Annotated in this window: 42 protein-coding genes and 1 tRNA gene (1 of these 43 only partly in view); 20 read left to right on the plus strand and 23 right to left on the minus strand. The window is 68.6% G+C overall.

Going from position 1 to position 47,051, the window contains the following annotated elements:
- A protein-coding gene (locus tag E3O42_RS17435; protein WP_134455381.1) for an MFS transporter crosses the window boundary here: on the plus strand, positions 1 to 871 show its 3' portion. 644 nt of this gene lie to the left of the window's left edge; the window shows 871 of its 1,515 coding nt (coding positions 645-1,515); its start codon lies off the left edge, out of view; its stop codon occupies positions 869 to 871.
- 77 nt (positions 872 to 948) lie between these two features.
- Here the strand turns inward: E3O42_RS17435 and E3O42_RS17440 are convergent, their stop codons facing one another.
- Positions 949 to 1,455 carry a DUF2004 domain-containing protein gene (locus E3O42_RS17440; RefSeq protein ID WP_134455383.1) on the minus strand — a complete coding sequence of 169 codons (507 nt, stop codon included), beginning with the start codon at positions 1,453 to 1,455 and terminating at the stop codon, positions 949 to 951.
- Positions 1,456 to 1,463: 8 nt separating this feature from the next.
- Positions 1,464 to 2,339 (minus strand): signal recognition particle-docking protein FtsY, encoded by an 876-nt coding sequence (ftsY, locus tag E3O42_RS17445; protein WP_134455385.1) that lies wholly within the window; start codon positions 2,337 to 2,339, stop codon positions 1,464 to 1,466.
- Positions 2,340 to 2,600: 261 nt separating this feature from the next.
- On the opposite strand from ftsY, the gene E3O42_RS17450 reads away from it, so the two are divergent.
- The 11 genes from E3O42_RS17450 (at position 2,601) to E3O42_RS17500 (ending at position 14,486) form a co-directional block, all read left to right on the plus strand.
- Positions 2,601 to 4,313 carry a nitrite/sulfite reductase gene (locus tag E3O42_RS17450; RefSeq protein ID WP_134455458.1) on the plus strand — a complete coding sequence of 571 codons (1,713 nt, stop codon included), beginning with the start codon at positions 2,601 to 2,603 and terminating at the stop codon, positions 4,311 to 4,313.
- Positions 4,310 to 5,035 carry a phosphoadenylyl-sulfate reductase gene (locus E3O42_RS17455; RefSeq protein ID WP_134455387.1) on the plus strand — a complete coding sequence of 242 codons (726 nt, stop codon included), beginning with the start codon at positions 4,310 to 4,312 and terminating at the stop codon, positions 5,033 to 5,035. The genes E3O42_RS17450 and E3O42_RS17455 overlap by 4 nt, the downstream gene beginning before the upstream one ends.
- The gene (gene cysD / locus E3O42_RS17460; RefSeq protein WP_134455389.1) at positions 5,017 to 5,982 is read left to right on the plus strand and encodes a sulfate adenylyltransferase subunit CysD; all 966 of its coding nucleotides are present in this window, start codon (positions 5,017 to 5,019) and stop codon (positions 5,980 to 5,982) included. Before E3O42_RS17455 ends, cysD begins: the two co-directional genes overlap by 19 nt.
- The gene (locus E3O42_RS17465) at positions 5,982 to 7,376 is read left to right on the plus strand and encodes a sulfate adenylyltransferase subunit 1 (RefSeq protein ID WP_134455390.1); all 1,395 of its coding nucleotides are present in this window, start codon (positions 5,982 to 5,984) and stop codon (positions 7,374 to 7,376) included. Before cysD ends, E3O42_RS17465 begins: the two co-directional genes overlap by 1 nt.
- Entirely contained in the window at positions 7,373 to 8,446 is a 1,074-nt protein-coding gene (locus E3O42_RS17470) for an ABC transporter substrate-binding protein (protein ID WP_134455392.1), read from the plus strand. The genes E3O42_RS17465 and E3O42_RS17470 overlap by 4 nt, the downstream gene beginning before the upstream one ends.
- 53 nt (positions 8,447 to 8,499) lie before the next feature.
- Positions 8,500 to 9,240, plus strand: coding sequence for an ABC transporter ATP-binding protein (locus tag E3O42_RS17475; protein ID WP_420897898.1), 741 nt, complete (start codon positions 8,500 to 8,502; stop codon positions 9,238 to 9,240).
- On the plus strand, positions 9,230 to 10,150 hold the full coding sequence (locus E3O42_RS17480; protein WP_134455396.1) for an ABC transporter permease: 921 nt from the start codon (positions 9,230 to 9,232) through the stop codon (positions 10,148 to 10,150). The genes E3O42_RS17475 and E3O42_RS17480 overlap by 11 nt, the downstream gene beginning before the upstream one ends.
- A gap of 73 nt (positions 10,151 to 10,223) precedes the next feature.
- Positions 10,224 to 11,630, plus strand: a complete 1,407-nt coding sequence (locus E3O42_RS17485; RefSeq protein WP_134455398.1) for an FAD-dependent oxidoreductase — start codon at positions 10,224 to 10,226, stop codon at positions 11,628 to 11,630.
- Entirely contained in the window at positions 11,627 to 11,956 is a 330-nt protein-coding gene (gene fdxA / locus E3O42_RS17490; RefSeq protein WP_134455400.1) for a ferredoxin, read from the plus strand. Before E3O42_RS17485 ends, fdxA begins: the two co-directional genes overlap by 4 nt.
- Complete coding sequence (locus E3O42_RS17495; protein ID WP_241984905.1) at positions 11,949 to 12,926, plus strand: NAD(P)/FAD-dependent oxidoreductase; 978 nt, start codon at positions 11,949 to 11,951, stop codon at positions 12,924 to 12,926. Before fdxA ends, E3O42_RS17495 begins: the two co-directional genes overlap by 8 nt.
- Positions 12,927 to 13,061: 135 nt before the next feature.
- Positions 13,062 to 14,486: an FAD-binding oxidoreductase gene (locus E3O42_RS17500; protein WP_134455403.1), complete on the plus strand. Its 1,425-nt coding sequence runs from the start codon at positions 13,062 to 13,064 to the stop codon at positions 14,484 to 14,486.
- A 57-nt stretch (positions 14,487 to 14,543) separates the two neighbouring features.
- Here the strand turns inward: E3O42_RS17500 and smc are convergent, their stop codons facing one another.
- The gene (gene smc, locus E3O42_RS17505) at positions 14,544 to 18,110 is read right to left on the minus strand and encodes a chromosome segregation protein SMC (protein WP_134455405.1); all 3,567 of its coding nucleotides are present in this window, start codon (positions 18,108 to 18,110) and stop codon (positions 14,544 to 14,546) included.
- A gap of 174 nt (positions 18,111 to 18,284) precedes the next feature.
- Here smc and E3O42_RS17510 point away from each other — a divergent pair, with 174 nt between their 5' ends.
- On the plus strand, positions 18,285 to 19,406 hold the full coding sequence (locus tag E3O42_RS17510) for a GNAT family N-acetyltransferase (protein ID WP_134455407.1): 1,122 nt from the start codon (positions 18,285 to 18,287) through the stop codon (positions 19,404 to 19,406).
- Here the strand turns inward: E3O42_RS17510 and mutM are convergent.
- The 9 genes from mutM to E3O42_RS17555 form a co-directional block, all read right to left on the minus strand.
- Positions 19,357 to 20,331, minus strand: a complete 975-nt coding sequence (gene mutM / locus E3O42_RS17515) for a bifunctional DNA-formamidopyrimidine glycosylase/DNA-(apurinic or apyrimidinic site) lyase (RefSeq protein ID WP_134455409.1) — start codon at positions 20,329 to 20,331, stop codon at positions 19,357 to 19,359. The two genes, E3O42_RS17510 and mutM, sit on opposite strands and share 50 nt — an antisense overlap.
- A gap of 3 nt (positions 20,332 to 20,334) precedes the next feature.
- The gene (gene rnc, locus E3O42_RS17520) at positions 20,335 to 21,012 is read right to left on the minus strand and encodes a ribonuclease III (RefSeq protein ID WP_134455410.1); all 678 of its coding nucleotides are present in this window, start codon (positions 21,010 to 21,012) and stop codon (positions 20,335 to 20,337) included.
- Between the two features lie 137 nt (positions 21,013 to 21,149).
- Positions 21,150 to 21,353 carry a 50S ribosomal protein L32 gene (rpmF, locus tag E3O42_RS17525; RefSeq protein WP_066596228.1) on the minus strand — a complete coding sequence of 68 codons (204 nt, stop codon included), beginning with the start codon at positions 21,351 to 21,353 and terminating at the stop codon, positions 21,150 to 21,152.
- A gap of 2 nt (positions 21,354 to 21,355) precedes the next feature.
- On the minus strand, positions 21,356 to 21,928 hold the full coding sequence (locus E3O42_RS17530) for a YceD family protein (protein ID WP_338144959.1): 573 nt from the start codon (positions 21,926 to 21,928) through the stop codon (positions 21,356 to 21,358).
- A gap of 63 nt (positions 21,929 to 21,991) precedes the next feature.
- Positions 21,992 to 24,286 carry a transglutaminase TgpA family protein gene (locus tag E3O42_RS17535; protein WP_134455412.1) on the minus strand — a complete coding sequence of 765 codons (2,295 nt, stop codon included), beginning with the start codon at positions 24,284 to 24,286 and terminating at the stop codon, positions 21,992 to 21,994.
- Entirely contained in the window at positions 24,283 to 25,671 is a 1,389-nt protein-coding gene (locus E3O42_RS17540; RefSeq protein ID WP_166788032.1) for a DUF58 domain-containing protein, read from the minus strand. Before E3O42_RS17540 ends, E3O42_RS17535 begins: the two co-directional genes overlap by 4 nt.
- A 73-nt stretch (positions 25,672 to 25,744) precedes the next feature.
- On the minus strand, positions 25,745 to 26,680 hold the full coding sequence (locus tag E3O42_RS17545) for an AAA family ATPase (RefSeq protein ID WP_420897899.1): 936 nt from the start codon (positions 26,678 to 26,680) through the stop codon (positions 25,745 to 25,747).
- 140 nt (positions 26,681 to 26,820) lie between these two features.
- Positions 26,821 to 27,309: a pantetheine-phosphate adenylyltransferase gene (gene coaD, locus E3O42_RS17550; protein ID WP_134455417.1), complete on the minus strand. Its 489-nt coding sequence runs from the start codon at positions 27,307 to 27,309 to the stop codon at positions 26,821 to 26,823.
- A gap of 85 nt (positions 27,310 to 27,394) precedes the next feature.
- Positions 27,395 to 29,632, minus strand: coding sequence for an ATP-dependent DNA helicase RecG (locus E3O42_RS17555; RefSeq protein WP_134455419.1), 2,238 nt, complete (start codon positions 29,630 to 29,632; stop codon positions 27,395 to 27,397).
- Between the two features lie 84 nt (positions 29,633 to 29,716).
- Here E3O42_RS17555 and rsmD point away from each other — a divergent pair, with 84 nt between their 5' ends.
- Both rsmD and E3O42_RS17565 read left to right on the plus strand, forming a co-directional pair.
- Positions 29,717 to 30,295: a 16S rRNA (guanine(966)-N(2))-methyltransferase RsmD gene (gene rsmD / locus E3O42_RS17560; RefSeq protein ID WP_134455421.1), complete on the plus strand. Its 579-nt coding sequence runs from the start codon at positions 29,717 to 29,719 to the stop codon at positions 30,293 to 30,295.
- Between the two features lie 43 nt (positions 30,296 to 30,338).
- Positions 30,339 to 30,917, plus strand: coding sequence for a flavodoxin domain-containing protein (locus E3O42_RS17565; RefSeq protein ID WP_241984906.1), 579 nt, complete (start codon positions 30,339 to 30,341; stop codon positions 30,915 to 30,917).
- Positions 30,918 to 30,941: 24 nt separating this feature from the next.
- Here E3O42_RS17565 and thiL read toward each other — a convergent pair whose 3' ends face one another.
- Positions 30,942 to 31,931 carry a thiamine-phosphate kinase gene (gene thiL / locus E3O42_RS17570; RefSeq protein WP_134455423.1) on the minus strand — a complete coding sequence of 330 codons (990 nt, stop codon included), beginning with the start codon at positions 31,929 to 31,931 and terminating at the stop codon, positions 30,942 to 30,944.
- Between the two features lie 24 nt (positions 31,932 to 31,955).
- Here thiL and E3O42_RS17575 point away from each other — a divergent pair, with 24 nt between their 5' ends.
- Positions 31,956 to 32,486 carry a DUF3515 domain-containing protein gene (locus tag E3O42_RS17575; protein ID WP_134455425.1) on the plus strand — a complete coding sequence of 177 codons (531 nt, stop codon included), beginning with the start codon at positions 31,956 to 31,958 and terminating at the stop codon, positions 32,484 to 32,486.
- 163 nt (positions 32,487 to 32,649) lie between these two features.
- Here E3O42_RS17575 and E3O42_RS17580 read toward each other — a convergent pair whose 3' ends face one another.
- From E3O42_RS17580 to leuC, 6 genes are all read right to left on the minus strand, one after another.
- Positions 32,650 to 33,777, minus strand: coding sequence for a D-alanine--D-alanine ligase family protein (locus tag E3O42_RS17580; protein ID WP_134455427.1), 1,128 nt, complete (start codon positions 33,775 to 33,777; stop codon positions 32,650 to 32,652).
- On the minus strand, positions 33,680 to 34,807 hold the full coding sequence (locus tag E3O42_RS17585; protein ID WP_134455429.1) for an NAD(P)H-dependent glycerol-3-phosphate dehydrogenase: 1,128 nt from the start codon (positions 34,805 to 34,807) through the stop codon (positions 33,680 to 33,682). The genes E3O42_RS17580 and E3O42_RS17585 overlap by 98 nt, the downstream gene beginning before the upstream one ends.
- The gene (locus tag E3O42_RS17590) at positions 34,797 to 35,537 is read right to left on the minus strand and encodes a lysophospholipid acyltransferase family protein (RefSeq protein WP_241984907.1); all 741 of its coding nucleotides are present in this window, start codon (positions 35,535 to 35,537) and stop codon (positions 34,797 to 34,799) included. Before E3O42_RS17590 ends, E3O42_RS17585 begins: the two co-directional genes overlap by 11 nt.
- 100 nt (positions 35,538 to 35,637) lie before the next feature.
- Entirely contained in the window at positions 35,638 to 36,966 is a 1,329-nt protein-coding gene (gene murA, locus E3O42_RS17595; protein WP_134455465.1) for a UDP-N-acetylglucosamine 1-carboxyvinyltransferase, read from the minus strand.
- 104 nt (positions 36,967 to 37,070) lie between these two features.
- Positions 37,071 to 37,679: a 3-isopropylmalate dehydratase small subunit gene (leuD, locus tag E3O42_RS17600; RefSeq protein WP_134455431.1), complete on the minus strand. Its 609-nt coding sequence runs from the start codon at positions 37,677 to 37,679 to the stop codon at positions 37,071 to 37,073.
- A gap of 15 nt (positions 37,680 to 37,694) precedes the next feature.
- Positions 37,695 to 39,164, minus strand: coding sequence for a 3-isopropylmalate dehydratase large subunit (gene leuC, locus E3O42_RS17605; protein WP_134455432.1), 1,470 nt, complete (start codon positions 39,162 to 39,164; stop codon positions 37,695 to 37,697).
- Between the two features lie 336 nt (positions 39,165 to 39,500).
- On the opposite strand from leuC, the gene E3O42_RS17610 reads away from it, so the two are divergent.
- Positions 39,501 to 41,174 (plus strand): MFS transporter, encoded by a 1,674-nt coding sequence (locus E3O42_RS17610; protein WP_166788033.1) that lies wholly within the window; start codon positions 39,501 to 39,503, stop codon positions 41,172 to 41,174.
- Between the two features lie 143 nt (positions 41,175 to 41,317).
- Here E3O42_RS17610 and E3O42_RS17615 read toward each other — a convergent pair whose 3' ends face one another.
- A complete protein-coding gene (locus E3O42_RS17615; protein ID WP_134455436.1) occupies positions 41,318 to 42,127 on the minus strand; it encodes a PP2C family protein-serine/threonine phosphatase in 810 nt (269 codons plus the stop codon).
- A gap of 198 nt (positions 42,128 to 42,325) precedes the next feature.
- Between E3O42_RS17615 and E3O42_RS17620 the strand changes: the two genes are divergently transcribed.
- Positions 42,326 to 42,619, plus strand: coding sequence for a 2TM domain-containing protein (locus E3O42_RS17620; protein WP_166788034.1), 294 nt, complete (start codon positions 42,326 to 42,328; stop codon positions 42,617 to 42,619).
- A gap of 198 nt (positions 42,620 to 42,817) precedes the next feature.
- Here E3O42_RS17620 and E3O42_RS17625 read toward each other — a convergent pair.
- Positions 42,818 to 42,890: transfer RNA gene (locus E3O42_RS17625), tRNA-Glu, on the minus strand.
- A 145-nt stretch (positions 42,891 to 43,035) separates the two neighbouring features.
- On the opposite strand from E3O42_RS17625, the gene E3O42_RS17630 reads away from it, so the two are divergent.
- On the plus strand, positions 43,036 to 43,674 hold the full coding sequence (locus E3O42_RS17630) for an MBL fold metallo-hydrolase (RefSeq protein ID WP_134455440.1): 639 nt from the start codon (positions 43,036 to 43,038) through the stop codon (positions 43,672 to 43,674).
- Between the two features lie 21 nt (positions 43,675 to 43,695).
- Entirely contained in the window at positions 43,696 to 44,073 is a 378-nt protein-coding gene (locus E3O42_RS17635) for a YciI family protein (protein ID WP_134455442.1), read from the plus strand.
- Positions 44,074 to 44,075: 2 nt separating this feature from the next.
- Here E3O42_RS17635 and E3O42_RS17640 read toward each other — a convergent pair whose 3' ends face one another.
- Entirely contained in the window at positions 44,076 to 45,215 is a 1,140-nt protein-coding gene (locus E3O42_RS17640) for a DUF475 domain-containing protein (RefSeq protein WP_134455444.1), read from the minus strand.
- A 373-nt stretch (positions 45,216 to 45,588) separates the two neighbouring features.
- Positions 45,589 to 46,905 (minus strand): phosphoribosyltransferase family protein, encoded by a 1,317-nt coding sequence (locus tag E3O42_RS17645; protein WP_134455446.1) that lies wholly within the window; start codon positions 46,903 to 46,905, stop codon positions 45,589 to 45,591.
- Positions 46,906 to 47,051: the final 146 nt, after the last annotated feature.

Here is a 47,051-nt window from a genome sequence, read left to right on the forward strand (position 1 = left end):
GCACGGAAACACCCGTTACGACGTGCCCGGCGCGATCCTCGTGGCCCTGGGCCTCGGTTCGCTGGTCTTCGGTTTCGCCCAGGCAGAGAACGGCTGGTCCGCCTGGCAGGTGCTGGTCTTCATCCCGCTGGGCGTTGTGTTGCTCGCGCTCTTCGTGCTGGTGGAGAGCCGGTCCAACCACCCGCTGCTGCCGCTGCGGATCCTGGCCGACACGGTGCGCGGCGGTGCGTTCATCACCGGCCTGCTCACCGGTGCAGCCCTTCTGGGCGGACTGCTCTTCCTCACCTTCCACCTGCAGATCGTGCTCGGCTTCTCCCCGCTGGAATCCGGACTGGCGTCTCTGCCGATGACCGCGACAATCATGGTCGGCGCCACCGTGCTGTCCAAGTTCCTGCCCCGCACCGGCGTTCGCCTGCCGATGACGGTGGGACCTCTCGTCGTGGCCGCCGGATTGTTCTACCTCTCCCGCATCACCGTGGGAGGCAGCTACGTCGTCGAGGTGCTGCCCGGCCTCATTCTGATGGGTGCCGGCCTGGCGCTGATCTTCGTGCCGCTGCAGAACGTGGCACTGTCCGGCATCGACGCCCACGACGCCGGCGCGGCCAGTGCCGCCGTCACCGCCGTGCAGCAGATCGGTGGTTCCATCGGCTCCGCGGTGTTCACCGTGCTCTACACCTCGGCCGTCGCGGCCTCCCTGGCCGGTGGCAACGGCACCCCGGTCGCCCAGCTGCAGGCCTTCGTCGACGGCTACCAGGCGGCGTTCTTCTGGGCTGGGGTCGGCGTGTTCCTCGCCGCACCGGTGTCGTTCTTCATGGTGCGCCCGAAGGCGTCGGACCTGCTCGGCTCCGCGCCTGCCATGCACCTGGGCTGATTCCCGCACCGCAGAACTGACGAAGGCCCCCGGATCACTCCGGGGGCCTTCGTCGTGCAGGTGTGCCGTGGCGGCGCTCAGCTGTCGGTGGCGATCACAATGGTGTCGCCGTGCACATCCAGCGTGACGACGAGCAGGGCGTCTGTCTCGTGCGGGCTGATCGAGTAGTCCAGCACGGCAAAGTGCTGATCGTTGCCGATGTGGTGTGGGTGGAATCCGATGCGCTGCAGCTGGATGGAGCGGAGGTAGTCGATCTGCTTGTCCCCGGAATCCCAGATCAAGGCGTCCTCGAGCACCTCGGCGTCGAGCTCTTCGAACTGCGCGACGATGAACTGGCTGGTCACCGAGACCTCGGCGCTCAGATCGGCGACGAGCGATTCCCTGGCCTGCGAGTCGAGGTCTTCCAGGGCGTTGATCATCGCGGCGACGATGTCGAGGGCCTCGGATGACACCGACTCCTCGTCGGGAGAGCTCACGTCGATCTCGACGTTCTGGTCGCCGAGCTCTGCCGTGTCGGACCAGTAGACCTCGCCGCTGTCGTCGTCGCTGCCAAGAATTCCGAAGAAATCGTGTTCGATGGTCATGGGACGTCCTATCCGACGAGTTTTTGCGCGAAAACGTGCGGGGTGAAACCGGTGAGGTCGTTGATCCCCTCACCCTGCCCGACGAGCTTGATGGGGATTCCGGTCTTCTCCTGGACCGCCAGGACGAAACCGCCCCTGGCCGACCCGTCGAGCTTGGTGAGCACCAGACCGGTCACCCCGGCATGCTCAATGAAGGCTTCGGCCTGGGCGAGGCCGTTCTGGCCCGTCGTGGCGTCCAGCACGAGGAGCACCTCGGAGATCGGGGTCTGCTTCTCGATGACCCGGCGAATCTTGGTGAGCTCATCCATCAGCCCGCCCTTGGTCTGCAGCCGGCCGGCGGTGTCGATGATCACGATCTCGGTACCCGTGGTGACGGCGCGTTCGACGGTCTGGAAGGCGACGGATGCCGGGTCCTGGCCCTGGGCCTGCGGTTTCACGATGTCCGCGCCGGCACGTTCCGCCCAGGTCGCGAGCTGCTCCACCGCGGCCGCACGAAAGGTGTCGGCGGCGCCGATCAGGACGCTGCGGTCGTGGACGCGCAGGAACTTGGCAAACTTGCCGATGGTGGTGGTCTTACCCACTCCGTTGACGCCGACCACGAGCACCACGGCCGGCCGGGCGCTGAGGTTCAACGTGGGGTCGAGCTTGGCCAGGCGCTCCTCGATGCCCTCGCGGAGCATCCGGTGCAGGTCCTTGGGGTCCGTGGTGTTGTACCTGGACACCTTGGCGCGGAGCTCGCCGACGATGGCATCGGTGATGTCCGGGCCAAAATCGGCCTGGATCAACGAGTCCTCGAGGTCGTCCCAGGTATCGGCGTCGATGGTTTTCTTCGCGAACACTCCGCGCAATGCGCCGGAGAGGGACCACGGGGTGCGTTCTGCCATGCCCCTAGCCTATGGCTCGGCTGCAAGCCGCGCTGTCGACCGGCAGAGCGGTGCCCACCGCGACACCATATTCGCTCCGGCCGCCGTCCGCGCCTACATGACGCCCCTTTACGGAGCGTGACCGGCTGTGACGCCGAACCATGACTTTGCGGCGCAGGCTCGATAGATTTCCTCCACGCCGCGCGGCCTGCCAGAGCAGTGCTCGCGTTCAAGGAGGAGGACCTCACAGTGCCACAGAGCCAGACGCCACAGACTCAGACCCTGCCGTCACAGACCCCGTCCGTGCCGGAGCGGGCCGGTCGTCCTCCGCGTCCGGCATCCAGGCCAAACGGCCAGTGGAAGGTCGACGGCACCGCACCACTGAACGGCAACGAGGCCTGGAAGCAGGTTGACAACGGGCTGAACGTGCGGGAACGGATCGAGAAGATCTACTCCCGCGACGGGTTTGAGTCGATCGAGGACACCGACCTGCATGGCCGGTTCCGCTGGTGGGGTCTCTACACCCAGCGCAAGCCCGGCATCGACGGCGGCAAGACCGCGACGCTCGAACCCCACGAACTCGAAGACGCCTATTTCATGCTGCGGGTGCGCATCGACGGCGGCCAGCTGACCACCGGCCAGCTGCGTGTCATCGGTGAGATCTCCGAGGAGTTCGGCCGGGACACCGCCGACCTCACCGACCGGCAGAACATCCAACTGCACTGGATCCGCGTCGAGGACGTTCCGGAGATCTGGCGCCGCCTGGAGGCCGTCGGCCTGCAGACCACCGAAGCCTGCGGCGATGTGCCGCGCGTCGTGCTCGGCTCCCCCGTCGCCGGCATCGCCGTCGACGAACTGCTCGACCCGACGGACGTGATCGCCGACATCACGGCGCGATACATCGGAGTTCCCGAACTCGCGAACCTCCCCCGCAAGTTCAAGACGGCCCTGACCGGTCACCCGAGCCAGGATGTTGTGCACGAGATCAATGACGTCGGCTTCGTCGCTCTGCGGCATCCGGAGCTTGGCCTCGGTTACGACCTCTGGGTCGGCGGCGGCCTCTCTGCCAACCCCCGACTCGGCGAGCGCCTGGGTGCCTTCGTCTCCCCCGAGAAGGTCGCCGACGTCTGGCTCGGTGTCGTCTCCATCTTCCGTGACTATGGTTACCGGCGGCTGCGCAACAAGGCCCGGCTGAAGTTCCTGCTCGCGGACTGGGGACCGGCGAAATTCCGTCAGGTCCTCGAGGACGAATACCTCTTCGAGGCGCTGCCCGACGGTCCGCCCGCCCCGACGCCGACCCAGCAGGGTGACCACATCGGCGTGCACAAGCAGGTCGACGGCCGGTTCTACATCGGTGTCACACCGTTCGTCGGCCGGGTCTCCGGCACCATGCTCACGGGACTCGCCGACCTGCTCGAGCAGCACGGCTCCGAGCGGCTGCGCACCACGCCGCACCAGAAGCTCGTGCTGCTGGACATCAGCGAAGAACACGTCGAACCGCTCATCGATGCCCTCGACGCGCTCGGCCTCGCCGCCCGCCCCAGCCTGTTCCGCCGTTCGACCATCGCCTGCACCGGAATCGAGTTCTGCAAGCTCGCGATCGTCGAGACCAAGCAGGCGGCGACCGACGCGGTGCTCGAGTTGGAGACGCGCCTGGCCGGCATCGACCTGCCGCAGCCGATCAGCCTGCACGTGAACGGCTGCCCCAACTCCTGCGCCCGCATCCAGACCGCCGACATCGGTCTCAAGGGCCAGCTCCTGGCCGACGGGAACGGTGGCCAGGTCCCCGGTTTCCAGGTCCACCTCGGCGGGGGCCTGGCGTCCGTCGGCCGCGATGAGGCCGGCCTCGGCCGCACCGTGCGTGGCCTCAAGGTCACCGCGGACGATCTCGCGGACTATGTGGAGCGCATCGTGCTCCGATTCCTGGCCGATCGGCTCGACACGGAGACCTTCGCCGAATGGGCGCACCGCGCCGACGAGGAGGCACTGCAATGAGCAACACCGACACCCCAACGACCACACGCCGCTCCGCCGACGAGCTGCGCGCCCTCGCCGAGGCCGGCGACGCCCTGCTGGGCGAGGCGTCCGCCCACGAGGTCATCGCCTGGGTCGCCCGTAACTTCGGCACGGATGCCGCCGCCGTCGCCTGTTCGATGGCCGACGCCGTGCTTCCCCACGCCGTCTCCCGGCAGCTGCCAGGCGTCGACGTGCTCTTCCTCGACACCGGCTACCACTTCGCCGAGACCCATACCACCCGCGACGACGTGGCCAGGCTGCTGCCCGTGCGCATCGTCGACGTGCTGCCCGAGCGCACCGTGGCCGAGCAGGACGCCGCCCACGGTGCCGAACTGTTCGCCAAGGATCCGAATCTGTGCTGCGCACTGCGCAAGGTCGAGCCCCTGCACCGCGTGCTCGGGACCTATGAGGTCTGGTTCACCGGCGTGCGGCGCGACGAGGCCCCCACCAGGGCGAACACCCCCCTGATCGTCTGGGACGAGCGCAACGGCCTCGTCAAGGTCAACCCACTCGCCGCCTGGAGTTTCGAGGACATCCTCGACTACGCCGGCCTCAACGCCGTGCCGGTCAATCCGCTGATGGCTCGGGGCTACCCCTCCATCGGCTGCGCGCCGTGCACCAAACCCGTCGCCGAGGGCGACGACCCCCGATCCGGACGCTGGGCCAGCCTGGCGAAGACAGAATGCGGACTCCACCTGTGAACGCTTTCCCCGTGCCGACCATCGACCGAAGCGGCGGCTCCCCGTCCGATAGCGCCCAGTTGAGCCAGCTCGACGTGCTCGAGAGCGAGGCGATCCACATCATCCGTGAGGTGGTCGCCGAGTTCGAACGCCCTGTGCTGCTGTTCTCCGGCGGCAAGGACTCCGTGGTCGTGCTGCACCTGGCCGCGAAGGCGTTCTGGCCGGGCAAAGTGCCGTTCCCGCTCCTGCACGTGGACACCGGGCACAACTTTCCCGAGGTCCTCGCGTTCCGCGACGAAACCGTGGCCCGCCTGGGGCTCCGCCTCGAGGTGGCCAGCGTGCAGGATTACATCGACGACGGCCGCCTGACCGAACGCGCGGACGGCACCCGCAACCCCCTGCAGACGCTGCCGCTGCTCGACGCGATCACGGCCGGCCGCCACGACGCCGTCTTCGGCGGCGCCCGCCGCGACGAGGACAAGGCCCGCGCGAAGGAGCGCATCCTCTCCCTCCGCGACGAGTTCGGCCAGTGGGACCCGCGCAACCAGCGCCCGGAACTCTGGAACCTCTACAACGGCCGCCACACCGTGGGCCAACACGTGCGGGCGTTCCCGATCAGCAACTGGACCGAGCTCAACGTCTGGCGCTACATCGAGCGCGAGGGCATCGCCCTCCCCCCGCTGTACTACGCGCACGAGCGCGAGGTCTACCGCCGCGACGGCATGTGGCGGGCCGTCAGCCCGGTCAGTGCCCCGCTGGCCAGCGAGACCGTCGTCTCGCGCACCGTCCGCTACCGCACCGTGGGCGACATGAGCTGCACCGGCGCCGTCGACTCCGACGCCGCATCCGTGCAGGACGTCGTGCGAGAAATCGCCGTGAGCACGATCACCGAACGCGGCGCGACGCGTGCCGACGACCGCATCTCCGAAGCGGCCATGGAAGATCGCAAGAAGGACGGGTATTTCTAATGACTCAGGTACAGCTCGTGCAGGCACAGCCGGGTGAGCTCCTGCTGGAGCGCTCGGTCGCCGAGCGCGCCGAAGGCACCCTCTTCCGGTTCGCGACCGCCGGTTCCGTCGACGACGGCAAGTCCACCCTGGTCGGCCGGCTGCTGCACGATTCGAAGGCGATCCTCGCCGACCAGCTCGACACCGTCACCCGCACCTCCACCGAGCGCGGCTTCGGCGGAGCGGCCGGCGGCATCGATTTCGCGCTTCTCACCGACGGCCTGCGGGCCGAACGCGAGCAGGGCATCACCATCGACGTCGCCTACCGCTACTTCGCCACCGACAAACGCTCATTCATCCTCGCCGATTGCCCCGGCCACGTTCAGTACACCCGCAACATGGTCACCGGTGCCACCACGGCGGATGCCGTCATCATGCTCATCGACGCGCGCAAGGGCGTGCTCGAACAGACCCGCAGGCATCTGTCCGTCGTGAAGCTGCTGCGAGTGCCCCACATCGTCATCGCGGTGAACAAGATCGACCTGCAGGACTACGACGAAGCCGCATTCGGCGCTGTCGCCGCGGCCGTTTGCCGGGTCACCGATGAGCTGGGGCTGGGTGCGGTGCACATCATCCCCGTCTCGGCCCTCGTCGGCGACAATGTCGTCGAGAGGTCGGCGAACACGCCCTGGTACGACGGACCGAGCCTGCTCGAGCTCCTGGAGACCCTCCCCGCCGCGGATGCGGTCGCCACGAACGTGGAGTCGTTCAGGCTGCCGGTGCAACTCGTGCTGCGGCCCCAGGGCGCGGTCGCCGTCGCGCCGGAGGACGCCGCGGCGTACCGCGACTACCGGGCATACGCCGGCCAGGTGGCCTCTGGCACCGTACGGGTGGGCGATACCGTCACGGTGACGCCCGGTGGAGCCAGCACCGTCGTGACCGGCATCGACTTCGCCGGAACATCACTCGACCACGCCATCGCACCCCAGTCGGTCGCCCTGCGGCTGCGCGACGACCTCGACATCGCCCGCGGCGCCGTCATCGGCGCGGCCGGCACCATGCCGGAACCCGTGAAGGAGCTGTCCGCCGCCCTGTTCTGGCTGGACCCCCGTGCTCTGCGACCCGGCGCCCGGGTGCTGGTCAAGTTCGGCACCCACACCGTGCAGGCCATCGTCGCTACCATCACCGGTCGCCTCAACCTGGACTCCCTGGAGCTCGAAGACGCCTCCGGGCTGGAGATCAATGACATCGGACAGGTCACCGTCCGGCTGGCCGCCGCCCTTCCTGTGGAGACCTACGCCGCGAACCGCCGAGCCGGTGCCTTCCTGGTGATCCAGCCGCAGGATGGCGCGACGCTGGCCGCTGGCATCGTCACGGCTTCCGGGACCGTTGCAGGGGCCGGTGGGCCCGCATGACCGCGCACACCGGCCGCACGTCCATCCGTCTCCTGCTGGCCGTCACCCTGATCCCGGTGCTGCTGGGCGGGTGCGCCGCCGCCGTCAGCGCCGCGGAACCGGCCGGACCGGCCGCAGAGCTCCGCCTGGGCTACTTCGACAACGTCACCCACGCCCCGGCCCTGGTCGGGTTGGACCAGGGCCTGCTGGCGGAATCGCTCGGCGACACGACCCTGACCACCCAGGTCTTCGGTGCCGGCCCCGCCGCCATCGAGGCCCTCAGCGCCGGAGCCATCGACGCGGCCTACCTCGGCCCCAATCCGGCGGTGAACAGTTTCGTGCAGAGCGCCGGCCAGTCGGTCAGGATCGTAGCCGGCGCCACCAGCGGCGGAGCCGCGCTCGTCGTGCGGCCCGGCATCACCGACGCCAGCGACCTGGCCGGAACCACGCTCGCCACCCCGCAGCTGGGCAACACGCAGGATGTCGCGTTGCGCTCCTGGCTCGGCGAGCAGGGCTACACGACCAGCACCACCGGCGGCGGCGGCGACGTGGACATCGCCCCGACCGAGAACGCCCAGGCCCTGGCCCTGTTCCAGAGCGGCAAGATCGACGGCGCCTGGCTCCCCGAACCCTGGGTCTCCAGGTTCGTGATCGAGGCCGGTGCCACCGTCCTCGTCGACGAGGCCTCGCTCTGGCCGGACGGCGCGTTTCCCACCACGGTGCTGGTGGTCGGGACCGAGTTCCTGGCCGCGCACCCGGAGACCGTTGAGGCGCTCGTCGCCGGCCACACGGCATCCGTGAACTGGCTCAACGCCAACCCCGACCAGGCGGCCGCCGCGATCAACCGCACCCTCGACGCCGACACCGGCAAGCCGCTGCCCGACGCGGTTCTCGCCCGTGCCCTGACCGCCGTGACCTTCACGACCGACCCGCTCGCCGGGACCTTCCCGGTGCTGCTGAAGGCCGGCGTCACAGCCGGCACCTCCAAGAACGGGAACCTGGACGGGCTCTTCGACCTGGCACCGCTGAACAGGGTCCTCACGGAGGCCGGCGCGCACTCGGTCTCCGATGCCGGACTCGGAACGGAGTGACCGTGCGGACCTCCACCGACGCATCCCCGGCCCCGACCACGCTGTCGGCCACGGTGAAACCGGCGATCCGCATCGACTCGCTCGGCAAGCGGTTCGGACCGACCGGCCCGGTCGTCCTGGACAACATCAACCTCACCGTGGCACCCGGAGAATTCCTGTGCCTGCTCGGCGCCTCCGGCTGCGGCAAGTCCACCCTGCTCAACATCATCGCCGGACTCGAACACCCCAGCGAGGGCACCGTCACCGTCACCAGCGGCAGCGCGGCCGTGATGTTCCAGGAGTCCGCACTCTTCCCGTGGCTGACCGCCGGGCGGAACGTGGAACTCGCCCTCAAGCTCCGGGGAGTGCCGCGCTCTGCGCGTCGCGCCCAGGCGCTGGAGTTGCTCGACCTCGTCAACCTCGCCGATGCCGCCTCCAAACGCCCGCACGAACTCTCCGGCGGCATGCGTCAACGGGTCGCCCTGGCCAGGGCCCTCGCCCAGGACCGCAAGGTACTGCTGATGGACGAACCGTTCGCGGCCCTCGATGCCATCACCCGGGACCTGCTGCACGAAGAGTTGGAGCGGGTCTGGCGAGAGACCGGCCGCACCATCATCTTCGTCACGCACAACGTGCGCGAGGCCGCCCGGCTCGGCCAGCGCGTGGTGCTCATGTCTTCCCGTCCCGGTCGCATCAGCAACGAATGGCGCATCGACGACACCGGGCCCCGGCGGATCGAGTCGCCAGAGGTGTCCCGCCTGGCCATCGAAATCACGGACCAGCTGCGAGAGGAGATCCGCCGCAATGCTGCCTGACACCGCGCACCCCGGTTCCGCCGCCGATCCCCACGGCGGCGGCGCCCACGACGAGCTCCGCCGCCTCGAATCGGGCCTTGACGCCCTCCAGACCACGCCCCTGACCGAGAAAGGTCCCTGGCGCCGGTTTCTCGACGGGGTGCTGCCACCGGTCCTGCTGCTGGTGGCGCTGGTCGTGGCCTGGCAGTTCTACACCGTGATCGCCCAGCCTCGGCCCGATCTGGCGCCCGGCCCGGTGAAGGTGGCCGGGTCGCTCGTCGAGCAGTGGAACGACGGCCGGTTGCAGCAGGCGGTGCTCACGAGCCTGTCCCGTGGCGGGGCCGGCTTTCTCATCGCCGTCGCGATCGGCACACCGCTCGGGCTACTGCTGGCCGAGTGGCGGCTGCTCCGCCGCGCCCTCGGGCCGCTCCTGTCCGGCCTGCAGGTGCTCCCGTCCGTGGCCTGGGTGCCCGCCGCGATCATCTGGTTCGGCCTGACCGACGCCACGGTCTACTTCGTGGTGCTGATGGGCGCCGTCCCGTCGATCGCGAACGGGCTCGTCTCCGGTATCGACCAGGTTCCACCGCAGCTGCGCAAGGTCGGCACCGTTCTCGGAGCGTCCCGAATCGAACTCGCCACCCTGGTCGTGCTCCCGGCCGCGCTGCCCGGCTATTTCTCGGGCCTCAAACAGGGTTGGGCATTCGCCTGGCGGTCGCTGATGGCGGCGGAGATCATCGTTGTGGGCGGCTCGATCGGTTTCGGCCTCGGCACAATGCTGCAGCAGAGCCGGGAACTCGCCGACCTGTCCGCGGTGCTCGCGACCATCCTGGTGATCCTCGCGGTCGGCATCCTGGTGGAACTGACCGCCTTCGCCCCGATCGAGCGCCGGCTCCTGCGACGCCGTGGGCTCACCCCCGGCGCGCGCCGGTAGGCACACCAGCACCCACCGACTCACCCCACCCCCGTCACGCACGTTCGACTCCGCCCTTTCGAAAGGCCCACTCATGACCCGGACGCTCTCCGCGCCCCAGCCAATGCGCGTCGCCATCATCGGCGCCGGCCCAGCCGGCATCTACGCCGGCAACATCCTCAGCACGGCCGTACGCGCCGCCGGCGGTGAGGTCGGCATCGACCTCTTCGACTCCCTGCCGGCCCCCTACGGCCTGATCCGCTACGGTGTGGCTCCCGACCACCCCCGCATCAAGGGCATCGTCAACTCCCTGCACGAGATGCTCGACGCCGGCACCATCCGGTTCCTCGGCAACGTGGGCTACGGCACCGACCTCTCGCTGGCCGACCTGCGCCGGCACTACCACGCCGTGATCTTCGCCACCGGAGCGATCCGCGACGCTGACCTGCCGATTCCCGGCATCACCCTGCCCGGCTCTTACGGCGCGGCCGACTTCGTCTCGTGGTTCGACGGGCACCCGGATGTGCCGCGCGACTGGCCCCTCGACGCCACCGACATCGCGGTGATCGGCAACGGAAACGTGGCCCTGGACGTGGCACGGATGCTGGCCAAGCACCCCGCCGACCTGCTCAGCACCGACATCCCGGCCAATGTGCACGCCGGCCTGGCCGGCTCGCCGGTCACCGACGTGCACGTCTTCGGCCGGCGCGGTCCCGGCCAGGTGAAGTTCACCCCGATCGAGCTGCGCGAACTCGGCGACATCCCCGACGTCGATGTGATCGTCTACGACGAGGACTTCCCCAGGGACGCCGACTCCGAGGCCCGCCTGGCCGCGTCCAACAACCAGGTCAAGGTCATGAGCCGCACCCTGAACGGCTGGCTCACCCGCGAGCCCACCGGAGCCCCCCGGCGGCTGCACCTACATTTCCTGCACAGCCCGGTAGAGGTCTACGGCACCGACCGGGTCGAGGGGATGCGTTTCGAACGCACCGCCCCGACCGGCGACGGGGGCGTGCGCGGCACGGGCGAGATCATCGACTACCCGCTGCAGGCCGTCTACCGCGCGGTCGGCTACCGCGGCAGCGCGCTGCCCGATGTGCCCTTTGACCACGCGCGCGGCGTCATCGCCAGCACCGAGGGCCGCGTCATCGACGGCAACGGCACGCCACTGCCCGGGCTCTATGCCACGGGCTGGATCAAGCGCGGCCCGGTCGGACTGATCGGTCACACCAAAGGCGATGCCCTCGAGACGATCACCCACCTGGTCGAGGACCTCGCCCTGCTGCCGGAACCAGCCGACCCCACCGAGGACGCCATCCTGGGCCTGCTCGGTGAGCGCGGCATCCGATACACCACCTGGCCCGGCTGGCTGTCCCTGGACGCCCACGAACGGGCGCTCGGCGACGCCGACGCCTCAGAGGTGACCCGGGAACGGGTGAAGGTCGTCCCCCGTGACGAGCAGGTGGCGATCGCCGCCGAAGACACGCTGGTGCCCTCGTGACCTATGTGGTCGCGCTGCCCTGCGTGGACGTGAAGGATCGCGCCTGCGTTGACGAGTGCCCGGTCGACTGCATCTACGAGGGCGAGCGCTCCCTGTACATCCACCCCGACGAGTGTGTCGACTGCGGCGCCTGCGAACCGGTCTGCCCGGTGGAGGCCATCTACTACGAGGACGACCTACCCGAGGCGTGGGCCGACTATTACCGGGCCAATGTGGACTTCTTCGTCGAACTCGGCTCCCCCGGCGGCGCCGCGAAAACCGGTGTGCTCACTTTCGACCACCCTGTCATCGCCGGGTTGTCGCGCCAGGTCGCGCCAGGTGCCTGACGCCCAGGAACGCTACGACTGTGTCGTGATCGGCGCCGGTCCGGCCGGGCTGTCGGCGGCGCTGAACCTGAGCAGGGCCCGCCTCACCGTGCTCGTCATCGACAGCGACAGGCCCCGGAACGCGGCCACCATGATCTCGCACGGGTTCCTCACCAGGGACGGGGTCGCCCCGCACGAGCTGCGCCGCCTCGCCAGAGAAGAGGTCGAGGGCTACCCGGGCACACAGATCCTGCGGCGCACCTCGGTACGCTCGGTCCAGCGGGCCCCCGAGCTGTCCAAGGAGGACGGTTCGCACCCGTTCACCGTCACGCTCGGGAGCCCGTCGAGTGCCGGTCGACTGGTGCACAGCCGGGCGGTGCTCGTCGCCACCGGGCTGCGCGAGACCCTTCCGGATGTCCCCAATATCCGGGGGTTCTACGGCATGAGCCTGTTCAGCTGCGCCGCCTGCGACGGCTATGAGCTGAATGATCAACCGCTGGCCCTGATCGGCGAGACCGACGACCTTTTCGCCCGGGCATTGCTGGTGTTCCAGTGGACGCACACGCTGACGGTGTTCACCAACGGCGCAGGCTTCACCGACGACTCCGGCGCCGTCTCCGCCGGCCAGGAGGAAGCGCTGCGCGGGCGCGGCATCACCGTCGAACGGCGCCGGATCACCGAACTCGAGGGTGACCGGGGGCTGCTCGTCGCGGTGCGCGTGGATGGCGGCGGCCGGATCCCGGCTACCGGCGGGTTCGTGCGACCGCTCTGGCATCCCGCCGTGGAGTTCCTGGCCGGGCTCGATGTTGCCGGTGACGCGCACGCCCAGCTGCTCACCGACCGCAACGGGCGCACCAGCGTGCCGGGGCTCTACGCGGCCGGTGACGTCGCGTCGCCCGGACCGCAGCAGTTGATCGTGGCGGCCGGTGCCGGCGCCCGCACGGCCGCGATCATCAGCCAAGACCTCCTCGGCGTCAGCACAGCACACTGACTCCGGCGGGTTCGCGCCGCCACGCCGGCTCTGACACACCGAAACCGGCGCCCGGGGTGGCGGGTCGCCGCGGTGCTGAGTATCGTCACGGTAGTCGCCGCGCGGGTCGGCCTGCGCCCGTCGAGAGGGACGCCCATGAGCACCACGCCACCGCCCATGCAACCGCCCACGCAGCCGCCGGCGCCCGGCGCGCATCCGGCGCTCGTCGCGCTCAGCGGAGTGCTCGAGGGCGCTCTGGTGCTGCCCGGTGATCCCGGCTGGGACGACGCCAGGGTGCCGTGGAACCTTGCCGTCGACCAGCAGCCGAGCGCCGTTGTGCGCCCGCGCTCGGTGCGGGACCTCAGGCAGGTCGTCGTCGCCGCCAGGGAGGCCGGCCTGGGGGTGAGTGTGCAGCCGCGGGGTCACGGCGCCGCCGACGACCTTGCCGGCCGGATCCTCGTGCGCACCAGCGCTTTCGACGAGGTCACCGTGAACGTCGTCGCCCGGTTCGCGCGAGTCGGCGCCGGCGTGCCGTGGGGAGCACTACTCAACCGTCTCGACGGCACCGGCCTGATCGCCCTGGCCGGCACCAACCCCGACGTCAGCGTCGCGGGCTACCTGCTCTCCGGCGGGCATTCCTGGTTCAGCCGGTGGAAGGGCCTGGCTGCACACTCCATTCGCGCCGTGGAGCTGATCGACGCCACCGGGGTGCTGCGGCGCGTCACCAGGGACACCGACCCGGATCTGCTCTGGGGCCTGCGGGGCGCCGGCGGACTCTTCGGCGTGGTGACCACCCTGGAGATCGACCTGTACCCGGCGCCCGACCTCTTCGGCGGCAAGATTCTTTTTCCCGCCGAATCGGCCGAGGTGGTCTTCGAAGCCGCTGCCGACATCCTGCTGGACGCGCCGCCGGAGCTGAGCATATTCCTGGGCCTGATCAACCTGCCCGCCGTCGAGCAGGTGCCCGAACTGCTCCGCGGCCGGAGCTTCACCCAGGTCGACGCCGTCTTTGTGGGGTCTGCCGAGGAAGGGAGCGCCCTGCTCGCACCGTTGCTGTCGATCGCCCCGGTCATCGCCAATCTCAGCCGGCCGTTCTCGATCGGACAACTGGGCGAGGTGTCGGGCGAACCACAGGAGCCCTCGGCGACGCTGGACTGGTCCAGGACCGTCAGCGAGCTCGACGCCGCCACCATCGCGAGCCTCGTCGAGGCCTTCCGGACCGCGAGTTATGCCGGCCTATCCCTGTTGCAGCTGCGGCCGCTGGGCGGGTTGATCGGCGACCCGACGGTCGGCGCCGACGGTGTGGTGGGCCATCTCGACGCCGGGTTCATGCTCTTCGCGGCGGCGATCCTGCCGCCGGGCGCACCCGTTCCGGCCGCCTCCGACCGCCATCTGGTGTTCCAACCCCTGGAGGACACCGTGCAGGCCGTGAGTGTTCCCCGCATCGTGCCGACGATGCTCGCGGCCGGCCAGAACCTGGGCCTCGCCTTCACGCCCGAGGAGGTGCAGCGCCTGGCCGGGATCAAGGCGCGGGTCGATCCGGACAACCTGTTCCGCAGCAACCGGGCGTTGCCGGCCTAGCCGTACCGAGCCGAGCCGAGCCGAGCCGAGCCGAGCCAGGCCGAGCCGGACCGTGGCTCAGGAGGCTTGTTCCGCCTCGCGCACGATGCGCTGGCCGACCACTGCCGACACCCCGTCCTGCCGCATCGAGACGCCGTAGAGGGCATCCGCGATTTCCATGGTGCGCTTCTGGTGCGTGATGACGATGAGCTGGCTGGTGGCCCGCAGGTCCTCGAAGATGGTCAGGAGCCGGCCCAGGTTCGCGTCGTCGAGTGCGGCCTCGACCTCGTCCATGATGTAGAACGGGCTCGGCCGGGCCTTGAAGATCGCAATGAGCAGGGCCACCGCCGCCAGCGACCGTTCGCCGCCGGAGAGCAGCGACAGCCGCTCGATCTTCTTGCCGGCCGGCTTGACCGACACCTCGATGCCGGTGGTGAGCATGTTCGCGGGGTCGGTGAGCTGGATGCTGCCGCTACCGCCGGGGAACAGCACCGGGAAGACCTCGGCGAAGGCCGCCTGGGTGTCGTCGAAGGCGCTGGCGAAAATGGTCCCCATTTTCACATCGATGTCCTCGATGATGGTCAGGAGATCGGCGCGGGTGGTGGTGAGGTCGGTGAGCTGCTCGGTGAGGAACAGGTGGCGTTGTTCCAGCGCCGCGAACTCCTCGAGCGCGAGCGGGTTGATCCTCCCCAGGCGGGCATACTGGCGTTCGGCGGCGGCCAGGCGCGCCCGCTGTTCCACCCGGTCGTACGGTGTGGGCGACCCTTCGGTCTCGACGTCACCGTCGGCGGGCACCGGTTGGTCAGGGCCGTATTCGGCGCCGAGGACGTCTTCCACCAGGCCCAGTTCGCTGGCGGCGCGCTCGAGCAGCGCCGAGAGCTGTAGTTTCTTCTCGTAGATCGCCAGTTCGAGGCCGTGCACGTTTTCCGTGATGGCCTGCAACCGGGTGCGCAGCTCGCTCTCGGCCCGGCGGAGTGTGCTGAGCTCGTCGTTCTGGCTTGCCCTTTCGGCTTCGGTGATGGCCAGCCGCTGGCGCGCCTCGGCCACCGCGCCGTCGACCGAGGCGAGCACCAGGGGCAGCGCGTCGGCGACGGCTGAGGCGGCATCCACCTGCCGTCGGCGGAGAACGGCCCGGCGGGCGGCGGCATCCGCCTCCGCCCGGTCGGATTCGAGTTGCCTGGTCAGGGAGATCACCCGGGACTGGCCGCCGCGCAGGCGTTCCCTGGCGGTGTCCACCCGCAGGCGAGCCTCGATCTCGGTCTCCCTGGCGCGCTCGAGTTCTGCGTAGAGGGCGTCGCGTGCGCTGACGTCGAGGATGGGCCGGGGAGCAGAACGCATGGTGTCCAGGGCGGCGGCGGTTCTGGCGGCGGCGCTCTCGGCATCGGCGACTCCGGACGAGGCGAGGTCGGCGGCGCTCGACAGTCTGTCGAATTCCGCCGCCGCGGCGTCGACCTGCACGGTGAGGCGGTTGCGCCGGTCGGCGCGGGCAGCCTCCCGGGTGCTGTGCTCGCGGCGCAGGGCCTGGGCGGACCTGGCCTGGTCCCGAGCGGTGGCCAGCAGGGTGCGCTGTTCGCCGAGGTCGCCGGCGACGTGGCCGATCAGCGAGGTCACCTCGGCCAGTCGGTTCTCGGCCGCGTCACGTTCGGTGACGAGTTCGAGCTTGCTGGGTGCGGCACCGGACCCGCCGCGCAGCGCATGGGCGGTGAGAACGTCCCCGGCGCGGGTGATGATGGTGACAGAGGCGCCCGGCGCCAGGGACGCCGGCACCGCAACAGCCAGAGTATCCGAGGCGGCGACGGCGGCAGCGAGATCGTCAACGATGACGGTGCGCTCGAGCAGCCCGCGCACTCCGGGCGGCGCGTCGACGACGGTGCGCGCGGCGACGACCCCCGGCAGGCCGGAGAGGTCGAGTGGGGCGACGTGCGGTGCGACGGACCCGTGGTCGACAGCCCCGGCGAGCACAAGTTCGACCCGGCCGAGGTGCAGCCGGTCGGCGTGGCCGACCGCGGCAACGGCGGCATCGCGGTCGTCGGCGGCGACGGCGTCAGCGAGGGAACCGAGCGCCGCTGCGATGGCGCGCTCGAAGCCGGGTTGCACGCTCATGACCTCGGCGACGAGGCCGCGGATGCCGGCCAGGTTCGCGTCGAGAAGGGCCGAGGAGCCGTCCTTTTGGCCGAGCGCCAGCGTGAGGGCGCCCGTGCGGGCCGCCAGAGCATCCCGCTCCCGCTCCTGGCCGTGCAGCAGCTCACGGAGCCGCTCGATCTCGGTCTCGGCCCGGGACACCTCGGCCTGGGCGAGTTCCACGACCTCGTCGAGATCGACATCGCTCGCCGCGTCGCCGGCGTCCTCGTCGAGGTCGGCCAGCTGCTGCCGGGACGCGGCCAGCCGGTCGCGGGCGGAGTCGAGGGCGCCCTGCTGGCGCAGCACTTCACCGCGCACCGCGGCCAACCGGGACGCCGCGGTCGCCGACTCGCCGGCCAGCTGGGACAGCTGGAGGTCATGGCGGGAGACGAGGGCGGACTGCGCCGCTATCTCGTCGTCGACGGCGTCCAGGTCGCGCCGCACCGAGGCAGTAATGGCGCGTGCGCCGGCCCAGGCGTCCTCCGCCGTCGTGATGCCCGCCCGCAGGCGTTCCACCTCCGCCGCGGCATCTTCGACACGCTGCGGGGTCACGCTCGACGCCCGTTCGGCCGGTTCGGCCTGGCTGCCCAGCAGGGCGAGCCGCTGGTTGGCAAGGGTGTACAGCCCGCGCAGCCGTTCCTGGGCGGATTCGAGCCCGAACGCCGTGCGCCGGGCGATGTCCACGGCGTCACCGACCTGCGCGTCCTCCAGCCGGCGTACCCGCACCTGGTTGTGGTCGAGCTGCTCCTGGATCACCAGGCGTTCGGAGTGCCGTTCGCTCTCAGTGCGGCCGTGGGCGTCAAGGGCGGTGCGCAGCACGATCACGTCGTCCGCGAGCAGCCGCGCCCGCGCGTCCCGCACGGTGGCGGCGATCTGCTGGGCCTGCCTGGCCACCTGAGCCTGCTGGCCGAGCGGCTTGAGCTGCCGGCGGATCTCCCCGGCGAGGTCGCTGAGCCTGGTGAGGTTGGTCTGCATAGCCTCGAGCTTGCGCACGGTCTTTTCCTTGCGGCGACGGTGCTTCAGGATTCCGGCGGCCTCCTCGATGAATCCGCGGCGTTCCTCCGGACTGGCGCGCAGCACGGCATCCAGCTGGCCCTGGCCGACGATGACATGCATCTCCCGACCAAGACCGGAGTCACTGAGCAGCTCCTGCACGTCAAGCAGCCGGCAGGTGCGGCCGTTGATGGCGTACTCGCTGCCCCCATTGCGGAACAGGGTGCGGGAGATGGTCACCTCCGCGTACTCGATGGGCAACGCGCCGTCGCTGTTATCAATTGACAGGGTCACCTCGGCGCGGCCGAGTGGACCCCTGGTGGAGGTGCCGGCGAAGATGACGTCCTCCATCTTGCCGCCACGGAGCGTCTTCACGCCCTGCTCGCCCATCACCCAGGCGAGGGCGTCGACCACGTTGGACTTGCCGGAGCCGTTGGGGCCCACGACACAGGTGACCCCGGGTTCGAAGGCGAAGGTCGTCGACTGTGCGAAGGACTTGAAACCCTTGAGGGTGAGGCTCTTCAGGTACACCCCGGCCGTCCTTCCCGCGCTCGTCTTGAACCGTCAGCATTGGCACAGCCAATATTTGGCACAGTCCTGCTCAGTCCACGCTACCGGACGGCCGCTGGTTTACTGGGATCGGCCCGCCCTGAGATCCTCGGGGAGTCTGTCGCTTCCGCGGTACCGGGTCTAGGCTCGGCGGGCATGGAGAGCCGATCGTTCAGCATCGATGAATTGAGCATTCCGGCCGCGCCCGGCCGGCCGGGTTGGCCCGAGTTCGTCGCCGCCGTCGACGTGCACAACCGGGTGCAGGCCGACGCGTACGGCACCGGCGAGCTGGCCCAGTCGGCCGAGGAACTGCTTCCAGGATTCCTCACCCCCGAGCACTCCCCTCGTCGGCTTTTCGAGGTGCGCGCCGCGGGTGCGATCGTGGGCCGCGCCGCCTACGAAACGCAGGCGGACCCGTCGTCGGAGTTCGCGTGGTTCACCGTCGAGGTACTGCCAGAGTGGCGGGGCCGGGGCATCGGCACCGCGTTGTCGAACGTCGTGGAAACGCTGGCCGCCGCTGAACACCGCAGCAGCAGGGTGGTCTATGCAGTCTCGCCGCCCGGCCCGGGCGAACGCCTCGTCGCGCCCACGGGTTTCGGCTCGGTCCCCCTGGCCAACCCCGAGGTGCGTTTCCTGCTGAACAGGGGGTACCGCCTCGAGCAGGTGGAACGCGGCAGCCGTCTGCAGCTGCCGATGGATCCGGCCCGTCTCGCACGGCAGCTCGCCGACGCGGCGATCAGGGCCGGCGAGAACTACGCGGTGTTGTCCTGGACCGGGCGGACCCCGGACCGCTGGCTCGAGGACATCGCCCTGCTGTACACCCGCATGTCGACGGATGCCCCGACGGCGGGCCTGGAGGAGCCGGAAGACGTCTGGACCGTGGAGCGGCTGCTCAGCGAACAGGACGCATACGCGGCAGGTCCGAGCCGCGCGCTCGTGACCGCCGCCCTGCACCGGCCGAGCGGTCGCCTGGCCGGTTTCACCGAAGTGTCGGTGCCCGGCGACGCCAGCCGGGCCGTGCTGCAGGAGGACACGCTGGTGCTTCGGGAGCACCGCGGGCACCGGCTCGGCATGCTCATGAAGCTGGCCAATCTGCAGAGCCTGGCCCAGGAGCATCCGGATCAGCGGGCGGTGACCACGTTCAACGCCGAGGAGAACCGGTACATGCTCGACGTCAATGAGGCGCTCGGGTTCGTGCCGATGGGCTACGAGGGCGCCTGGCGGAAGGTCAGCGCACCCGCTGGCAGCGCGGGCAGTAGTGCGACGAGCGGTTCATGAATTTGGCGCGCACGAGGTCGGTGCCGCAGCGGGGGCACGGCTTCCCCTGCTGCCCGTAGGCATTGAGGCTGTGCGCGAAGTAGCCGGACTGGCCATTGACGTTCACATACTGGGCGTCGAAGCTGGTGCCGCCCTCGTCCAGCGCCCGGAGCAGGATCGCGCGGACGGCGGTGAGCAGGCGGCGGGCGCTCGCCGGGGACAGTGACGCGGCCGGCTGGTCGAAGTGCACCCGGGCGTCGAAGAGGGCCTCGTCTGCATAGATGTTGCCGATTCCGCTGACGACCTGCTGGTCGAGCAGCACCCGTTTGATGCCGGACCTGGTGCGGGCCAGCGATCCGTAGAAGGCCGGGGCGGAAAAAGCAGGGTCGAGCGGGTCCCGGCCGATGTGCGCCACCTGGCTGGGGATGAGGCCGGACCAGGCTGGGGGCGTATCCGTCTCGCCGGCGGCCGGCCGGCCTGGAGCCATTCCGGGCCCGGCGTAACCGGCTGACCGGCCGTCGACGGTGGCCTGCAGCCTGTCGACGGCCATGCTGCCGAAGATGCGCTGGTCCACGAAGTGCAGGGCCAGTTCGCCCTGCTCGGGGTGCTGCAGGGTCAGGCGGATGCGCAGCAGCTTTTGCGCTGTCTCTCCAGGGGTGCGCAGCAGCACCTGTCCGCTCATCCCGAGGTGGGCGACGATGGCCCGGCGCTCAGCCGTGCCCGGAGGCTCCCCCGGTACGGCGGCCAGCGGGAACCAGAGGAACTTGCCCCGTCTCACGGCGGCTTCGATCCGGGCCCCGGTCAGGAGCGCCTCAAAATCGCCGAGCGACCTGTCGTGGCGGCGCAGGGACCGTTCGTCGAAGATCTCGACGCCCGTAACGATGGCTCCGGACACGGCGCTTTCCAGGCCGGCCCGAACGACCTCGACCTCGGGAAGTTCAGGCACGGCTCAGCGATGGACGGCCCGCAGGCGGGTCCAGGCCGTCAGGGCCGCGGCCATCTCGGCGTGCTTCTTGCTGGTGCCCTCGCCCGTGGCTGTGACCGCGGTGCCGACGCTCACCGTGGCGACGAACACCTTCGAGTGGTCCGGGCCGCTTTCGGCGACGGTGTAGACCGGGACTCCGGCTCCGAGCCGCGCGGCGGTCTCCTGCAGGCTGGTCTTGGGGTCCATCGATACACCGAAGTGGCCCGGGTCCGCCAGCATGGGTTGCAGCAGGCGCTTCACGAATCGCGTCGCGGACTCCACGCCCGTGTCGAGGTAGACGGCACCGATGAGGGCCTCGACGGTGTCGGCGAGGATCGACGACTTGTCGCGGCCACCGGTGAGGGTCTCCCCACGTCCGAGGCGCACGAAACGGCCCAGGCCGATACCGCGGGCGATCTCGGACAGGGCGGCCGTGGACACCAGGCTGGCCCGGCGCTTGGCGAGGTCGCCCTCTGGCAGCAGCGGGAAGTCGCGGTACAGCATCACGGTCACCGCCTGGCCCAGAATCGAGTCGCCCAAAAATTCCAGGCGTTCGTTCGTGGGCACGCCACCGTTCTCGTACGCGAACGAGCGGTGTGTCAGCGCGAGTTCGAGAAGACCGGCGTCGACCTGCAGGCCGAGGATCTCCTGCAAGGCCGCCATCGAATCCTCCGGTGCCCCCGACTGTCCCCGTGCAGCAGAAACTCCTGCAGCAGGGATCGCTGCAGGAGCATCGGCTGTTCCGGGATCTGCGTCAGAACCTGACACGGTCGCGCACCGCCCCTTGGTTAGAGCTTTGACTAAACGTCAGCGACCTTACGGCCCTTGTACTCCATGAAGAGTGCGGTGCCGGCGGCGTCGGTGACGACCTTCGCGCGGTGCGGGAGGCTGTAGACAACCTTGCCGTTTTCCATGGTCTTCACCAGGGTGGGGGCTTCGGCCTTCCAGCAGGAACGGCGTGAGCGGGTGTTGGAGCGTGATTGCTTGCGCTTCGGGACTGCCATGACTACTTCTCTTCTCTATCCGGTACAGCCTGGATGTCTTCATCCATGCTGATGCTTTCGGAAGCTTGGAATTCCAATAGTGCGGACCAGCGGGGATCCTGCACGTCACTCGGTTCAAGTTCAGGGGAAGTGGCACGCCGTTCCCCGGTCTCTGGGTCGAGACCTGGGCAATCCCGCCGGCAAACCGGCTGGAACGGCAGTGACAACACCACTGCATCCCTGATTAGTGGTTCAAGATCCACGTGGTCATCTTGAACCGCACACTCATAAGCTTCGTCTAGATCGTACGCGAAAAGCTCCACAAAATGAACTCGGACAGGCAATTCGATGTCAATCAGGCATCTTCCGCACTCTCCGGCGGCTTTTCCGGTCACATCCGCGGTCACCAGGATGCCCTCGTGGATGCACTCCAGGCGCAAATCGGCCTCGAGAGTGGAGCCGGCTTTCACGGCAACGAGCGCTTCACCGAGGTCGTCGGGTACGACGATGTCGATTTGTCGCTCGTACATCGTTCCCGGGCGGTTGATGACGTCGCGGACGTCAACCTTGTACGGGGTCTTCTTGAACTTGATCACAAGGGAAAATTCTACGCGCCCCCGACGTGTGGTCGGTGCCCGCCGGTTCTTCGTCTCGCCCGGTCACTCCGGAGTACCGGCGGCCAGGCCCATCCGGCGCAGCGCCGTCGAGGTCAGCGACGCCGGGAAAATCAGCGCCCTGGCCCGTTGGGCAGCCCCGGAACCCTGCCGCAGGGCTTGCACGACGACGTCGAGATCGTCCAGGAACCCGGCGCCACGGGTCTGGGCCGGACCGTCCGGGCGGGCGTAGCGCGCCTGTTCCGTGGCCACCAGCATCCGCTCGAGCGCCTCCCGCGCCCGGGGCGTGTCGCCGACACCTGGCCTGTCCCGGATGCTGTCGGCCAGTTCCCGCGCGGTGAGGGTGTCGTAGACCTCCACCCCGTGGTCCACCGCGGTGTCGGTCAGCTCACGCCAGCCCAGGACCGCGCCGGCCCGGCCCGCTGCCAGGAGCCGCCGCCGCCGCTGCCGGCGGAGCAGGCGCCACACGCCGGGGGCCAGCAGGAGAAGCAGGACGGCCGCCGCCACGAGCCCGACTCGGGCGAGAGTGCCGGGCAGCTCATCCTCTGCCGCCGCAAGAGTGTCCGCGGTGCCCCCCTCGAGTCCGGGGTTCTCGTTTTGCCGCGGCACGACCGACGGGGCCCCGCCCGTGGACGGCACACCGTTCACGATGGTGCTCTCCGGCGACGCGTATTCCGGTACCGTACCCCGCCCCGGTGTCGGTTCGAAGGGCACCCAGCCGACCCCGACGAAGTAGAGCTCCGGCCAGGCGTGCAGGTCGTGCGAGTCCACGTCGTACCGGTTCTGGCCGTCGATGACGGTGGTCGTGCGGGTGCCGGGGAGGTACCCCAGTACTATCCGGGCCGGTATACCCAGGCTCCGGGACATCAGGGCCATCGCCGAGGCGAAATGCACGCAATACCCGCGTTTTACGTCGAGGAACGTGGCGATGACATCCGCTCCCCCGCCGTCGTAGTCGTCATCGACCGGAGCCTCGGTGTCGTAGGTGAAGTCGTTTCCGCGCAGGTAGTCCTGAATGGCCACGGCGGCGTCGTAGTTCGATTCTGTGCCCTGGCTGACCGTGCGCGCGGTTTCGCCGACGACCGCGGGGGTTCCCATCGGCAGGAACAGGCTCGGCTCGACGGCCACCGGATACCGGCCGCCGGACTCCCGGAGCTGTTCCCTGGTGGGCTGCAGCTCGAGGGAGGTCACCACATAGCGCTGGCCGGTGGTCGTGCTGTCCGTACTCGTAATGGCCCGGGTGCCCTCGCTCCAGAACCAGTCACCGGTGAGATTGTCGACACGCTTGGCGGGCACGGGGACCGGCAGCCTTTCGACGTTCACCCCGTCGATGGTGACGACGGTGGTGACCTCGGTCCTGGCCACCCGTTGGGCGAGCCCGGGCGGATTCGCGATCGAGTCGACGGTCCGATCCTCATCGACCTCGACGGGTCTCGGCAGCCAGCTTGTGCCCTTGATGTCATCGAGGGTGAGCAGCGCGAGGTACGGCTGCTCGGTGGCCGTCGTGCGGTAGTGCAGCGCGGGACCTGCCTGAGGCCTTCGCAGGTCCTGGCCGAGCTCGATCATCTGACTGACCCCGGCGCCGAAGAGCGCGCTGTTGGGCTGCGAGCCGAAGGATCCGCCGGAGATCACCGGCGCTGACAGGCTGAAGACCAGGGAACCGACGATGCCGAAGGCACCGATGGTGATGGCGCCGCGCACGGCCCCTGCCACTCCCGTGATTCCTGCTCCGCGCCCGCCGGCCTGCCGGTTGACCTGCATGCCCCGCAGGTGCACGTCGATGCGCAGGAGGAGCAGGTACGCGGCGGCGGTTGCAACGAGGGCGACCCAGTCCGCACCGGCGGACACCACGAAGCCGGGTACCGCGACGGGCACCAGGGCCGGGATACCTGCCAGCGCTGGCCGGGCCAGGCCGATTGCGAGGAGGTCCATCAGGATCGACAACAGGCCCACCCCCACGGCCAGAAGGAACATGATGCCGTCCAGCACCTGGGCCGGAGTGCCCTGCGTCTGAATGGACCGCACACCCGCGGTGGCCAGGTCGGTGAATCGCTCGAAGGTGTCGCCGGTGGGAATCAGCCAGAGCAGCCCGGTCCCGCCACCGAAGAACAGCGTGAGCAGGACAACGAGCCCACCCGTCGACAACAGCGGCACGAGCGCACTGTGGACACCCGCATGACGGAGCCCCGCCGCACCGACGAGCACGACGCCTGCCACGATCAGCAGCACCAACCACCACGCTGATCCGGACAGCACCGCGCCCAGTGCGGTGCATCCGGTCATCAGCAGCACCAGCAGGGCCAGGGTGAGTGGCCAGCGCACGACTCTTGTCCTGGTCACCGCGCCTCCTCCCGGTCCTGGCCTGCCCGCGCCCACGCCGCCGCGACCTGTGTAGCGGCCCCGACCGGCACGCAGTGCCAGCCGGCCTCATTGAGCCGATCGATCGAAGCGGCGCCCATGGTGTCGAACACGAACGCGACGGCGGGCTGGCAGAGGCCGCGCAGGGCCACCAGGTCACTCGTGTCGGCGGGGCCGATATCCACGAGAACAGCGAGGGACGGAACCTGCCGGCCCAGAGCCGAGGCCGCCAGGTGGCCGCGGCCGGGCACGACGTCATCGTTCGCGGCGCGCACCACACGATCGCGCTGCACCACGATCGCCAGTGCGTCGACCAGGGCGAGGACGCCCTCCGGCCCGGAGAACGACGCCGGGTCGTCTCCGCGCAGGCCGCCTCGCCGCCCTTCATCCGGATCGTGCGGAGCCCTGGGGTCCCCGGGTACGGGCCGACCGGGGAGGAGCTGGCACGGGCCGAGCTCGACGACGTCCAGCCTGAACCCGCCCTCCAGCAGATGCACGGCGATGGATGCCGCCAATTCAACGGCCCGCTCGAACTCGGCGTCGTGCCGGAGGCCGGCACCGCGCCCGCCGCGGCTGGTGTCGAGGATGATGCGCGCTTCGGGGTGGCTGCGCTGCTCCTCCTGACGCACCATGATCTCGCCATGTCGGGCGGTCGCCGGCCAGTTGACCCTGCGCATCGGGTCCCCCGGCCGGTACTCCCTGGCGATCAACTCATCGGAGTCGTTGTTGAGATGCCGCACACGCTCGTGGCGGGAGCCCTCACCGGTTGTGATCGACACGCCGTTGCCCGGCAGCGGCGTGACCCTGGGAGTCACGGTCAGGTCGTGCGGCGCACCGACTGGCCACTCGCTATAGGCGAGCCCGAACGGGTCCGAACGGCCCAGCATCAGCGGGCCGACCGGATACACGCCCCGCCGGGCTGGTTGCAGCTGATAGCTCACCTCGGTGGTGTCTGCGGCCCCTGAGCGGCCGGCTCGTGCCGGCGCGAGGGCCCGCAGCGGCTGGCTCGGCGGCACGATGACGCCCTTGGCCGCCGTGTCGCGCCAGCACAGGCCGGGGAGGGGCGAGGGGGCGAGATTGCGGATCTGGATCGTCACGGCGGCGCTGGACCCCGCTGATACGGTGCCGGGCCGGAACGCCCGGGTGACGGACACGCGCAGCGGATGGACGAGCACGAAACCGAGGGCCACGATCGGGACCAGCAGCAGCACTCCGGCTACGAACAGGAGGTCCCGTTCGTCGTAGGCCCAGGCGAGCACGAAGAGCGCGGCCCCGACGCCCAGGAAGACGGCACCGCGCACGGTGGGGCGCACCTGGCGGCGGGCCCGGCCTGGTGACCTGGTCAGGTCCGTCCGGGTCATGCTCATCTGCGTCATGCTCATCTGCGTCACGTCCACCTGCGCTTAGAACCCCATCATGACCGCGATTGCGTGCCTACCGCTAGAGCCGGCCCTGCGACCCCGTCGGAACGGGCGTAGCGGCCAGGATCCGCCTGACCGTCTCCTCGATGAGCACGGCGCTGTCCTGGGATCGATGGCCCAGCGCCCGGGTCGTTGGCACCAACCGGTGGCCAAGCACGGCGACGGCGAGCGAGTCGATGTCGTCGGGAAGCACGTACTCCCTGCCGTGCAGTGCCGCCTGCGCCTTCGCGGCCCTGATGAGCTGCAGCGTCGCCCGCGGACTCGCGCCCAACCGCAGGTCGCGGTCGTCCCTGGTGGCACGCACCACGGCGACCGCGTACTCCTTGACCGCACCGGAGGCGAACACGCTGCGCGCGGCGGACATCATGCCGCGCAATTGGGCACCCGTGACCACGGCGTCGATCCGGGACAGCGGGCTGGTCAGGTCCCGCGAATCGAGCATCGACAGCTCTGACGCCGGGTCGGGGTATCCCATCGAGATGCGCGCCATGAACCGGTCGCGCTGGGCCTCGGGGAGGGCGTAGGTGCCCTCCATCTCGATGGGGTTCTGGGTTGCGACGACGGCGAACGGTCGGGCCAGCGGATAGCTGTGGCCGTCGACGGTGACCTGCCGCTCCTCCATGCACTCGAGCAACGCCGACTGGGTCTTCGGGCTGGCCCGGTTGATCTCGTCGCCGATCACGATGTTCGCGAAGATGGCGCCTGGCTTGAACTCGAACCGCCGCTCGGCCTGGTTGTAGATCGAGACCCCCGTCACGTCCGAGGGCAGCAGGTCGGGCGTGAATTGGATGCGGCTGACGCTACAGTCCACGGACTTGGCCAGGGCCTTGGCGAGCATGGTCTTGCCCACACCGGGCACGTCCTCGATGAGGAGGTGCCCCTCGGCGAGCAGGACCGTGAGCGCGATCTGCACGGCGGAGTGCTTGCCGTCGATGACGGACTCGACGTTGCGCATGATCGCGAGGGCGGCTCCCTGCACGTCGGCTAGTGCCACGTCGGTTTCTCCGTCCATATCGACGGCGCTGCGGGAGGCCACATCGACGGTAGTCGTGCCGGCCACGGCCGACTCCGAGACCCAGCGTCCCGGAAACGCACTCATGCCAGCGGTCGATTCAGGAAGGCCGCGACGGCGGGCGGCACGTACGGCGCGATGTCACCGCCGAGTGCAGCAACCTGGCGCACCAGGGAGCTGGACACGTGGGCGTGCGCGGGGTCCGGCAACATGAAAATGGTTTCGACGCCCGCGAGGTTGCGGTTCACGATGGCCATCGGGGTCTCGTAGGCCACGTCGATCTGAGACCGGATGCCCTTGACCAGCACGCTGGCGCCCACGTCGACGCAGTAGTCGACGAGCAGGCCCATGCTCCAGGAGCTGACGATGATGTTCCCCGGCAGTTCGGCCTCGATGACGGCCCGCTCGATGAGGGACACCCGCTGAGTGATGGGCAGGAGCGCTGACTTGGAAGGGTTGTGCACCACGAGGACGTGTAGCTCGTCGTAGAGTCCCGCCGCCCGTTGGATCACGTCGAGATGCCCCAGTGTGACGGGGTCGAATGAACCAGGTACGACGGCGATCCTGCGCATACGGTTCACCCTAGCGCCAGCTTGCAGCGCCCGCTGCCCGGTCCGGCCGGTTTCCCAGACGTTGGGCCCATTGCGAGGAACGGGTTCAGCCCTTGGAGAGCGCGGCGCGCTCCGAGTCGTCGAGCCGGCGGCGGACGGCCGCTCGCAGCGCCGGAATGGTGCGGATCTCCGGGTCCCCGCCGATGAGTTCGCGGGCCGCCGTCCTGGCGTCCGCGATGATGTCGCCGTCGGTCGCCACGCGTAGCAGGCGCAGCGACGACTGGCCGCCGGACTGGAAGCGCCCGAGCACATCACCCTCCTGCCGTTGTTCGAGGTCGACCTGCGCCAGGACGAAACCGTCGAGGGTGTTCGCGACAGCCTCGATGCGGTCCCTGGCCGGGGACCCCGTCGGTGCCGCCGTGACCAGCAGGCACAGCCCCGGCACGCCGCCCCGGCCCACCCGGCCGCGCAACTGGTGCAGCTGGGACACGCCGAAGCGGTGGGCATCCATCACGACCATCACCGAGGCGTTGGGCACGTCGACTCCGACCTCGATGACGGTGGTGGCCACGAGCACCTGGATGTCGCCGGCCGCGAAGGCCTGCATCGTGGCGTCCTTCTCGTCGGCGCTCATCGCACCGTGCAGCGGTTCGATGCGGGCGCTTCGCAACAGCGGATGCCGGTGGAGCTCGGCATTGAGCTCTTCGACGGTCGTCATCGGGGTGGCGTCGAAGTCGATCTCCTCACCCTGCTCGAGCTTCTTCGGGGCGATCGCCGGGCACACGACGAAACACTGGCGGCCGAGCGCGAGTTCCTCGGACACCCGTTGCCACACGCGCACCACCCACGCCGGTTTCTCGTCGAGGGGCACCACGAAACTCTCGATACCCGGGCGCCCCGACGGGAGCATGGCGATGGTGCTCACATCGAGGTCACCGAATACCGTCATCGCGATGGTGCGCGGAATTGGCGTGGCCGTGAGCACCAGAACATGCGGGGGCAGCTCGGCCTTCTGCCGCAGGGCCTCGCGCTGGTCGACGCCGAAACGGTGCTGCTCGTCGATGACGACCAGCCCGAGGTCGAAGAACCCGACGGTGTCGCTGAGGAGCGCGTGCGTACCGATCACGATGCGCGCCTGGCCGGACACCGTGCGCAACAGGGCCTTGCGCCGCTCGGCGACGGGGAGCTGGCCGGTGAGCAGGGTGGGCATCAGCTCGGCGGCGAGATCGGGGCCCAGGATGCGGGTGATCGAGCGCAGGTGTTGCCCCGCCAGCACCTCGGTGGGGGCCAGCAGCGCCGCCTGGCCGCCGGAGTCGGCCACCGCGAGCATGGCGCGCAGTGCCACGACGGTTTTACCCGACCCCACCTCACCCTGCACGAGCCGGTTCATCGGGGCGGTCAGGGCGATGTCTCGCAGGATCTCGGCTCCGGTGATCTCCTGGTCGACGGTGAGGGCGAAGGGCAACGCCGCGTCGAATCGTTCCAGGTACCCGCCGGGAACCGGCAGCCGCGCCCGCGTGCGCAGGGCCCGGTGCTCCGTGTGCTGCTGCACCAGGACGCACTGCAACACGAAGGCCTCGGTGAAGCGCAGCGTGCCCCTGGCCTCGTTCCACTCCTCGTCGGTGGCGGGGCGGTGGATGCGCACGAGCGCGTCCCGGTGCTCCAGCAGACCGCGTTCGCGCCGCAGCCGTTCGGGGATCGGGTCCTCCACCGGGCCGAGCTTCTCCAGGACCTTCACGATCAGCTTGGCGATCTGCCAGCTGGTCACAGCAGCCGTTGCACCGTAGATCGGGATGGGCCGGTCGGCCCACAGGCGGGCCTCTGCAGCGTCCTCCGGCGAGATGGTGGCGTCCATGGGGTCGTCGCTGCCCGGCACGATCTCGAAGTCGGGATGGGCGAGCTGACGGGTCTTGTTGAAGATCGTGACCTTGCCGGAGAACATGGCCCGCATGCCGGGGCGCAGCGTCCTGCTCAGCCACGGCTGGTTGAAGAACGTCAGCGAGAGCATGCCTCGCCCGTCGGAAATGATGACCTCGGTGCGGTGCGGCGATCTCTTACCCGGCTGCCGGCTGCCGGGGCTCTTCACGGTCACGGACAGCACTTCGGCCAGCACCGTCACGGCCTCGTCGAGCGGCAACGCCGCCAGGGTCGTGAGCTCGCCGCGCCGGGCGTAGCGGCGCGGGTAGTGGCTCAGCAGGTCGCCCACCGTCGACATGCCCAGGGCCTTGCCGAGCAGAGTCGCCGGGCCCTGGCCGAGAACGACCCGCAGCCCAGAGTCGAGGGTCAGTGCTCCGGGGTCGTCAGCGGATTCCCCGTGTGAGGCGGCGGCATCCGAACCGGTCATACTCCGATGCTAAACGTCACCACCGACGCCGGGCGCCGGCACCGCAGATTGTGGTTAGCGCACGAAGGCTAGGCTCGAAGGCAAATGACGCGAATTGTCGCCGGGTTCGCCGGCTCCCTCACCCTCACCGTGCCGGCCAAGGGCACCAGGCCCACCAGCGACCAGGTGCGCGAGGCACTCTTCTCGGCACTCGACGCCCGCGACGCCATCCGCGACTACCGGGTGCTCGACCTGTACGCCGGTTCGGGCGCGCTCGGCCTCGAGGCCGCCAGCCGCGGCGCCAGGGTGGTCACCCTCGTCGAGAACGGCTTCGCGGCCAGCCAAACCTGCCGCAAGAACGCCGCCGCCGTGCAGAAGGCCGCCCCGAAGGGCGCGAACCTCTCCATCTCCGTGTCCAGCCAGGCCGTGCAGTCCTTCCTGGCAGGCACCCCTGACGGCTTCGACCTGGTCTTCCTCGACCCGCCGTACGACCTCGCCGACGCCGAACTGGCCGCGAACCTCGCAGCCCTCACGACGCTCCTCGACCCCGACGCCCTGGTGGTGGTGGAACGCTCGTCCAGGTCACCGGAACCCACCTGGGGGCCCGGCCTCGTCAGGGAGCGCCGCAAGGATTACGGCGACACCACCCTCTGGTACGCAGGGGTGGCCGGACCGAACCCCTGAAGAGGGCTGGTCAGAACGGGTTTATACGCCTAACGTTGGCAGTGTGGGCACCGTCGTCCACCACATCCGAGAGGTCGACCCCGTGCGCGTTGCGGTTGTTTGTGCCAGCCAATACGGCGCCACTATGGGCATCGCCGAACGGATCAGCGCCGAACTCGGCCTGGCCGGCCTGGATGTGCGCGTCTACGATGCCGCACGACCCCCGCACGCCGAGGATGTCGCGGGCTACGACGCCTTCGTGGTGGGCAGCGCCGTGTACATGGGTCACTGGCTCAAGGACGCGACGACCTTCGTGCGCCGCTCCCAGCCCACGCTCCTCGAACACCGGGTCTGGCTGTTCAGCAGCGGCCCGCTCGGACCGGAGACCACGGATGCCGACGGCGCCGACGTGCGGGAGAGCACCGTTCCCGCGGAGATCGCCGATTTCACCAACACGCTGCGCCCGGTCGGCCACCGGGTGTTCTTCGGCGCGATCGATCCGGAGGCGCTGAGCCTGGGGCACCGGGTAATCCGCAAATTCCCCGGCGCAGCAGGGAAGATCCCGGCAGGCGACTTCCGGGACTGGCCGGAGATCGAGGCCTGGGCGAGGGAGATCGCCCGCGCCCTGGTCAAGACCGCCTGAGCCGACCACTCACTCTGCGGCCGCTCAGGTTGTGGCGCCGTCCCAGCCGCGGTACGGGTCCCAGCCGCCCTGGGTGTGCCGCTCGCCGTCCACAAGTACGATGCCGGGCTGGTCGGTGACGGTGCCGAGGCGCCGGAATCCGGCCGGGAGCACCACGCCGGGCGGGAAGGTGGCCAGCAGGCCGTGGTCCTCTCCCCCGCCCAGGGCCAGCTCACGCCGGTCACCGAGCTCAGCGGATTCGAAATCGACGCCGACGCCGCTGGCCCTGGCGAGCCGGCCCGCGTCGATAGCCAGGCCGTCGGACACGTCGAGCATGGCCGTCGCTCCGGCCGCCGCCGCGACCGTGCCGAGCCGGATCGGCGGAACCGGCGCCAGCTGCGCCTCGACGAACCGGGGCTCGCGCAGCTTGAGCGCATCGGCCGCCGCGCGGCTGGGTACCCCGTCGGCGTCTACTCCGAAGCGGAACAGCAGTCCGAGGCCGATGCCGGCGTCGCCCAGACGGCCGGCGTGCGCGACGACGTCGCCGGCCCGAGCCCCCGAACGCAACACGGGCGCCCGGCCCTCGAGGTCGCCGAACGCCGTGATCGAGAGCGTCAGGGCATCGGAGGCGGACAGGTCGCCTCCCACGACCCCGCAGCCCGGTGCCAGCGCTTCACAGCCCTCACGCAACCCGTCGGCGATGCCGAGGATGACCGAGATCGGCGTCGACGGCGGAGCGGCGATGGCCACCACGAGCGCGGTGGGCCTGGCGCCCATCGCGGCGACATCGGACAGGTTCGTGGCGGCGGCCTTCCAGCCCAGGTCGTGCGGTGTCGACCAGGCCAGCCTGAAGTCCGGGCCTTGGATCATCATGTCGCAGGTGACGACGTACCGGCCGTCGGCGGCCGAGAGCACGGCGGCGTCGTCACCCGGTCCGAGCAGCTCGGTGTCGGCGTGCGGCAGCCGCGGGAAGATGCGGGCGAGCACCTCGCCCTCGCTGAGGTCGGCCAGGGTCTGGTCGGGAGCATTCGTCATGCTTCAAACGGTAACCTGAATGTGATGACTCCCCAGTTCACCCTCCCGCTCCGGCTCCCCCACCGCACCGGGCTCCGCGCCGCGACAGCACTGCTGCTCGCGGCCTCCGCCGTCGTGCTCACCGGCTGCGCCGCCGCGGTTCCGATGCAGCCGGCAGCGGATGCGGAGAACCCGGCCTGCGCCGACATCATCGTGCGCCTGCCGACCACCGTGGCAGACCAGCCCGAACGCGAGACGAACGCTCAGGCCACCGGCGCCTGGGGCGACCCCAGCGCGGTGCTGCTCACCTGCGGCGTCGATGTGCCCGGCCCCACCACCCTGCCCTGCGTGAGCATCAACGGCATCGACTGGATCGAAGACGACTCCGAGGCGCCCATGTACCGGTACACCACCTACGGGCGTGAACCGGCCACGGAGGTCTACCTCGACTCCGGGCTGGTCAGCGGATCGACCGCCCTGGTCGACCTCTCCGCGGCCGTCGCGAACGTTCCCGCCTCGAAGCAGTGCCTCGGTGCCGACGACGTGACGCTGCCCACCGAGGCCCCCGCGCCCTGACCAGCTGACACTCCCTCTTCGAGTTGCCGAAGATACCCCCTTCGATACCGCTGAAGGAGAATCTTGCGGCACGTCGTGGAGGGCGCATCCATCGGCTTACGGCAAACGCCCCCTTCACGGCAGCTGAAGAGCCATTTCGCGGCACGTGGTGGCGGCGGGGCCGCTACTCGGTGACGACGGCGGAAGTGCGGCGGCGACGGTGCGCCGCGCGGGCCAGGGCCACCTCGATGAGCTCGTCGATCAGCTGCGGGTAGGTGTACCCGCTGGCCAGCCAGCAGCTGGGAAACATTGAGATGGGGGTGAAGCCCGGCATGGTGTTGATCTCGTTGATCACCCAGCCGTCGGCGGTGAGGAAGAAGTCCACCCGGGCCAGGCCGGCGGCGTCGATGGCCTCGAACGCCCGCACCGCGATGGCTTGCATCTCGGCCAGGTCCACCGGAGCGAGGTTTGCGGGGCAGAGCAGTTCGATGCCCGCGGCGTCGAGGTATTTGGCGGCGAAGTCGTAGAAGTCGCGGCCGGTGACCACGACCTCCCCGGCAACCGAGGCGTGCGCCGGTTCCCCTGGCCGCCCCTGCAGAACGGCGACCTCGAGTTCGCGGCCCACCAGGCCCGCTTCAATGAGCACCTTGTCGTCCTCGGCCAGGGCCACGGCCATCGCCTCGGCCAGCTGGTCGGAGCTGGCGACCCGGCTCACGCCGACGCTGGAGCCGGCCCTGGCCGGCTTCACGAAGGCGGGCAGGCCCAACTCTTCCAGGGCGGCGTAGGCCATCCCCGGCGCGTCGGCCCAGTCGTCTGCGGTGATGGTGCGCCAGGGGGCAACGGCCAGCGATGCCTGCTGCAGGACGGTCTTGGTGAAGTGCTTGTCCATGCCCAACGCCGACGCGAGCACGCCGGAGCCCACGAACGGCAGGTCGACGAGTTCGAGCATCCCCTGCACGGTGCCGTCTTCGCCGTATGGGCCGTGCAGGATCGGGAACACCAGGTCGATCGATCCGAGGCTGCGGCGGCCGGAGTCGTCGACAACGATGAGTTCGCGGCTGCGCGCGTTGTCTGGCCAGAGCACCCGGGTCCCGTTGTCGGCGACCTCGGGCAGGGCGGCTGCGGTCAGCGCGAACTTGGTCGGGTCGTCGTCTTCGAGAACGAAGGTGCCGTCGCGGGTGATGCCCACCGGAATGACCGTGTAGCGGTCCCGGTCAATTGCGGCCAGTACCCCGCCCGCTGTGGCGCAGCTGATCGAATGTTCGCTTGAACGCCCCCCAAACAGCAGCGCTACCGTGAGCTTGTCCGTCATCGATGGTCCTTTCACCCTGCGGTGCGCCGGAGTCGGTGGTGAGGTGCGGCGCAATATCCCGCGGCTTCAGCGTACCGGCCAGCACCTGGCGGACCTGTTCGACGATGGGCATGTCGACGCCCTTGGCGCGTGCCAGCTCGAGGATCGGGCTCACGGATGCGAGGCCCTCCGTGGTCTGTTGCATCTGGGCGATGACGTCGTTGTAGCTGTAGCCCTGGCCGAGCAGCCGGCCGGCGGTGTTGTTGCGGGAGAGCGGCGACTGGCAGGTGGCGATGAGGTCGCCGAGGCCCGCGAGGCCGGCGAGGGTCTCCGGCTGGGCGCCGTAGGCAACGGCGAAGTCGGTCATCTCCACGAGCCCACGGGTGATGATGGACGCCTTGGTGTTCTCGCCGTAGCCGACGCCATCGACGATGCCGATCGCCACGGCGATGAGGTTCTTCAGTACGCCGCCGAACTCGGTGCCGATGACATCGGTGTTCACATACGAACGGAAGTACTTCGTGGTGGCCAGCAGGGCAACGGCGTGCGCGGTTTCCAGATTCGACGAGGAAACCACCGCGGCGGTGGGCTGCTCCTTGGCGATCTCCAGGGCGAGGTTGGGCCCGGAGATCGCGGCGATGCGGGCCGGGTCGATCGGTAGGACCTGCTCGATGATCTCGCTCATCCGCAGCCCCGAGGAGCGTTCGACGCCCTTCATCAGCGACACGATGATGGCGTTGGGCGCCAGGAACGGCTCCGCCTGGATGAGGTTCTCACGCAGGGACTGGCTCGGCACCGAAACGAAGACCTGCTCGGCCCCGGCCAGGGCCAGGTCGAGCCTGGACGTGGCGCGCAGGCCCACGGGCAGGTTGATGCCGGGCAGGTAGTCGCTGTTGCGGCGCCCCTCGGTGATCTCCCTGGCCAGCTCGGGGCGTCGGGCCCAGAGCACCACATCCGCTCCGCCGTCGGTAAGGATCTTCGCGAATGTGGTGCCCCAGCTTCCCGCCCCGAGAACGGCGACGCGGGTGCCCGGCTGGACTCTAGGCTTCAAAACGGCCGGTCTCTTTCTGATCGTGCTCAGAGGGGTTCCAGCGCTTGGCCGGCGCGGTCTCGTCGCGAAGGTCCGCGAGCAGGGCGGTGATGGCCTCCATCACCACGGCGGTCGCCTCGTTCAGCGTCGCCGTGTCGAGATTGCGGCCGCGGAACTCGGCCAGGTCGATCGGGTCGCCGATCTTGACCAGGATGGTCTTGCGCGGGAACAGGTGCAGCTTCTTGGAGTACCGCTCCATGAGTTGCTGGGTGCCCCAGTGCGCCGCCGGGACGATGGGGATGCCCTGCTCCAGGGCGATGCGCACGGCGCCGCTCTTGCCGCGCATAGGCCACATGCCCGGGTCGCGGGTGAGGGAGCCTTCCGGGTACACGACCACCATCTGGCCGCGCTCGACGAGCAAGCGGGCCGCTTTGACGGGCTCACTTCCGCGCACCGACCCGCCGCGCTGCACCGGAATCTGCCCGGACTTCTGCAGCAGCCAGCCGGCCACGGGCAGCTTGAACAGCGACGCCTTGGCCAGGAACCGCGGCAGCCGGCCGAGCTTCCAGCTGACCATGCCCATCACGATCGGATCGATCTCGCTGTAGTGGTTGGGCGAGAAAACGAACGCACCCTCCCGCGGGAACTTGTGACCGTCGGTGATCTTGTAGCGGGCGGCCAGGTTCATCAACGGTACGACCAGCACGGCGAGCAGCCAGAAGATCGAGGGTTTGCTTTTCTCGGAGTGCACCCTGCCGGTTTTCGTCACCGGTGACGACGGAGAAGGGGAATCTGGCACGTTGGAATCTGGCACCTCTGTATCTGGCACGTCTGTATCTGGCACAGTGCCATTATCCTGCGAGATCGAAGTCAGCTCCCAATAGGCGCAGCTTGGTGATGAAGTTCTCGTACCCGCGGCTGATGATTCCCACGTTGCTCACGGTGGAGGTTCCCTCGGCCGTGAGGGCCGCGATGAGGTGGCTGAAGCCACCGCGCAGGTCGGGAACCTCGATGTCGGCGCCGACCAGTTTGGTGGGGCCGGCGATGACGGCGGAGTGGTTGAAGTTGCGCTGACCGAAGCGGCACGGGTGGCCGCCGAGGCATTCGCGGTGGATCTGGATGGTGGCGCCCATCTCGACCAGGGCGTCGACGAAGCCGAAGCGCTGCTCGTAGACGGTTTCGTGCACGATCGACACGCCGTGGGCGTGGGTGAGCGCGATCACGAGCGGCTGCTGCCAGTCGGTCATGAAGCCGGGGTGAACATCCGTCTCGATAATGACGGGCTTGAGGTCGCCGCCCGGGTGGTAGAAGCGGATACCGTCGTCGTGGATGTCGAAGGCGCCGCCGACCTTGCGGAAGACGTTGAGGAAGGTGAGCATCTCGGCCTGCTTGGCGCCGCCGACGAAGATGTCGCCGTCGGTGGCCAGCGCGGCCGCGGCCCAGCTGGCGGCCTCGTTGCGGTCGAACAGGGCACGGTGCTGGTAGCCCTGCAGGCTATCGACGCCCTCGATGCGGATGACCCGGTCGGTGTCGACCGTGATGATGGCACCCATCTTCTGCAGGATGTTGATGAGGTCCATGATCTCGGGCTCGATGGCCGCGTTCTTCAGCTCGGTGATGCCCTCGGCACGCACGGCGGTGAGCAGCACCTGCTCGGTGGCGCCCACGCTGGGGTACGGCAGCTCCACCTTGGTGCCCTTGAGGCCGTTCGGCGCCGACATGCGGATGCCGCTTTCCTGCTTCTCGACGACGGCGCCGAACTTGCGCAGCACCTCGAGGTGGTAGTCGATCGGGCGGTCGCCAATGCGGCAGCCGCCGAGGTCGGGGATGAACGCTTCGCCGAGGCGGTGCAGCAACGGGCCGCAGAACAGGATCGGGATACGGGAGGAGCCGGCGTGCGCGTCGATGTCGGCATAGTGCGCGCTCTCCACGTCGACCGGGTCCAGCATCAGGCTGCCGGGCTCGTCGCCCTCGGTCACCTTGACGCCGTGCGCCTCAAGCAGGCCGCGCACGATGCGCACGTCGCTGATGTTCGGCACGTCACGCAGGATGCTGGGCGTCTCACCGAGCAGCGCGGCGACCATGGCCTTGGTGACCAGGTTCTTTGCGCCCTTGACCTCGATGCGGCCGACCAGCGGGCGTCCGCCGCGGATGGTGATTTTGTCGCCCACCAGGCCCACATTCGCTCCGTGACTCTGCGCGTTTCCACGCTCTGCTATGCCCTGAATGGCGGGGTCCTGAAGCTTGTCGTTCTCGCGAACCTGCGCGTTGTCGCCGACGATGATCACAAATTTACCTGCCTTGCGGGGAGAGTGCGGGGGCGCCAGGGCTCCCTGTGGGATTCGAATTCTGCGATTCGCGCTTCGTCGCGCAGGGTGAGGCCGATGTCGTCCAGGCCTTCCAGCAGTCGCCATCTAGTGTATTCGTCGACCTCAAATGAGACTGTGAGCTCGCCGACACTGGCAGTACAGGCAACCAAATCAACGGTCAGTTCTATTCCGGGGTTCGCCTCGAGGATTCCCCAGAGGGTCTCGGCGTCGTCCTCGCTGATCTGGCCGGCCAGCAGGCCCTGCTTGCCGGAGTTGCCCCGGAAAATGTCGCCGAACCGGGGGCTCAGCACCACGTCGAAGCCGAAGTCGCGCAACGCCCAGACGGCGTGTTCCCGGGAGGATCCGGTGCCGAAGTCGGCGCCGACCACCAGGACCTTGGGGCTTTGGTAGGCCGGCTGGTTGAGAATGAACTCAGGATCCTGGCGCCAGCCGTAGAAGAGGGCATCCTCGAAACCGGTCTTGGTGACCCGCTTGAGGAACACGGCGGGGATGATCTGGTCGGTGTCGACGTTCGAGCGGCGCATGGGCACGGCGACACCGGTGACGGTGGTGAATTTCTGCATGACGGCTGCTCCTACTTAGCGTGCGGGGACGAAAACGGCGGGAACGGCGTCGTGGCCCAGCATGCCGTCCTGGACGAGGTCCCACGGGCTCGAGAGGGTGCCGCGGATGGCGGTGGCCGCGGCCACCAGCGGAGAGACCAGGTGGGTGCGTCCGCCCTTGCCCTGCCGGCCCTCGAAGTTGCGGTTGCTGGTGGAGGCGCAACGCTCCCCAGGGGCCAGCTGGTCCGGGTTCATGCCCAGGCACATCGAGCAGCCGGCGAAACGCCATTCGGCGCCGAAGGCGAGGAAGATCTTGTCAAGACCCTCGGCCTCGGCTTCGATCCGCACGCGGGCGGAACCGGGCACGACGAGCATCCGCACGCCGTCGGCGATGGACTTGCCCTTGATGATCTCGGCGGCGGCGCGCAGGTCTTCGACGCGGCTGTTGGTGCAGGAGCCGAGGAACACGGTGTCGACGTGGATGTCCTTCATGGCGGTGCCGGCGGCCAGGTCCATGTATTCGAGGGCGCGTTCCGCGGCACTGCGCTCGTTGGCGTCGTCGATGTCGGCGGGGTTGGGCACGGTGTCGCTGAGCGAGACGCCCTGTCCGGGGTTGGTGCCCCAGGTCACGAACGGTTCAAGGGTGTCGGCGTCGAGGATGACCTCGGCGTCGAAGCTGGCACCCTCGTCGGTGGCCAGGGTGTCCCAGTACGCGACGGCGTCGTCCCAGTCGGCGCCGGCGGGCGCGTGGGCGCGGCCCTCGAGGTAGGCGTAGGTGGTGGCGTCCGGCGCGACCATGCCGGCGCGGGCGCCGGCCTCGATCGACATGTTGCAGATGGTCATGCGGCCCTCCATGGAGAGGGCGCGGATGGCGCTGCCGCGGTATTCGAGCACGTAGCCCTGGCCGCCGCCGGTGCCGATTCGGGCGATCACGGCGAGAATGATGTCCTTGGCGGTGACGCCGGGGCGCAAGGTGCCGTTGACGGTGATCGCCATGGTCTTGAACGGCTTGAGCGGCAGCGTCTGGGTGGCCATGACGTGCTCCACCTCGCTGGTGCCGATGCCCAGCGCCATGGCGCCGAAGGCCCCGTGGGTGGAGGTGTGCGAGTCGCCGCAGACGACGGTGATGCCCGGCTGGGTCAGGCCCAGCTGCGGGCCGACCACGTGCACTATGCCCTGTTCGATGTCGCCGAGCGAGTGCAGGCGGATGCCGAACTCGGCGCAGTTGCGGCGCAGGGTTTCGATCTGGGTGCGACTGGTCAGATCGGCGATGGGCCGGTCGATCGCCAGGGTCGGCGTGTTGTGGTCCTCGGTCGCGATCGTCAGGTCTGGCCGGCGAACCGGGCGTCCCGCAAGGCGCAGCCCGTCGAAAGCCTGCGGGCTGGTGACCTCGTGCACGAGGTGCAGGTCGATGTAGATGAGGTCGGGCGTGCCGTTTTCACCCTTGGCCACCAAGTGTTTGTCCCAGACCTTCTCGGCCAGGGTGCGGGGGCGGATATCCGCCATGGGTGAATCAGTGTTCACTGCATTAGTCATGTTCGTGCGTCTTCCTCGGGAACGGTGGTCAGCCAACGACAAACTCCGCGACGAGTGGGCCTGTTAGATACGAGACTCGTCGCGGCACAGAAGAAGAAGTCGACGTTGCAGCACACCTCAGGCTAACACTGCGGCCGGGATTCGACAGGCACGGCGGTTGCGAGCGTGTGGGCGACGTAGAGTGCGCGAGCTGTGAGCTTTGCCCCAAAAAACCGCGCATCCTGGTGCTTTTCTCACGGTTCGCGGATGCCTGCGGGAGCGGGGCGGCCGCTGGCAGTGGGGGGACGGTCGACGTATGGTGTGCGCATGACGATCGTGACCGCTCCGAAGACCACAGGCAGGGTGCTGGTCGTGATCCTGCTGGCCCAGTTCATCATCGTCGTCGACTCCACGTTCATGAATGTGTCGCTGTCCACCCTCGTGGCGGATTTCGACACGACGGTCACCGGCATCCAGAACGCCATCACGCTGTACACCCTGGTGATGGCCGCGTTCATGATCGCCGGCGCCAAGGTGGGCGACATCATCGGCCGCAAGCGTGCATTCGTGATCGGCCTCAGCGTGTACTCCGTGGGCACGAGCATCACCGCGATCTCCCCCACCCTGGCTGTCTTCATCCTGGGCTGGTCGATCCTCGAGGGGCTCGGCGCGGCAATGATGCTCCCCGCCATGATGTCCCTGATCGTGTCGAACTTCGCCGCCGGCCCCGCCCGGGCCAAGGCCTACGCCGGCTTCGCCGCCATCGCGGGCATCGCCGCGGGCATCGGACCGATAATCGGCGGCCTGTTCACGTCATACCTGTCGTGGCGGCTGGCCTTCGCCAGCGAACTGCTCGTGGCGCTGTACATCGTGACCCAGTTGAAGATCATCAAGGATGCGCCCTTCCTGGGCCGGAAGCCCCGCTTCGACTGGACGGGGTTCATCCTCAGCGCCGCCGGCCTCATCACGGCGGTGCTGGGCATCGTGATGGCCTCGGCCTACGGACTGTTCATCAGCCGCGTCGACGTCGAGATCTTCGGGCAGGTCGTGCTCGCCGCCGGCCAGGTCTCCCCGACGGTCATCCTCGTGTCCATCGGCCTGCTGTTTCTCATCGCTTTCGTCCTGGTGGAACGGAGCCGGGACCGGCATCACCATGACACCCTCCTGGACTTGAGTCTTTTCGGTATTCGGGCGGTCTCGGCGGGGACGGCCGTGCAGCTGCTGCAGTATCTCGTGCTGACCGGCGCGATCTTCGCGCTCTCCCTTTATGTGCAGATGGAACTGAATTACTCGGCGATCCAAAGCGGGCTCACCCTGCTGCCGCTGTCCCTGGCCGTGCTGCTGTCCGCGGCGGTGAGCGGGCGGGTGTTCAGCCGCCGGTTCGCGCCGCGCTCCGTGATCCTCGCCGGCTTTGCCATCATCGTGGTCGGCGCGGCGGCGATGGGGGTGCTGGCCAGGGACGCCACGAGCGGAACCGAGTTCATCCTGGGGCTGGCGCTGGTCGGGTTCGGTGCGGGCACCATTGCCTCCCAGAACCAGAACCTCATCATGTCGTCGGTGAAACCACAGCGCTCCAACGAAACCTCCGGCGTGATCAACACCTCCCAGAACATCGGGGCGTCCCTGGGCACGTCACTGGCCGGCGCCCTCATCCTGTCGGTGTTCGTCCTGACGGCCACGACCCTCATCGACTCCAGCCCGGTCTTCTCGGCATCCGAACAGTCCCAACTGGACACCGCGGTCACCGAGAAGGCGCAAATCATCAGCGACGCGCAGCTCAGCAACGCCGTCGCGGAGCTCCCCGCCGATCAGCAGGCCGAGATCCTCGAGATCAACGCCGAGGCCCGGCAGACGGCGCTCACGGTGGTGTACGCCGGTCTGGCGCTCGCGGGGTTGCTCGGCTTCGCTGCGGCCCTGCGACTGCCCAGGACACCGCCGCTGTCGAGCACCGGGGCGGGCAGCACAGACACGAGCAAGGCCGGCACCGGCAAACAGCCCTAGACGTCAGGCCCGAGGCACCTGCACGGCGAATTCGCCGAGGGACAGGCCGTACGAGCACAGATCCCCTCTTGCCGTCTTTTAGTCCGGATTCGTGTTGCGTGGCCGGATGTCTTCAAGGTTCTGACCCGACGGGCGCTCGCGGGTCACATCGGTGTCTGGCCGGGGCCGCCCCAAGTCGACTCGACGATGACGACAGTGACATTGTCCCGTCCGCCCTTGGCCAGGGCCGCGGCGACAAGCACGTCGGCGAGTGATCCGAGGTCCTCCCGTCCGGCGTGCGAGGCGAGCAACTCCGCGATCTCGCCGACCGAGAGCTCCTTGGTGAGGCCGTCGGAGCAGATCAGGAAGGTGTGACGTCCGGTCGCGGGCAGCAGCCAGACATCCGCGTCGACGAATTCGTCGGCCCCGATGGCGCGGGTTATAACGTTTCGGTCCGGGTGCTTCTCGGCGTCCGTCGCCTTGATCAGGCCGGCATCCACCATCTCCTGAACCGCGGAGTGGTCGACGCTGAGCTGTTCGAGGGTGCGACCATCCCAGGTGTAGATGCGGGAGTCACCGATATTGAAGGCCATCCAATGGAAGCCCACGTCGTCGCCGGCATCGACGAACGCGACGCCGGTGAGGGTCGTGCCGGAGACGGCGGTGCCGAAGTCGTCCGCAGCGCTGAGATCGCGCACCGCGTCGTTCGACGAGTGGATCGCGTCGAGGATCCGCTCGGGGGTCGAGGGCACATCCTGTTCGATGTGGTCGTCGAAGACCCTGATGACGGTCTGGCTGGCGGCGTCACCGTGGGCGTGTCCGCCCATGCCGTCCGCGACGAAGAACACCGGCGACCGGGCTAGATAGCTGTCTTCGTTCACCTTGCGCACGCGTCCGACGTCGCTGCCGGCACTGAAGCTGAAGTGCACGCTCGAGTCGCCGAGGGTGATCACACTCTCACCGTTGACCGCCATGTGCACTCCGCAAAATCCGTCCGGCTCCGATTCGGAGCGCTCCCGCCCTATTCGGGGGAAGTCGAGGTACCACCGTACCAATACCCTGGATCCATTCAGAAGTACTCTGACCGGGCAATCCGGGGGTAGCGCTCCACTGCCGCAGCCTCGGCCGGTCGGGGGATGGTCGCGGCATCGCACCGGCGATACCCTCGCGGTATGAACAACGAAGAACTCCGCAAACTCGCGACGAAGCGGCTCAAGGCACGCCGGGACTTCTGGAACTATTGCGGAGTCTGGCTCGGGGTTTCTCTCATCGTCACCGCCGTGTGGCTGTTAACCGATCCGGGCGGGTATTTCTGGCCGATCTGGCCGATCGGCGGCATGGGCATCGCCGCCTTCTTCATCGGCCTCGACGCCTTCGGACCCAACCGGGGCATCATCACAGAAGACGCCATCGACGAAGAAGTGGCCCGAATCACCCGCGGCAACCAGGGCGGCGGCGCCAAGTAGCCGGCGACCGGCGCCTGTGGCCGGATCAGCTAGGCACACTTCTGCACGATCGGCAGGGCCTTCCAGGTCTTGCCGAGTCCCCAGGTGTCGCGGTCGGCGAATACGGCGACTCCTGGCCGGCTTTCAGCAAGGACAGGGTCGAGCGTCACAAATAAAAAAAACCCGGCCTCCTTCAAAGAAGGAGTGCCGGGGCGTTTGTGACCCCAACCGGATTCGAACCGGTGTTACCGCCGTGAGAGGGCGGTGTCCTAGGCCGCTAAACGATGGGGCCGTTTTGCAACTTCACGAGTATGCCACAGCCGGGTAACCGAGTTCAAATCGAGTGCGCCGTCCGCGCGTCGCGCAGGTCTATTGGTGCTCACAGGATGCGCGTGTCGCGCGTTGCCCGCGGTCTGGTTTGGGTATTAGCTCGAGACATGAAGTTGACCAAACTCGAACACGCCGCACTCGTCCTCGAAGCCTCAGGGCAGAAGCTGTTCATCGACCCCGGATCGTTCACCACCGCACTGACCGAGACCGCCAATGCTGCCGCGATCGTGATCACTCACGAGCACCCCGACCACTGGACGCCCGAGCAGCTGAACCGCGTGATCGCCATGAACCCCGGCGTGCCCATCTACGGACCGGCCGGTGTTGCCGCTGCAGCCGGTGAGATCGCGGTGACCGTTGTCGCCGAGGGTGACACCGTTGAAGCAGGCCCGTTCACTCTGCGGTTCTTCGGCCAGAAGCACGCCGTCATCCACTCGTCGATCCCGGTGATCGACAACGTGGGAGTGCTCGTGAACGACGAGCTGTTCTACCCTGGTGACGCGTTCACGATCCCCGAGGGTGTCACCGTGAAGACCCTGGCCGTTCCGGCCGGTGCACCGTGGCTGAAGATCAGCGAGGTCATCGACTACGTGCTCGCGGTCAAGCCCATGCGCAGCTTCCCCACCCACGAGATGGGACTGTCGCGAAGCGGCAAGGACCTGGCCAGCTCCCGCATCAAGAGCGCCACGGAGCAGTATGGCGGCACCTTCTTCCCGCTCGAACCCCACGAGTCGCTTGACCTGTAACCGCATATCGAAGGAGATCCCATGCGCTTCTCGTTGCTCATCATCAAGGCTGAGACCAGGGAGGGCGACATCTCCGAGGAGGAGCTGCCGCCGTTTAGGGAGCTGTTCGATGCGTACGCGGCGTCGCTGCAGGAGTCAGGCGCGCTGGTATCGGCGGATATCTTTCGGCCCGCTGCGGAGTCCACCACGGTGACGCTCCGCGGCGGCAGCCGGGAGGTGCGTGACGGCCCGTTCATCGACGCCGTCGAATCCCTGTCGGGCTGCTTCGTGATCGACGTGCCGAACCGGGCCGCCGCGCTGGAGTGGGCCGAGAAATGCCCCGCCGCGCTCTACGGTGTCGTCGAGGTACGCCCGGCGGCGCTGGCCTTCCACGACGGACGCTGGCGCGGCGAGGGCTGACGCTAGGGACTGTCGACGAGTTCAGGGACTTTCGCCAAGGTTGCGGTCGATTCTCGCCGGTTCGCAAGGACCGACGAGAAGAAGGCCGCGCAGATGAGGAACACTCCGATGAGTCCCGTGACGATCTCCGGGATCTCAAAACCGATGCTCAAGAGCAGGATGCCCGCGAGCGCACCGATGGCCCAGTGGGCGCCATGGTCGAGGTAGATGTAGTCGTTGAGGGTGCCCTGGCGCACCAGGAAAATAGTGAGCGATCGGACGAACATCGCGCCGATCAGACCGAGACCCAGCAGGATGATAATCGGGTCAGCGGTGATCGCGAACGCGCCGATGACGCCGTCGAAGGAGAAGGACGCGTCGAGGACTTCGAGGTAGAGGAATGAGAAGAACGCTGCCCGGCCGGTGAGCACGGCCAGTGACGACGCGCCGCCGCGTTTGGAGTCTGACACTCCCGAGCTCTCCTCGGCGGCATCTTGGGTGCCTGCGTCGTCCTCGGCAGCGTCGCCACCCTCGAACAATGACCCGAGTCCGTTCACCAGGATGTACGTGATGAGGCCGAGCACGCCTGCAATGAGGACCAGCGAGGGATCTTCGGCAATGGCAGCTCCGGCGAGCAGGGCGGCGAGTGCGACAACGTACGACAGCGAATCGAGCTTGCCAACCTTTGCCAGTGGCTTCTCCAGCCAGCTGAGCCAGGTGATGTCCCGGTCTTCGAAAATGAAGTCCAGAAAGAGCATGAGCAGGAACATGCCGCCGAAGGCTGCAATCTGCGGGTGCGCGTCGTGCAGATAGTGACCATAGGTACCGACGGTTGCCGGGTCGCCCTTCTCCAGGGCCAGGGTGATGACCTCTCCGAATGACAAGCCCGTGGTTGCGGACACAAGAACGAGTGGCATGACCAGGCGCATCCCGACGACGGCGATGAGGATGCCGATCGTGAGGAAGATCTTCTGCCAGAATTCCGACATTTTCTCCAGCACTCTGGCATTGACAACCGCGTTGTCAAAGGAGAGAGAAATCTCCATCAGCCCGAGGATCACGCAGAGTGCAACCGCAGCCCAGCCTCCGTAGAGCAGCGCAATAGCGAGCGCAATCAGGGAAACTATGAGCGACCACGAGAAGTGGTGGAAGAACGTTTTCATTCGAGCCTGGTTGGGATCACCCGTTTCGTCGGGCTCTCCGCATCCTTTCTGGGAGTTCGTGGGCCGCCACGTGTCGAGGTCGAAGATCCATGGGGTGGCACACCACGGTAACGCCGCAGCGGGCAAAGGCGTGCATCGTTGTGAACTGTATTGAGGCCGAGCGATGGACGTTTACAGGGATAGAGGTCGCAAACACGGACCGGGTGCCCAATCCCGTCCGTGTAATGTCACTTTGTCCTTAGAGCCAGGTGCGGTTCTGCACAGGCTCGACCTCCCAGGCGAAGTGGTTGATCGGCAGGCCGCTCAACGGCACCCCCGGTGACCAGGCGCAGAGCACTGCACAGCGTGGCTGACGTGCTGAAAGTGACACCCTCTAGCCGGGCGGCAACAGGTGGCGGGCGAACCAGTCGACGGCCAGCTCGGCGACGGCACCCAGGGCGCCCGGTTCCTCGAACAGGTGGGTGGCCCCGGGCACCACGGCCAGCCGGTTCTCGCAGCGCAGGTGTTTCTGTGCCTCGCGGTTGACCTCGAGCACGGTGATATCGGCACCGCCGACGATGAGCAGGGTGGGGGCGGTCACCAGTGGCAATCTCGTGCCGGCCAGGTCGGGTCGGCCCCCTCTGGAGACGACCGCGGCGATGTGCGTGCCCGGCTCGCCGGCCGCCCACAGCGCAGCGGCGGCTCCCGTGCTGGCGCCGAAGTAGCCGATGCGCCCTCCGGCAGCATCGGGCCGGGCGGTCAGCCAGTGGGTGACGGCGGCCAAGCGCCGGCCCAGCAGCTCGATGTCGAAGACATTGCCCCGGTCCAGCTCCTCCCCCGGCGTGAGAAGGTCGAACAGGAGGATGCCCAACCCGGCCTCGAACAGCACATCGGCCACGTACTGGTTGCGGGGGCTGTGCCGGCTGCTGCCGCTGCCGTGGGCGAAGAGCACCACTCCGGGCGGCGACGCGGGCAGGTGCAGGTACCCGTTCAGGGTCACGGTGTCGACGGGAATCTCGACCTCGACATCGACGTCGGCCTCGAGGTTCGAGTCTGTGCCCGTGGGCCCATGGAGCCGGCGGGCCGCCTCGACCAGCAGCCGGGCGACCTCGTCGTCAGTGGTGGCTGAGAAGTCTGTGTAGAACTGGCCGACGGCCCAGAAGGTCTCCGGTGCCGCCAGGTAAACGATGTCGTCGGCGCCGGTCATCTCCGCCAGGGTTGAGGCGGCGATCACGGGCACCGCGAGGATCACCTTCTCGGCGCCGAACCGGCGGGCCACGTCGCAGGCCACCCGTGCGGTCGCCCCTGTGGCTACCCCATCATCGACGATCACGACGGTGCGGCCATCGAGCGGGAGCCGGCTGCGGCCGCGCCGAAGTCGCTCGACCCGCGCGTCGAGGCTCACGCGCTCGCGGGCTTCGACAGCGCTCACCTCGGCGTCGGTCACACCGGTCAAGGCCACGGTCGATTCGTCGATGAGTTGTTCCCCGCCCTCGCCGATGGCGCCCATCGCGAATTCGGGCTGGAAGGGCACGCCGAGCTTGCGCACGACAATGACGTCAAGCGGGACGTCGAGCGCGGCGGCGACCTCGAACGCCACCGGCACTCCCCCGCGGGGAATGCCGAGGACGACGATGTCCTGCCCACGCAGGAAGTCCAGCTGCAGGGCCAGCCGACGACCGGCCTCGACGCGATTAGTGAAGAGCACCATCGGCCCATGATCGTCCCCGAGTCCCTCGGGCGCTAGTTGTACTGAGCCACTACCTGGGTGACACTCGGCTGATGGGTGTTCCTCCGATGCCGGTGTGGATGCGTTCAGTGTTGTAGTGGTTCAGCCAGGGCGCAAGGGCGTTGGCG

It is taken from the genome of Cryobacterium adonitolivorans (genome assembly GCF_004402695.1).
Classification (GTDB): Bacteria; Actinomycetota; Actinomycetes; order Actinomycetales; family Microbacteriaceae; genus Cryobacterium; species Cryobacterium adonitolivorans.

Coding starts and splice junctions, on each gene's coding strand:
- ftsY (WP_134455385.1), bottom strand. CDS start 2,339: ATGGCAGAACGCACCCCGTGGTCCCTCTCCGGCGCATTGCGCGGAGTG.
- E3O42_RS17645 (WP_134455446.1), bottom strand. CDS start 46,905: ATGGTGCTCTTCACTAATCGCGTCGAGGCCGGTCGTCGGCTGGCCCTG.
- rpmF (WP_066596228.1), bottom strand. CDS start 21,353: ATGGCAGTCCCGAAGCGCAAGCAATCACGCTCCAACACCCGCTCACGC.
- leuC (WP_134455432.1), bottom strand. CDS start 39,164: ATGGCGGATATCCGCCCCCGCACCCTGGCCGAGAAGGTCTGGGACAAA.
- E3O42_RS17640 (WP_134455444.1), bottom strand. CDS start 45,215: ATGAAAACGTTCTTCCACCACTTCTCGTGGTCGCTCATAGTTTCCCTG.
- E3O42_RS17470 (WP_134455392.1), top strand. CDS start 7,373: ATGACCGCGCACACCGGCCGCACGTCCATCCGTCTCCTGCTGGCCGTC.
- E3O42_RS17610 (WP_166788033.1), top strand. CDS start 39,501: ATGACGATCGTGACCGCTCCGAAGACCACAGGCAGGGTGCTGGTCGTG.
- E3O42_RS17485 (WP_134455398.1), top strand. CDS start 10,224: ATGACCCGGACGCTCTCCGCGCCCCAGCCAATGCGCGTCGCCATCATC.
- E3O42_RS17575 (WP_134455425.1), top strand. CDS start 31,956: ATGACTCCCCAGTTCACCCTCCCGCTCCGGCTCCCCCACCGCACCGGG.
- E3O42_RS17580 (WP_134455427.1), bottom strand. CDS start 33,777: ATGACGGACAAGCTCACGGTAGCGCTGCTGTTTGGGGGGCGTTCAAGC.
- E3O42_RS17455 (WP_134455387.1), top strand. CDS start 4,310: ATGAGCAACACCGACACCCCAACGACCACACGCCGCTCCGCCGACGAG.
- cysD (WP_134455389.1), top strand. CDS start 5,017: ATGCGGACTCCACCTGTGAACGCTTTCCCCGTGCCGACCATCGACCGA.
- E3O42_RS17635 (WP_134455442.1), top strand. CDS start 43,696: ATGCGCTTCTCGTTGCTCATCATCAAGGCTGAGACCAGGGAGGGCGAC.
- E3O42_RS17480 (WP_134455396.1), top strand. CDS start 9,230: ATGCTGCCTGACACCGCGCACCCCGGTTCCGCCGCCGATCCCCACGGC.
- E3O42_RS17615 (WP_134455436.1), bottom strand. CDS start 42,127: ATGGCGGTCAACGGTGAGAGTGTGATCACCCTCGGCGACTCGAGCGTG.
- rsmD (WP_134455421.1), top strand. CDS start 29,717: ATGACGCGAATTGTCGCCGGGTTCGCCGGCTCCCTCACCCTCACCGTG.
- leuD (WP_134455431.1), bottom strand. CDS start 37,679: ATGCAGAAATTCACCACCGTCACCGGTGTCGCCGTGCCCATGCGCCGC.
- E3O42_RS17465 (WP_134455390.1), top strand. CDS start 5,982: ATGACTCAGGTACAGCTCGTGCAGGCACAGCCGGGTGAGCTCCTGCTG.
- E3O42_RS17540 (WP_166788032.1), bottom strand. CDS start 25,671: ATGAGCATGACCCGGACGGACCTGACCAGGTCACCAGGCCGGGCCCGC.
- thiL (WP_134455423.1), bottom strand. CDS start 31,931: ATGACGAATGCTCCCGACCAGACCCTGGCCGACCTCAGCGAGGGCGAG.
- E3O42_RS17630 (WP_134455440.1), top strand. CDS start 43,036: ATGAAGTTGACCAAACTCGAACACGCCGCACTCGTCCTCGAAGCCTCA.
- E3O42_RS17620 (WP_166788034.1), top strand. CDS start 42,326: ATGAACAACGAAGAACTCCGCAAACTCGCGACGAAGCGGCTCAAGGCA.
- coaD (WP_134455417.1), bottom strand. CDS start 27,309: ATGCGCAGGATCGCCGTCGTACCTGGTTCATTCGACCCCGTCACACTG.
- E3O42_RS17500 (WP_134455403.1), top strand. CDS start 13,062: ATGAGCACCACGCCACCGCCCATGCAACCGCCCACGCAGCCGCCGGCG.
- E3O42_RS17555 (WP_134455419.1), bottom strand. CDS start 29,632: ATGACCGGTTCGGATGCCGCCGCCTCACACGGGGAATCCGCTGACGAC.
- E3O42_RS17545 (WP_420897899.1), bottom strand. CDS start 26,680: ATGCGCAACGTCGAGTCCGTCATCGACGGCAAGCACTCCGCCGTGCAG.
- E3O42_RS17440 (WP_134455383.1), bottom strand. CDS start 1,455: ATGACCATCGAACACGATTTCTTCGGAATTCTTGGCAGCGACGACGAC.
- rnc (WP_134455410.1), bottom strand. CDS start 21,012: ATGGCGGCCTTGCAGGAGATCCTCGGCCTGCAGGTCGACGCCGGTCTT.
- E3O42_RS17510 (WP_134455407.1), top strand. CDS start 18,285: ATGGAGAGCCGATCGTTCAGCATCGATGAATTGAGCATTCCGGCCGCG.